The organism is uncultured Parabacteroides sp. (genome assembly GCF_905196875.1).
GTDB lineage: Bacteria > Bacteroidota > Bacteroidia > Bacteroidales > Tannerellaceae > Parabacteroides.
Map to the genome: position 1 here is coordinate 173,014 of NZ_CAJJWO010000001.1, position 57,671 is coordinate 230,684.

Genomic DNA, 57,671 nt, shown 5'->3' on the forward strand with positions numbered 1-57,671 from the left:
AGTGTCTGATCCACACGAACGCCCAGCGAAGCGTCGCGCATAAATTGCAGCTGCGCATATACAATCAGCGTTCCGCAAAGCAAAGCCAGCGAAGCCGTATATTGCAGCACCACCAGTACCTTACGTGTGACCGTTGCATTCTTCGTATGGGCAAACTTCCCTTTCAACATCCGGATCGGCTTGATACCGGAGAGGATAGTAGCCGGATAAAAACCGGAGAGAAACACTCCGAGGGCAAAGATAAGCAGCAACATCCATCCCAACGAGGTCGTGATCCAGACAGAGAAGCCCAGGTCGCGTCCGGTAAGGTTGTTGAATGCAGGCATCAGTGCCTCCATCAGTCCGATAGCCAGGATAAAGGCAATCCCGTTCGTCACTAATGACTCAAAAAGGAATTGCGCCACAATCTGCCGGCGTCCGGCTCCCGAAGCGCGGCGTATGCCAATCTCTTTCGCACGTTCCATCGAACGGGCGACCGTCATATTGATGTAATTGATCCAGGCGATACACAGGATAGCCAGTGCTGTACAGATCAGTACCAGCATAGACGAGCTATTGCCTTTTGTCTCCGGTTCATACGCTTTTTGAGGTGTCAAATGGATATCGCGGAGGTTAGTCAATTCGATTGCCCACGTTTTATTCTTCAAGGCTTCCTCCGTTTTATATTTCTCCGCCATAGCAGGAAAGGCATCTTCCACCTGCTTCTTCAGGTCAGCCGATTTCAGTAAAACGTATGAATAGACTTCGTGACGATACCAGTATTCGTCCATCCATTTCGGAAGTGTTTCGTACGAGATCATCATGCTGTAACGCACATGCGAGTTTATCGGCATATCTTTCATTACACCGGTTACTTCACAAGCCTCTTCACCTATATTACTGCGGAAGATCAGGATCTTTCCGATCGGATCGGCTCCCTTGAAGTATTTGCGGGCGATGCGTTCGGTGATCACGACCTTGTTCGGTCCGGCCAGACAGGTGTTTTTGTCTCCCTTCAGCAGCTCGAAGTCAAAGAAGTCGAAGTAGTTCTTTTCAGCATAGCCGATACCTGTTTCGCGATACAGGAGTTCATTATATTTGACGATCTGCTCCGGATAATACTGGCTACCGACACGGGTATAATCTTCCACAGCAGCCAGATTACGTTTCATGGCAGTGGCATAGCCGGCGGAACTGCTGGCCCAGTTGTCGGTCAGTTCGCCGTTCTCATAGAAACGGGCCTCGACACGGAAGATACGGTCGGCGCGGCTGTGCATGTCGTCGTAGCTGTACTCGAAAGCTACATAGGTCAGGATCAGCATAGCGGCAGCCATGCCGATTGCCAAGCCAAGTATGTTGATTGCGCTGAAGCCTTTCTTCTTCGTCAGGCTACGTAACGCGCTGTTCCAATAGTTTGATATAATCATAATATTTTTTATTGTTTATTATTCGGATACGATCCGTCCGTCGAGCAGGTGAATTACGCGGTGCGCATACGTCGCATCACGTTGCGAGTGTGTCACGATCACTATTGTTGTTCCCTGATTGTTCAGTTCACGTAGCAACTCCATCACTTCGACACCGTTAGTCGAGTCCAGGTTACCGGTCGGCTCATCCGCCAGAATCAACGGACAGTCGGTCACCACAGCACGGGCAATGGCCACACGCTGCTGCTGACCACCCGACAACTGCTGCGGAAAATGACCGGCACGATGGGCGATATTCATACGTTCTAATACTTCCATCACTTTCTTTTTACGTTCGCTCTTCTTTCCATTCAGATAGACAAGCGGCAGTTCGACATTCTCGAAAACGCTCAGCTCGTCTATCAGATTGAAATTCTGGAAGACAAAGCCGATATTCCCCTTGCGGAAAGATGTAAGCTGGCTTTCGCCCATCTTATCGATCTCCTTATCATTAAAGTAATATTTACCGGAAGTGGGCGAGTCTAATGTTCCCAGGATATTCAGCAAAGTGGATTTACCACAACCCGAAGGTCCCATGATAGCTACAAATTCGCCTTGCTTTATCTCGAGGCTGACTGCATTCAATGCTTTGGTCTGTACATCTTCAGTTGTGAAGAGCATAGACAGATTCTCTGTTCTGATCATACGCAAATATATTATTTAATTATCAAACGTTCATTCTCACCGAACAATTCATAGCCGGAGATAATTACCTTCTCACCAGGCTTCAACCCTTCGGTTACCTCATAATACTGCGGGTTCTGACGACCGATCTTCACCGGACGGCGACGGGCAGTCGTTTCATCTTCATCCACCACATACACATACTGGCCACCGCTTGCCTGGTAAAAACTACCACGGGGAACCAGGATAGCCTGTACCGGATCACCCAGTTGCAAATTGAGGTGATAGGTCTGTCCGGCACGTATATTCTCGGGACGGTCTGCAGTAAAATGCAGGTCTGTACGGAACTGGCCTTCGCGCACTTCCGGATATACTTTAGTCACTTCCATATTGAACAGTTTTCCTTCGCGTTCAAAACTGGCAGGCAGGCCCGGCATGACACGCTCCACATAATGTTCATCTATCTTGGCTTCCACTTTCAGTTCCGGAGTAATAACCTGACCGATCCGTTCTCCCTGAGCGATAGACTGTCCGATCTGGGCTTCCAGGTTTCCTAACTGACCGCTCACCGGAGCTTTCACTTTCAAGTTTTCCAAACGTTCACGTACCAATGCCAGACTGCGTTTCATATTACGGATATTCTCATCCAGACTCTCCAGCTGGCTACTACGGAACAGGTCGTCCTGTTTGATGCGCTGGTCTACTACATCCAGTTGGTCACGTGCTGCATCATAATCCTCTTTCGCCTGCAGATAATCTTCACGGGCCAGCAGTTGTTTGTTGTAAAGACGCTCGTACTGCTTATAGCGGCGTTCCTTCTGGACCAATTCCTTACTAAGACCGATTCGATCCTGTTTCAGACGAAGATGTTCCTGTTCCATACTCAGGCGTGTATTACGAAGTTCGTTTTCCTGATAGGCCAGGTCGGCTTCGCTTTGCAGGATACCGATATTCAATAACGGATTACTCAGTCGGAGAATTACATCCCCGGCTTTTACCTGTGCACCCTCTTCAATCAGGCGCTCTTCCACGCGCCCTCCCTCGATAGCATCCAGATAAATGATACGATCAGGAATCACCTGCCCGATTACGCGGATATAGTCATTAAATTCTCCTGAAGTGACGGAAGAGATGGTCAACCGCTCCTTATCCACTTTCATGGAGGAAGAGGTATCGCGAAAGATAAAATAGAGAATACAGAGAACCAGGAATATTCCTCCTGTCATTGCGTAAATATGTTTCTTCTTCAAACGGGATTTCCGTTCGACCGGGGTATCCATGTTGTTGTTCATAGTATATTATCGTGTTTATTTTATTCCTAAAAATGATCCTGACTGATAGAACCGCACCATCCGGTCTTTCAGGTCATATTGTAATTGTGTCCGCATCAGCTCTGCTTTTGCCAGGATATAAAGATTTCGCTTTTCCATCAGTTCGAATACGGAGATCAGGCCTTCCTCCCATCGTTCCTCATTCTCCTTTAAGGTAGTAGTGGCGGTGCGAAGTTGCAGTTCTGCCTGCCAGTGTTCCTGTGCAGCAGCTTGTAAAGACAGGCAGGCATCTTCTATTTCCTTATATAAGGAGATACGTTGCTGATCGTTATCGTTCCTTATTTTACGAAGACGGAAACGTTCTTTCCGTACCGAAGTGAGGCGCGACAGTCCGCTGAATATCGGAATAGAAACACGGACTCCAATATATTTATTCAGATTATTCTTCATCTGATCGCCGAAAGAGGTGATATGCCCTTCCGCATCCCTCTCCGTATCATAATAGCCGGAATAAAGGCTGAACTCGGCCCGGATGGAAGGAGAAAAAGCCCCCGAAGCAATTGCCAACGATTTACGGGATGCCTTTTCCCGTAAATCCATAATACGGAACTGGGGCAAAGCCTCCTCCGATTGCATATAAACATCTTCTGCCGAAAAATCCTGTATAAGGGGTATTTCCCGGGCAGTAATTTCATCCCCACTGATCGTCAGCGTGTCCGTTCCTCTCATCTGCAACAACTCTTTAAGAGCCAGTAACGATAAACGACAGCTATTCCCTTTCACCGTTTCCTGATAAATATCAGACTGCAACCGGGCTTTCACTTCTTGCAAATCGGAAGGGGCACGTAGACCCAATTCTACAAACTCCTGCATCTGCTCATGATATCGTTCACTCAGTTTACGCTGTTCGGAGGCCAGTTCATACATCTTCTTTTCAAAAAGAAGGAGATAATAGGCATCCATCACTTCAAAGGCGATCCGGTTTTCTTCCACTTTCTCCGTCAGGCCGCTGATCTGCTGGTTCAGGCGGGTAAACTGTGCACGGTTCACACGGGTGAAACCATCGAATACCGGCAAAGAGATATCCAGTCCCATCGTGCTTTCAAGAAAAGAGGAAGAGGTGTACATATTTGTCTTAGGATCGACGGAACGTCCCAAACGTTTTCCTAAAACGCCCGTCGTACTCACTGAAGGCAGAAAGTCGCCAATGGCTGCTGCAAAATCTTCACGGGCAATACGAGTGTCGAGCCTGCTGTTTTTCAGGCTTACATTCCTCTCTATGGCATATTGCATACAGGAATCGACTGACCAGGCAGTCTGTGCATGTATTTCCGACAGACAACCTGCAAGCAACAGACAGGCAAGCCTTAATCCATATTTTGTTGTTATTTGTGTTTTCATCATGTAAATGAAGTAGGCAAAAGGCGTACCACATTTATAACAAACAGATTCTCAATGGATATAAAAAGAAAAAGATTTTCAAGTGTAAAAATATTTGACGCCCGATTGTCAAATATTTTTACGGTCTGTTAGAAACACATAAGAAAAGACATAGTTCGTTCAGAACTTGGTTATTTACGGCGGTAAAGGTAATAAATATTGGCAATTAAAAACAATCTAACATCAGAGTTATCAAAGAATAGAATAAAATAAAACGTTTAAATAAACATCATTTAGTTCTCAGAAGGGTACCGTATTGGTATATCTTCACAAAAGTATTCAAAAGAGAATACATACGATAAGGGGCAAACCGCCAGAGTTCCAAACAGATTGAAGCCAGACGTAGCTTAATAATCAACAAGGGTACTAGAGTTCTGAACGAACTCATTTAAATTGATAGGACATACTCCAAAAGCCTCCTGAGATACACAGGAGGATACATTATCCAATAGCAAAGATAGTGTACTCCGTATAATACGTTCAATTTTAGGTTCTTTACATACCAAAATTACACTCTGCTTCTACCGTAGAAAGGATGGAAGTTTATTAGTAAAATAGACATTTAAAAAAAGACTGGAATATGAATAAAAACGAATTGATCCAATATGTAACAGAAGACACAGGATTAAAGAAAAAAGACGTGAGAGCAGTATTGCAATCAATACTTAAAGCATCTACCAATGCATTGCGACAAGACGAGCCTGTCACAATGATCGGTTTCGGAACATTCCACCCCTGGCAACAAACCGCTCGTCCGGCCAGAAATCCCAAAACCGGAGAAGCTGTTATGATAGCACCTCGTAAATCTGTGAAATTTCGTGCAGGAATAAAGCTACTGGAAGATCTGAACAAATAAGTGTCAAATATTTTGACGCTCGCTTGCAAAGTATTCCGGAAGCGGATACCTTTACGAAAAAATAGATCGTATGCAAGCAGGAACAGTTCTTATAGTAGATGATAATAAAAGTGTACTGACGTCGCTCGAATTATTGCTGGAAGACGAATTTGAACGGGTTGAAACCGCATCGAACCCCAACAGGATACTTTCAGTACTCGATACTATGCCTGTCGATCTCGTTATCCTCGACATGAATTTCTCTGCGGGTGTCAATACCGGTAACGAAGGCCTGTTCTGGCTTCGCCGCATACAGGAGATCGTACCCGGTCTGCCTGTTATGATGCTAACTGCTTACGGAGACGTGGAGCTAGCAGTAAAAGCTCTTAAAAGCGGCGCAACGGACTTTATACTCAAACCGTGGGACAACGATGTATTGCTGGATAAAATACGTACCGCATTACAGGCGACCCCACAGCCGCCCCGTACCTCTCGTCCGTCTGAACCGGCTATGATCATCGGTCATTCCCCTATCATGATGAAACTGATCAAAGTAGTGACCAAAGTAGCCAAAACGGATGCAAACGTACTGATCACCGGCGAAAACGGAACAGGGAAAGAAATGCTGGCCCGCGAAATACATCGCCTGTCTCTTCGCAGCCGTCGGGAAATGATCAACGTAGATATGGGTGCTGTTAGCGAATCCCTGTTTGAAAGCGAGTTGTTCGGACATGAGAAGGGGGCCTTTACCGATGCCAGGGAAAGTCGTCCGGGGAAGTTTGAAGCTGCCAACGGCAGTACTCTATTTCTGGACGAAATAGGTAACCTGCCGGTCGGTTTACAGGCTAAACTTTTGGCAGTCCTCCAGAACAGGGAGATCACCCGCCTGGGAAGTAACCGGAAAATACCTGTCGATATACGCCTGATAGCAGCCACCAACCGGAATCTGCCGGAAATGGTAGAACAATCTTCATTCCGCGAAGACCTGTTCTACCGCATCAACACGATACAAATAGAAATTCCTCCCCTCCGCAACCGCCGGGAAGACATTCCTCTTTTTATCGATTATTTCCTGAAGAAATATATTGCGCTCTATAAACGAGCCGGACTGACCTTGCAGCCGCAGGCAGCCGCCAAACTAGAAGCATACGACTGGCCGGGTAACATCCGCGAATTACAACACACGATCGAAAAGGCCGTCATCCTGGCTGAAAAGAACACAATCCGTGCCGGCGACCTGTTTATCCGTCCCGGGAAAGCCGTATCTTTCTCTGAAGTGCCCAACCTTGGCGAAGTAGAACGCAAGGCCATCGAAACAGCCATCACCCAGAACGACGGCAACCTGACAGCCGCTGCCGAGCAATTGGGAGTAAGCCGGCAAACCCTCTACAACAAATTGAAACGCTTCAACCTCTAAAACGCATGTTCAGCCTACGCATTTACATACGTATTATCCTGCAGGTTGCACTCATTATCCTTGTCGCCGGAACAGGCGTTGCAGGCATCGTGAGTGGAAAAGCAATCATCCTGGGGTGTGTAGCAGTACTCATCGCCGCATGGCTGGCCGGGTTGCTCGTCTATTATCTCAATGCTTCCAACCGTAGGATACAACTCTTTCTGGATGCTATCGAAGACAACGAGTCGATGCTTTATTTTCCGGAGAACACCGGTAGCGAAGAGCAACGCCGCCTCCATGCCGCCTTCAACCGGATACACCGCCTGATGACGGAAAGTAAACAACGGGAATTCGACCGCGAGCTCTATCGGAAAGAATACGAGTCATACGACAAACTGATGCACGTACTGACACACGAGATTATGAACTCGATCGCCCCGATCGTATCCCTTTCCGGTACGCTTCTCTCCTATTTCCAAACGAAAGGGAACGTCAAAAACAACGACGAGATCAGCGACACAACCATCCGCAAGACCATCCGCGGACTTGACACGATCAAAAGCCAGGGACAGAGTCTGATGAACTTCACTGATTCATACCGCCAACTGGCCCGGCTGCAGGCACCCAAGCCCAAACCCTTCTCGCTGTCGCGCCTGATAAGAAATATCGAAATGCTGTTCCATTCAGACCTTCAGCGCCTGCAGATACAATTTCAGGTAGAGCTTTTCCGGGAGGAAATAGAAATAAACGCCGACGAAGAACTACTCTCACAGGTGCTTATCAATCTGTTGAAAAATGCCATGCAAGCCCTGGAAGGACAAGAGAACAGCAAGATATCATTGAGCGTAAAGCAACTCCGTACAACGGCTTATATTGAAGTGAAAGACAACGGCCCGGGCATTCCGCACGACATATTGGAAGATATTTTTGTTCCCTTCTTCACAACCAAAGATACAGGAACAGGTATCGGTCTGAGCCTCTCACGGCAAATCATCCGGATGCATGGCGGCGAATTGCAGGTAAGTTCCCGCCCCTATTTCGAAACACTGTTCACGATTTCCCTGCCCCTAACGCCTGGGAATTTCCACACGTGAAGTAAGTGGATAGCGCAACCCCTTAGATGATTTATAATAGACCTCTGCAGCCCCGATTTTCAGCTTGGCACGTATCTTCACAGGGATATGATTTTCGTCATCACCAATCCAGAGCTCGGCAGCCGCTTTACTTTGGGTAAATGCATCATCATAAATATCTATAAAGAAATGGCGGGTACGATACTTCAATGTTTCATTACGTTCTACAATCGCTTGCCCGGTATACCGGAAACTGATATTAATACGGTCGCGCCCGATCGCCACATGAAAGGGGAATTCGTCCCCCTGCTTCATCTTTTCCCAATCCAGCGAACGAAGATACATGGTAGCTCCCAACATATCAAACATATACTGTTCGGAGACGAGCATCGTATCGATCTTGGTCCGGCTGGGTGTATAACGGTGGGAATGGACAGATGTCCGTCCGTTATCGTATGAAAACTTTAGATCATCTATCAGGTAATAATCATTCTCATTCACACGCTTCTCACTCCTGAGCAACACCATTTCGGGAGAGAAATAACAATCGATCGTATCACGCATCGGAAACACCTTTTCAAACATGCCCGATGTACGGAACAGCAGGTTATAATGATAAGCCTTCTTCCCTTCATAGCGGGCATCGTGCACCGACAAAGTAGCCTGTCCGGCACGGGGCATCAATAGCCCCCATTTGAAATACAACTCATATTGTACCTCTTCTCCGGCTTTGAACCGTTCTTTTACCGGAATCACCTGTGCGTCGACTATTCCCGGAAGTAACAGCAATAAGGAGACCACCAACAAGCCTACCACCTTAGAACGGCATACTGCTACGGCCGCTATTGCTGCTCGAAGAAGATTTCTGTTGTGTTTCATCTTTATAATTTCTTTTCTTCTTGGTTGCCTCTTTAGGCTTATTCTTTGTAATCTCGAGCGGTTTCTGTTTAGCCCACGGAGTCTCTTTCACATTCCATGTTTCCGTCACCCTCCAATTCTGCATCACTTCATATCTCTTGGGAGAATAGTACACCTCTTCCGGCTGACGCTTTTCTGCATAATTACCGGTATCCCACTTACCGTTCCCGTTAAGGTCGACTACTAGGCGGGCATAATATTTATCCGGCTTCAGGTCCATAAAAAGAGCACCACCGTCCTTCACCTTCGATTTACGTATGGGAGCGTCACTACTGTTCAATAGTTCGACATAAGCCGTCGTGTCGACACCTTCTATGTTAATGTATAGATGCCCGTATTCATCTTCTTTCTTGATCTTAAATTCACCGGAGAAAGGTTCGTTCCATTTATCGTAAATACTAAAGATCGTAGCCGAATCTATTTCCAGACGATATTCCTCCCCGTATTTCCACGGACGACGGATAAAGTAATTCAAACTATTCGTCGAGTCCGGGAACAATTGGAACTCGACCGGAGTCCATACCGTGTCGACCTTCTGATCCAGATAGAACAGTTCTTTCTGCAAATCGAGAACCGGCTCACTGAAAGTAACGGATATCGTATCGAACAGATCCATCGACGTCGGCGCATCGACCTGCATACCCAGGAACACGATCGGTTCGGGTTCGTCATCATTCTTCTTTTTCTTCTTTTCCGGACGACGGCGCATCACAAACTGGAGCGTATCGGTTTGCGGACGTAATATATTCAGCGAGTCGCTCTTCGGATAAGATAATTCGACTTTCAATGTATCCTGCTGCCAGACTTGCGGATCGGTCAACCAGTAATTAACAGTCGCTCCACCTTCCGTCTCCTGCATAAAATACCAATCGGGATTCTCCGGAGTAAAATTAAGCGGACGGGGAAGCGGCACCGTATCCAGCGGAGAGTTAAAACGTACTACCAGCAGATTTTCCTGCTGACGTTCCGGTTTTAACAGATACTGGCGAACAAAATCCTCTTTAAACAGACGCAATTCGATATCATCCGGGAAATAACGGGTATAAGCTACCGTCTTAATCGTATCGATTGTCAGGCTATCCTTCCAAAGCGTATCCTGACGGCTGGTCAGTTCGAAGGAAGGGATAATGATCGAATCGTTGAAAGCTATTTCTTCGCCGGGCTGATCGAACTTATAGTCACGGTTCACATCATTCAGAGCGAATATACGGTAACTACCGGGTGAAATATTACGGATCGTAAACTGTCCCTTATCATTCGTACGGGAAGTACGGTCGAACGGCAGTTTCACGAAAGCTGAATCTTCCAGGTTGCGGTGCAGACCAATTGTGATACCGGGCATCGGTTCCAGATTCTCGGCATTCAAAAGAATACCCGACACTTCCAGGGTATCGATCTTATCTCCCGTCGAGAAAGCAAAAGAGAAGTTCTCGAATACATTCTTCTCATTATTGTCGGAGATCGAGTTTGTAAAGTCGACCGTATAAGTCGTATTCTCTTTCAGCGTATCTTTCAGTTCGACAATCACCTTTTTTCCCGCGGCACGAATCACCGGCAGTTGCATCTGCGGAGGCGTGATGATCACATTCTCTGAGGGTTTATCCAGCTGCACCAACTCATCGAACAGGATCTCGATCCGTTTTCCCTTATAATTCGTTTGGTTCGGCACAGGAAGGCTGCTGACATATTTAGGCGGGGTCTCGTCGTAAGGGCCTCCATTCGGAGATGCCATATTTGCACACGAATACATCGTGACCAACAGAAATATCCCACAAGCAGCCAGCAGTAAATCTTTTATATATCTATTTCCCATTCAATTGCTTTTTAATCAGATGGCAAAAATAGGGAAAAATCCCGTGACTAATCGTGATATTACGCTTAATAAGAATACTTAACAGCTATGAACGGTAAAACGTAACTATTACTTTATTTATCGCCAGACGCTTTTTGTGTAATAACCAGATTCTCTGTTAGGCTCAAAAAGCCCCCGACATCAATGGTAAGCGTCCGCTCATAAGGGAATTCATTTTTGGCAATATCGATCTGAAGGTTACCTTCTTTATTTTTTAGAATTTTAAACCAGTCTCCTTCCAAAGTATCTCTATAACGGACAACATCTTTCATCCATTCATCTGAATATTTATAAGTGGTATTATTTAATATCGAGTTTTCGCCATTGATCTTCGCCTGGCTCCGCAACACATACCAGGTTATTTTATCGGCCCCCACACCGACAGTAACACTATTGCTTGGGGAAGCCACAGTCATATCATGCTTTTCCAAATTGATTTCCATCAATCTTCCGGGAATTTCTATGGTATCGTCACAACTCATCAGGCAAAAAATGCAGATAAGATAAAGAGCAATCTGTTTCATAACGTGACATTTATAAGATTAAACAAAGCTATACGCCACAACTTGAATGACTTGTGGCGAATATAGCAAATTAATCTCATTATACAAGCCCAAAAACATCATTATTAATCAGAAAGTTCGTGTATTTTCATTTGTTTAATGTTTCAGATAACGAAACCCGATCCGGCAATACAAACATTTCTTTTTTTCGCAATATTCCCGCTTCAATTGGATAAGTGCCTGGCTGTCGCCGGCATGGCAGACTTTGATTCCTGCCGAAGCGAATCCGGCTACAACTGTATTCTTTTCCGGCGGAAGAGTTTCGAGGATACGAATGGCACGTTCGCAATATTCCGGGCATTTGTTTCTCACTCCGTAAGCAAACATCACCGGAACGACTGTATTTATCAACAGGATACATAAAGAATTCTCTCCTACCGGTTTATCCTTCTTCGCCGAAACGCTTCGGAAATGGTAATGCGTCTCCCAGTAACCGGAAGGACAAACCCGGAAACACTGCTTGATCCGCCCAACATTTCCGGCATCCAGGATCACAGAGAACAGCGTATCGTATTGTACCCAAATGGAAGCCAATTGAGCCAGTTTCAGATACGGGAAATTGACCGGACGAGTACGAAGGGTTTTAAACTGCGAACTGTCCAAAGGTGTCAATCCGAACTTATGCCGCAGAAACCGGTATTCCCGCTGAAGCAACCGGTAATAATGACAATCACCCGGCTCTTCCAGCATACCGGCCTGCCCGAACAATAACGCTTCGATCTGCGAATGGCTGCTACGCTGCTTTTGGATATACCGGAACGGCAGGCTTTTGGCCAGACGCTCGAAAATATCGTTATTCACTCCAAAGCCGAAATTACGGGTTAAAGTAATATAAAAGACTTCGTTCCAGTCATTATCATACTGATCCAGCAAACGAAATACATCGGCCGTTTTCCGTTCCAGTCGTTCACTCAGCAGGGCGCCCAGCCAGGAAGTTATATGAAAAGATTCTATCTGAGGAATATAGCCAGCACAAGGCAAAGACACATCACGATATAACAACCAGTCGATATTCTGTATAACCGACTCCGGCACTGCCAGTTGCATTTGCGGAATAAGCTCCCCGTTTGTCCGAAAGACTATGCAGTCGGAAACCTCCACTATATGAAGTATAACGCCATCATAGGCTTTGTCTTTATCATGGCGATGAAGTAGCCAATCGGAAGCTTTTGTATGGATTTCAATACCTCCAACCCATAATGTATTATCTATTTTAACCTTTGCATTGAAGAAGTCCGGACCGGCATCGGTGTTAGGTATTCCCGGATCGATTACGGATACTGAATAACCGTCAGTGGTAAAAAGCGGAGTTGTCGGATACAGTCTGTATTTCCAAACATAATGTAATAAACGTTCCATATTATTTTCAGAGTTAAGATTTATGCCACAAATCTAATTCATTTTCTTTATATTTGCACCCTTGATGGCTAAGTTATTAGCCCTATTTATTCATTTTATTCTGAAAAGATATGAAGATTGCACTTATCGGCTACGGAAAGATGGGAAAAACCATCGAACAGATTGCATTAAATAGAGGGCACCAGATCGTCTCTATCGTAGATATAAATAACCCGGAAGAATTTCAGTCAGACAATTTCAAGAGCGCAGACGTAGCCATCGAGTTTACCACTCCGGCCACGGCTTTCGACAATTATATGAAGAGTTTTGCGGCTGGCGTTCCCGTCGTTTCCGGCACCACAGGATGGCTCGACCGCATCAGCGAAATAAAAGAGAAATGTGAGAAGGAAGGTAAAACATTCTTTTATGCCTCCAACTTCAGCATCGGCGTAAATATCTTTTTCGCCCTCAACAAATATCTGGCAAAGATCATGAACAATTTTCCTTCATACGATATCAGTATGACGGAAACGCACCATATTCACAAATTAGATGCCCCCAGCGGAACAGCGATCACGCTGGCAGAAGGTATCATTGAAAATGTTGACCGGAAAGAACGCTGGACACTGGAAACAGCCGAACAACCTACCGATCTGCCTATCCATGCTATCCGTGAAGGAGAAGTTCCGGGTATACATGAAGTCACTTACGAATCGGACGTCGACTATATCAGCATTAAACATGATGCAAAGAGCCGTGCCGGTTTCGCCCTCGGGGCAGTGGTTGCAGCCGAGTTTACTGCCGGGAAGAAAGGCTTCCTCGGTATGGATGATATGCTTAAATTTTAATTCCACAGAAGTCTACAAATGAAAAAGTTTTCCAAGAAACAATGGATCAAGTTCGGCATTTCTGCCGTATTGTATATACTCTTTTCAATCTGGATGCAGAACCTTTGGTTGCTGCTGGGGTTGATCGTACTGGTAGATATTTTCCTGACACAATACATTCCCTGGGGAGCATGGAAACGCTCGAAGAACCCGGCTGTGCGCAATGCATTGGAATGGGTGGACGATATCCTGTTCGCTTTGATCGCGGTCTATTTCATTAACCTGTTCATATTCCAGAACTATCAGATACCGAGTTCTTCGCTGGAGAAGTCATTGTTGGTGGGCGATTATCTGTTCGTAAGCAAACTGAGCTACGGTCCGCGTGTTCCGAACACCCCGTTGTCATTCCCGCTGGTACAAAACACCTTGCCGTTCTTCAACTGTAAGTCTTATCTGGACTGGCCTGAATGGGGATACAAACGCGTAAAAGGTTTCGGTCATGTAAAACGCAACGATATCGTAGTGTTCAACTTCCCTGCAGGCGACACAGTTGCCCTGAAAGTGCAAAACCCGAGTTACGACGAACTGGTCGCCATGTCGGGACGCGACCGTATCTGGATGGATAAAAACACATTCGGTGATGTGATATACCGTCCGGTAGACAAACGCGAAAACTATGTGAAACGTTGTATCGGTATGCCCGGCGACACGATCCAGATTCGCGACAACCAGGTTTATATCGATGGGAAAGCCCTTAAAAACCCAGAAAACATACAGTTCAACTACTATGTAGAAACCGATGGTTCACCGCTCACAGAAGAACAGTTCCGCCTGCTGGACGTAAGCAAAGACGATCGGATGATCGCAAACAATAGCGGATACTATCAGGATTACCTGTCTTTCCTGGGTTTCACCCCGAATGCCAACGGACAATACAACATAGTTTACCGGATGCCTTTAACTCCGAAAGCCCTCGCCATCGCAGAGAAGCTGCCTTCCGTAAAGAAGATCGTTATCGAGCCGGATGCACTGGGCGGAACCACTTATCCAGTCTGGTATGAAACAGGTTGGACACGTGATAATTTCGGTCCACTGTGGATACCGAAAAAAGGAGCGACTATTCCTCTCACTGAACGTAACCTGGCTTTATATGGTCGTTGCATCAAAAACTACGAAAACAATACACTGGAAGTCAAAGACGGCAAAGTCTATATCAATGGCCAGCCGGAAACAAAATATACCTTCAAATACGACTATTACTGGATGATGGGCGATAACCGCCATAACAGTGCCGACAGCCGTTCGTGGGGATTTGTTCCGGAAGATCATATCGTAGGAAAACCGATCCTGATCTGGTTGTCGCTGGATAAAGACCGCAGCCTGTTCGACGGTGGTATCCGCTGGAACCGTTTGTTCCGGATGGTGCACCCGGATTAAGTGCGGCGACCGCACCTTACCGGGTGCGATGGTCGCGCATTACCGTGCGCAGTGTCTGTGCATTAGAGGGTGCGATCAATGCGCACGGTAATGCGCAACGGCTGCGCAAACAGAGAAGTAGAAAAGAATCGGATCTATGGCAAAACGTTCCTTCATATCTGTAATGGGATGGCTGGCAACAATTGTGTTGCTGGTGGGGATCGTAATGGCAGTCCGGCATTTCTGCATGGAATCTTTCCATGTATCCACCGACTCGATGGAAGTGGCTCTGCACAAAGGAGATTATATCCTCGTCGATAAACTTCCCCTGAGAGATAATCCGGGACGTAACCGGGTAGTATTGTTCTGCAGTCCATTGCTGAAAGACACGGTATTGAAACCGTTATTCCTCAGCCGTTGTATCGGAATGCCCGGTGATACGATCCGGATCAGTAATGACGGATACCGGGTAAACGGGAAGCTGATACCCCATTCTCCCCGGTCACTCAATACGTATATCGTAACGCAGGAGGCAATAGATGAAGTTCTGACTACACAGAAAAAACTAAATATTCCACTCAGAAACCTGAAAGAAGAACCATTCGGTATATCCTTCAGTCTGACCTCTTTCGAAGAATATCAGTTACGTGAAGAATTGTCGGAAAATGCAAGTATCCGTTTCCTTAAGAAGCCGATAGAAAGTTACGAACTGATCGTTCCCCAAAAAGGAAGAGCTCACCGCCTGGATGACGCCGCTCTCACTGCCTGCCGCGAAGCAATCCGGACAGAAGCCGGTGAAAAAGCTGTTTTCCGTGACGGTAAACTATTCCTCGACGGGCGTGAAACTACTTTCTTCTTCTTCGATCAGGATTATTACTGGATGCTTTCAGACAATGCCAATGAAGCAGTGGATTCCCGTCATCTCGGATTTATTCCCCGTGACCATATCATAGGAAACGCGTGGCTCTGCTGGTACAGCAAAGACCGGCAACGAATTTTTAAACCTATAAACTAACATGCAACCAGTATATATTTCTTCGGCCTATCTGGGTCCCGTACAACAATATTGTAAGCTTCTCCAATTCAAAGAAGTCCGGATCGAAACGGGTGAAAATTATCTGAAGCAAACATATCGCAATCGGTGTACGATAGCTGCAGCCAACGGTCCTTTATCTTTGTCCGTTCCTATCGTTAAGCCCGACACCTTGAAATGCCTCACGAAGGACATTCGTATATCCGATCACGGCAACTGGCGCCATCTACACTGGAACGCATTGGTATCGGCCTATAATATGAGTCCGTTCTTTGAATATTATGAAGAAGACTTTGCTCCGTTCTACGAAAAGAAATTTGAATACCTCTTCGACTTTAATGAGGAATTAAGAGAATTGGTTTGCCGCCTGTTGGATCTGCAGGCAGATATTGTATATACGGAAGAATATAACCCGGAAGTGCCCAACGATTATCGTGAGATCATCCGTCCGAAACACGAAGGGGAAGATCCCGCCTTTCTCCCGAAACCCTATTACCAGGTATTCCGGGATAAATTCGGATTCCTCCCCAACTTAAGTATCGTAGACTTACTTTTCAATATGGGACCGGAAGGAATTCTGATCTTACGCGACTCCATCCGCCATCCACAGTAATTACTTGTTCAAGTCTTCAAACAGGAACTTACCAACGCTGAATTTCACACTCAGACGTTTTGGTATTACAACCACTTCACCTGTTTTCGGATTACGTGCCGGACGGCTGTTCTGTTCTCTTGGAGAAAGAGTTCCAAAACCCTTCAGCACTATCGGATCTCTCTGGCGAAGAGCTTCAGTGGCTACTGAACAAAAGGCATCCAACATAGCGTTAACATCTTTCTTGTTACAACCACTTTCTGCAGCTATGGCAGCAATTAAATCAGATCGTTTCATTTGCTTTTATAAATTAAAGTACAACCTTTTTTTAAGAAAACTATTTCTTTGGTGAAAAAACCAGGATTAGTTGAATATTAATGGATACAAACGTAATCAAAAATATCAAGTATACATCGTTTTTACAGATTTATTTTTTCAGCCAGACCATAAAAAACAATATTACTCAACAAGATACAATAGAAAACGCTCGAATCCGATCTAAAATAAGGCTGCAACACGCTGCAACACCGTCTGTCTATTTCCAAACCAAGCTCTTAATCTGCAAATGTTAGCTGATCGGTGTCGACCTGATCACTTCCAGTAATTTTTCCATATCCTGAGGGAAAACATCCCCGATATTACCGATACGGAAGGTGTCGGCATCCGAAATCTTTCCGGGATAGATAACAAAACCTTTCTGTTTCAGGGATTCATAGAATGCTTTAAAGTCGAAATCGGCATGAGGATACAGGAAAGAGGTAATGATAGGGCCTTGCGAGGCGTCCGGCAATAATGTCTTAAATCCCAGGGCACGCATGCCATCCACCAAAGTACGGTGATTTTTCTTGTAGCGTTCATAACGAGCTGCAATACCTCCTTCTTCATTCAGTTCTTTCATGGCCTGGAAGAAAGCATGAACCACATGTGTAGGAGAGGTAAAACGCCATTTGCCACCACCTTTCTCCATAGCTTCCCATTGGGCATAGATATCGAGGGAGAGTGAACGGGCCACTCCTTTGCAATCCATCAGTCTTTCTTTCTTTGCGATAACAAAACCAAAGCCGGGAACACCCTGGATACATTTATTGGCACTGCTCACCAGGAAGTCGATACCCAGCGTTTTCATATCGATAGGGACGCCGCCAAAACTGCTCATAGCGTCTACAATAAAGGTAATGCCCTTATCACGGATCACTTCTGCAACTTCTTCGATCGGGTTCAATAAACCGGTAGTTGTTTCGCTATGCACCATTGACAGGTGGGTGATACCCGGGTTCGCTTCCAATGCACGGCGGGCTACTTCGCCTGTTATCAGTTCTGTTTCGTGCAGAGAGACCAATACATGGTCGATATGGTAATAGCGGGCAATCTCTGCCATACGCTCACCGTAAGCACCGTTGGCCAAGATAAGCAGTTTGTCGGCTGGTTTTACGGCTGCACCGATGGCTGCCTCCACACAATACGTTCCGCTTCCTTGCAACAGCACAGTGGTATATTCGTTTTCATCCAGTCCGGCGATAGCCAACAGACCTTTACGGATCGGGGTTACAATTCCTTCGTTGTAATCTTTATCCCAGGTACACCAATCCTGTAACATGGCTTCGCGTACGGTTTGTGAAGTACTCAACGGGCCGGGTGTCAATAAAAGATAGTTTCTCATTTTCAGTGAATATATTATGTCTTTATTATCTATTGATTTTCTCTATGCAAGCCGGAAGCTCGGTGATATTATCGAGTACGAAATGGGCGCCGGCCGCCATCATCCGTTCGCGGACTTCGTGTTTCAGCGGAGCCAGTTCATCGGGAGTACGATGGTTATATTCTTCTTCCGTGATTCCCATCTCATTACTTCCGGTGATGATACCGATGCTCCATACCTTGGCATTGACACCTTCCTTGATGTCAGCGATCGTATCCCCCACTTTAACGACGTTATCGACGGAAGGGATAGCAAGATCGATCATATTCTTATAGATCATATAAGGAGCAGGACGACCGGCAGGAAGATTGTCGGGAGTGACCAAATTATCCACCACATACCCTTTGGCTGCGGCACCAGGACGTACAACGTCCATCATTGCCTGCGTATAACCGGTAGTCGAACCGATCTTTATACCGTTTCCACGCAATTCTTTTATCGTATCCAATACGCCCGGTATCGGTGTCGTAAAGTTCGTCAGCGAAGCAAACAGGTGCTTTTCGAAGCTCTGATACATCTCATTCACATCATCCATATTCCAGTCGCGGCCATAACGCGCACGGAATTTGTCGTTCACCTCCGGCATATTCAAAATAGCTTTGATGTGATCGATCTTAAGAAGTCCCATCGGCTCACGTGCCTGACGATAGGTAATATCTATTCCTTTTTCTTCGGAAAACACCTTCAGAAAGGCATTCAACGGGGCGAAACATCCGAAATCGACAGCCGTTCCGGCCCAGTCCATAATAACACACGAAATCTTCTTCATAACTACTTATATATTTACATTATTATATTACTACTAGTCTATCTCTGTCAGGCAACAGTGATGGCATTCTGCGGAGTGGCTTTTATCGTCTCTTCTCGGGTGGCTGTCACACCTGTTTCCTTCCGGAAACGCTGATGCAAATATACGAAGGAACAGACAAATGTGACACAGCAAAAGATACCTACATAACCCGCCAACCGGTTATAAAACACGGCCCAGTCGATATCGGGGTTACAGAATTCTTTCAGGACGAGTACCAATACCGTTCCGGTATATCCGAGGAAATCTGTCGTCACGATAAAGAAACCGACATTACCGCGAATCCTGAAGCAGGCGATGAACCGATCGAAAAAGATAGTCTGGAAGGTCAGGTAGGCAATATACAGGCATAAACTTTGGATAAACAGCCATATGACAGGCGAAAGTTGCAACTGCTGCTGTCCGAAAGAGACAACCGCCATCACGATCATTCCCGTTATAATCAAACCGAACAATACCGAGAGCGCCTTCAGGTTATCCTTCACCAACACCATCAAACCGAATATTCCAAGAATAATCAAAGTCACTACACTGTCGATCTGGGCGAAAAGCCAGGGGGAATAGGCTGTTACATCGATAATATTCACCAGAAAGTCTTCCTTTATATCCCGCAAAACAACAATCGCGATATTAGCCACAAAAAGCATACTCAGGAATGGCATAAAACTTTTGAACAGTTCCCAGCGTTGTTTACCGTTGAGGGTTTCGCGCTCAGACTTCATCGCTATATCTTCTTTGTTTGGCTCCGGCAGCTTGTTTAATGCCCAGCCGAGCAACAACAGAAGAGGAAGCGCCACCGTACCGATCAGTGCCGGCATCCAGAATTCGCTCACCTGAAAATGATTCATGACATACAATCCGATAGATTTGGCCGTTCCCGAACTGATAACCATACTGACCCCCAACAGGCTCGCCAGAATATCCGTCACCCGCCGTCCTTCAATAAAACTGAATATGACTCCCCACATACAACCTAGCGACAAACCATTGAGAAACATAGCCGCCACATTAAACGGAGTAGAAAGTAAGCCGAACAGGACCAGAGAGGCCTCTGCCAGTAAAACAGAAGTCAGGATAAACTTAAAACGCTCTTCCGGTTTCAACTCGGAGATCAGCTTGATACCGATAAACTTAGAGATCACATAGCCCAGGATCTGGGAGATCGTCACCACTACCTTGTAATCCATATCGAAAAACTCCGCGTTCTCGAAAGAAGCAGCTGTAAAAGGTTTGCGAAGGGCATAAACCAGTGAATAGGATAATAAAGCGGCTCCTCCGGCCCAAAGGATGAACAGAAAATCGGAAAGACGCTTCCGGGTAGTTTCGTTTATCTGCAAAAAGTTGTTCATATTCATGCTGTCATTTTATTTTCAGCAGCAAAAGTATCCCTCCGATATTACAGGAATATTACTGAATACATGAATCTATATTATTAATATATAACGGAATATCAATAAATTATAAAGAAACATTTATGTAATATTCATGTAACGGGAACGCAACACACAAGACGTTATTTTGCAGAAAATAACAGATGACAATATAAATATGAACGACTTATCCGAACTCTATAAACGAATTGAATATCTAAGGAACAGCGGCGTAAAAATGAAAGAGATAGCCGATTGGGTCGGTATGGCCCCCAGCGTACTTTCATCACTTTACACAACCGTTTTACCCTCCTATTTCGATGCAACCAAGACAATGCCGCAAAACGAAGCGCTCGATCAAGCATTATCACTAGTCAATAATGTATCTAAAAGACGTTTGCTTACGGGGCTGGAAGAAACCCTGATCCGCTTGGACGAGTTGGAGCCGAACCAGCAACAGACACAAAAAAGAAATTCCTTTATCGAGTCGTTGAATGAAGAACTATCGCTTTCCGCACGAAGGTTATCCAATATATGCGGACTGTACAACAGTTATAGCCTGTCTTCTTCTTCCGATTGCTTAAAATGCGAGCCGTTCATCATCGCACTATCCGAAGATAAAGAGTATATCCGTATAGGCCGGCTCAATGCATACGGGGAAGTACAATGGGGAGTCGGTGTAAATGGCGATCCGCAGAACTTTTACTGTCTGTTCAGCGAAAGCCCCGTTCCACCGTTGATTCTGGTCACCGTCTACCTGCAAATCCCTATGTTCAGGAATCCCGGCCAATTACGCGGATTATACCTCGGACTGGATTATAACCGAAATCCGGTAGCTCGCCGCATCGTCCTGATAAAAGAATCGGAAAGCACATCCACCGAAGATTTTCTGACGATGAAAGGCTGTCTGATAGCCAAAGAGGATTTCACGCCTGAACAACAAGCCTATTACGACTACACATGCCAGACAGGCGATTATATAAAAATGTGTACCGTCCCTTCCCTCCATATGGATGAAAGCGACTTCATAAAAGAAAAGAAGATGCTGGCACTCTAGCCGGCATCTTCTCCTTATCTAAAATTAGTTTCACTTGGAAGAAACTTTTATTTCACTTAGGAGAAACTTTTGTTCCACCTAGAAGAAACTTTTGTTTCACCTAATTATTCTTTCTGAAACTTACGACTCACTTTGATCAGGTTTGCAGTAAACGAAACCACATTCTGCGCTTCCTGCACCATATTCAAATAGACCATACTGACCTTCGTGCTGCCGCTTTGCCCCTGGATACGTTTCAATTCGCCTTTCTTCAAGGCTGTAAGCTGGGAAGTCAGTGCGACAGATTCGGCCACCACATCGTCCAGACGATGATAATCGTTCTTTTCGATCATAGAAGCACAACGGTTGAGGTAAGCCACGATACTTGTCGTCATCTTGCCGAAATCTTCTTTCTGGACATCGCTCAACGGACTGAAGTTGTTGTCGACATGCTCCTTGCTTGGTTCTGTCAGACGACGGATACTGAATATAATCTCACTGGCGAAATCGTTACCCTGATAATAGTACAATCCCTTTTCTACCGCAATATCATGTTCCAGGTGAGTAACACCCAATGTTCCGACGCGTTTTACCTGCTTCAGATGGATCTTCTTCTCCTCTACTTCATTCAGTACTTTGCGTAATTCGCGAAGATTTTCGTTCATAAAGCCATGAACAGACCTGCTCAAGGCATCGGAAGCAAACTCCAATACAGAACTCAACTCCTCCCGGCTGTGTTCGCGGAATAAAGAGAGTGCTTCGTGGCTGTCGGTCGTATCACGCAGTTTGGCCACAGTAGTGTTCACTTCTTCCTTCAAGGCTTCTTTCTTAAGTTTCTTCTTATAAGCCACCTGATTGCGGATCAACATATAAATAGCCAGTCCAACCATAGCAGCCATAGCCGCTACACCACCGAAATTAATCACCAAAGCAACCAGGAAACAGATCGTGAATGCCGCCCCTGCCGTAATAAACCATCCGCCGATAACGGATAGTACACCGGTAATACGGTAAACCGCACTTTCGCGTCCCCAGGCACGGTCGGCCAACGAGCTACCCATTGCCACCATGAAAGCCACATAAGTAGTGGAAAGCGGTAACTTCAACGAAGTACCGAGGGCGATCAATAGCCCCGAAAGAACCACATTGACCGAAGCTCGCACCAGATCGAAACTGGCTTTATTTTCAAGAATAACTTCATCATTATTGAAACGGCTGTCGATCCAGTCCTTTACGCGTGGAGGAACCACACTCAAAATCGTACTGGATGCATTGTTGCAGGTACGTACCAGCATACGCGCGACCGGAGAAGTACCGAAATTCTCGTTCCCGTCCGACTGGCGCGACAAGTCCAGTGAAGTCTTCACTACGCTATGAGCCTTCTTGGAAGTGGCCAACGCTATTACCATCACCAAACCGGAACCTACCAGAAAATACCAAGGCGTCTGTGCCGGAGCCAGCAACGACCCCATCAGGAAGGTATCCGTTGTAGTTGTTCCCCCCTGTGCCACCAGATCCATATAAGAAGAATAACCGACAAGAGGCACACCGATGAAATTCACAAGGTCATTACCCGCAAAAGCCAGAGCCAGAGCAAACGTTCCCATCAGGACAATCACTTTAAAGACATTCACCTTTAGCCAATGAAGTACTTGCATCAGGATCGTAAAAAAGAGGAATGCTCCCCATACGATTTTATCCGTATTACTATATATAAGTGTTTTCAGTTCGCCGTCCATAAAGGAGCTTTCTTTCAATCCTTTTATCAACATAAAATAAATGATTGAAGTAGCCGCAAGACCACCGAACAAGGCTATAAAGTATTTCGTATGTTTCTTATAATTAAAGGTAAAAATCAGACGCGACAAATATTGTACCACCGTCCCGAAGAAAAAGGCTATGGCCACTGAAAGGAAGATAGCCAGGATAACGGTAAACGCTTTATCCGTATTCAGTAAGTTTCCCAGTTGCAGGGCACCGTCAGAATGAGCAATCTTAACCAGCGCAATAGCTACCGTACCTCCAAGCAATTCAAAGACCAACGACACCGTAGTAGATGTAGGCATTCCCAATGAATTAAATATATCCAACAATACGACGTCCGTTAGCATAACGGCCAGCAGGATACACATGATCTCGGAGAAAAAGAAATGTTGCGGCTGATAAATCCCATGCCGGGCAATATCCATCATACCGTTTGACAAGGAGGCGCCGACAAATATACCTATTGCGGCGATGACCATAATAACTTTGAAAGATGCGGCCTTCGAACCGATTGCAGAATTAAGAAAGTTTACTGCGTCATTACTGACTCCCACCGACAGGTCAAACACCGCCAGTACAAAGAGGAAAATTACGAGGAACAGATAGAATGTTTCCATAAACAATTGTTAGAGATTCGACAACAAAGGTCTGAAACAAATATTTCACATGTGTTACACGAATGTTACAAACATGTTACAACTGTTAAATCACCCTTAATATTAAAACACAGACTTCAGAACAATAAACAAAAAGTCATACGAGACCTCCGAACTCTCGCATTTCGAAACATTTTGCATCGCGGTGTCGCATATTTCATAACTACGACAGGCGGAATATGCAACTGTACCGATCAAAGAGAAACAGATCGGAATATGGGCTGAATTTTGTCTGATTATCAGCTAAAATTGACTGGTTTATGAAACAAATTATACTGGCAAATAGTATACATTTGCTTTTGAAAACTTATTGGGAAATAAGGGGGTCGGTTAAGTTAGAGAGGGAAATGCCTGGAGTTAAATCCAGACTTTCCCTTTCATTGTTTTTATATCTTCCGGAAAGTAATATTTTTTCTTCTCATCAGTAGGGGTATTTACAAATCTTCTGTCTTAATAATAAAGATGCAACTTAAGTTTCTAACCAATATCTTTACAATATCACTTCGATTTTTCCATTTTTTTCGTTCCTTTACAGTGTTAACACTGTAAAGGAACACTTTTTTCATGAGACACGTAACAACCCTGCTTCTGATAATACTCTACACTTTTCCTGTTTTCGCATCTCCGGGCTCGTCACCTATCGACTGGAAATTATCCGGCCGTTTATTTCTGGATGGCGGAACTTACATCCATTCTCCCAAGTCATTACACACCGGAGCCCATATATCCGATGTCCGTCTGGCAGCAAAAGTACATATCTATTCGAACTGGTATACAAAGATCGATATCGGTTTTGCCAACAATAAAGTAACGATGAAAGATGCTTTTACCGAATACGGTAAAGACGGTAATTATTTCCGGGCCGGTTATATGCTTGGTTATTATAGTATAGATCAGTCTACCAGTACAAACGACCTTGTTTTCAATACGGCATCAAACGTAGCCGAAACATTCTATCCGGATCGCCGGATCGGTTTGTCTTATACCCGCTCGCTTCCCTCTTATTACTTTTCGGCCGGAGCGTTTTGCGGTGACGGGCTTAGTTTCTCGGAAACAACCAAACCCGGTTATAATTTTTCGGGACGTATCGTATGGCGTCCGGTCAATTCTTCCGAACAATTATTCCATATTGGAACTGGTGCCTTATTCAGAGTCCCGGATGAAGATACAGAAGCAAAAACTCAACAAATCCGGTTAAAAAGCAAAGGTGTCACTTATATTCCTTCTCCACGGACTTTAGAACTGACTGTCGAAGATGCCAGAAACCAGGTCCAGTCTAATGTGGAATGTCTGTTCTTCCGGAACAAATGGTTGCTTCAGACCGAATTCTTATATACTAATATCCACTGGAAAGATCATAAACCATCCTACTCGGCTCATGGCGGCTATATTATGGGCGGTTTCCTGTTAAAAGGAACAAAATACGCATACGATACCCTGGATGCAATACCGGTAATGCCGGAAGATCCCCACTCTATTTTACTGGCCTGCCGGTATAATTACACCAACCTGAATGATTTCAGCAGTAATACGACAGGAGGAAGCCAACATGATTTATCGATCGGTATCAATTACTATTTCAACAAATATATTTCCTCCCGCCTGAATTATGCACATCTTTGGATGGATAAATACTCGGCATTAGGCAAATGTGGGATTAACATGATGCAACTGCGGTTACAGGTTCGGTTTTAACTCATTATTTCCTTATATTTTTTGCACTCTTTCTAGGGGTTTTTCTTACATGACAAATCCTAAAATAACCGTCACAGTTATTTAGGACTTGTCAATAATAGATTTATGCTCTTCTGCTCTTTACTTGCAATAATTCAATACCTCTACATTCTTAATCGTACTCTTGAAATCGCCCGCTTTCTCTAACGGGAAAACCAATGTCCGTACATAACTCATAGAGTCTTTTCCGCCATTAAAGAAACGTTTCTGAATATTCAATTCTTCTTTCAGATCTCCGTTAATATACAAACGTGTAGTTTTTTCATCACCACTGATCGCTACGGATGCTTCCTCTTCGGGATAGAACTGATAATTAAATGTATTCAGATAACCGTCACGGGCAAAACCTAATTTACCGCTAACGGGATCGGACAAATAAAATACGGCATCGGGAGAACGGAATAATTCTGTTCCGGGCTCTTCTTTGACAGACTGGACATCAAATGAAACCGTATAATGATAACCAATCTCTTTCAAACCCGTCTTTGTATTCGGTTTTAAAACATCCTGATTGTAAACAGCACGAGGCTTGTTACCCATGCGTCCGGCAATATTTACACCTGGACCTTCACCCAGTGCGGTACGCATCGTATTGAAGGTCTCATAAGGGACCTTGCAATCTTTGCCTGTCCACATCTTAACAGCCAATGTCTGCATGGCAGGGAAAACACGGTAATGGATATCCTTCGTACTGATCCCGTTGCCTGCATGATCGTTCCACACGGCAAACATTCCACCTTTGATCTGTTTATGTCTCTCTGGGAAAACTTCTTTACCGATATGTGCCGGAGTCCATTCCTTATACAACATTTCCGTATTCAGATAGTCGTAATAATAACCGGCAGCCGGAACGATATACAGATAGCCGTCGGGGACACTCACCAGGTCGTATCCCTGTTTGATCATTTCCTTCGGGTCGGCATAACCGTTGTACCAGGCACTCATCAATACATTCTTCGATTTAACGGGTGTATCGCCTTTGGCATGAGTCAAAGCACCCCAAACACAAGCCTGCTTGCCGAAACTTTCTACAAAACGGATATAATGATCAGTGAATTCGCGGAATTTCTCTACTACATCCTGCTTTTTATTCGAATATTCGTCGGTTCCGATGTGTACACGTTTTCCGACAAAGACAGGATTACGGCCTTCCAGATATTCGCGGAAAAGACTGTCGACAAACTGATAGGTTTCCGGTTTGAACAGATCCAGATGATCCATTCCGTATTCCTCGCTGCCAACTTCCGGACGGTAATGCGTCAGTGCCAACGAATGGGCGGGGACGTCTATTTCAGGAATGATCTCCACGCCCAGGCTATCCGCCATCAGCTGGAAATCGATAAATTCTTTCTTCGTATAATAACCGTCGCGGGCAGTCAGTCCCGGAAAAAATTCACTTTCCAGGCGGAATGCGGCATAGGTCTTGTTCCAATCGTGTTCAAAGTATTGTTTGAATGCGTTATCATTCAGGTGAACCTGCAACGTATTCATCTTATAATAGGCCATCATCTTTACATAGTCGCGCAGGAAATCCATCGGGATAAACTTACGGCCGCAATCCATCATAAAACCACGAATCGCATAGTCGGGATAATCGCGCATCGAACCTTTAGGCAATGCCTGGTTATTGTCTTGCTCGGTCATCTGAAGGATTGTACGGGTCGCCCAATATAAACCTTTAGCCTTTGGGGCCGATACAGTCACACGGTCTGCTATTTTCACAGCATATCCTTCTTCACCCAACTGTTTGTCACCGGACAAGGAGAAAACAAAGTCACCGGCGGAAGCTCTTCCCTCTACAACAGCCAACTTACGACCAAACATTGTCTCGTAGTCTTCGGCAAACTGATTGGCAATTTTGTTGACGGCAGGATCTTTTCCTACACAAACAATACGAGAAGTGGGAGATGGAGTAAACAAACCTTGTCCCCCTCTCCATTCCTGCAATTCGGGTATGACAAACGGTTTTTCGTTATTGGCAGCATAACCTTTACCCACGAAAAGTGTGCATGCCACAATCAGCATTAAATAGCGTTTTATATTCATTGTATTTTAAATTAAGCGCACAATATTACTGCTTTTTAATCATCCGGACAAGCTTAAAATGAAGGAATAGTTAAAAGATGACTAATTAAAAGGCAGTTTCTGAATGATTTATTACTTTTGTGTTCAAAAACATATTAATGAGTTACAATTGGAACACACGGACGGAGCTATTACTGGGGGCCGACCGGATGGAGTATTTGTCACATTGCCATGTTTTAGTCGTAGGATTAGGGGGCGTGGGAGCTTATGCCGCCGAACAGATTTGTCGTGCCGGGATCGGGCACATGACAATCGTTGATGCCGATACGGTGAACGCCAGCAATATAAACAGACAGTTACCTGCTTTACATTCCACCATCGGGATGCAGAAAGCAGAAGTCGTAGGTCAGCGCCTGTTGGATATCAATCCACGTTTAAAACTGACCGTGCTTAATGAATTTCTCCGTGACGAACGGACAGAGGAAGTTCTATCCGCCACAAAATACGATTTCATCGTGGATGCTATCGACTCGCTCAGTCCGAAAGTTTACCTCTTGTATCATGCTAACAGGCGTGAAATTCCTATTGTCTCCTCTATGGGAGCAGGTGCAAAAATCGATCCGTCGCAGGTGAGGCTGACCGATATCTCTAAAACCTGCAACTGTGCACTGGCTAAAGCCGTACGTAAACGGTTACGTGGAATGGGATTGAATAAAGGGATCCCGGTTGTATTCTCAACAGAAATAGCCAATCCCGAAGCCGTAGTGGAAGTAGAAAACGAACAATGCAAACGGACAACCACCGGAACTGTCTCTTATATGCCAGCTATATTCGGTTGCTATCTTGCATCGTATGTAATAAGAAATATATAACCAGATGATACAAACACAAGGAATTACCAAAAGTTTCGGAAACTTACAGGTATTGAAAGGCATCGACCTTACGATCAATAAAGGTGAAGTAGTTGCTATTGTCGGTCCTAGCGGAGCCGGAAAAACGACCTTATTGCAGATCATCGGAACGCTTGATTCGCAGGATGCAGGCAGTTTATATATCAACAGGACAGAGATCGGGAAACTGTCCGAAAAAGAATTGGCGGCTTTCCGTAATAAAAATATTGGTTTTGTTTTTCAATTCCATCAGCTACTACCTGAATTTACCGCACTGGAAAATGTAATGATCCCGGCTCTAATTGCACGCGAGAAGGCTTCTGATGCGGAAAAGAGGGCAAAGGATATTCTCGATTTCCTGAAACTATCGGATCGTATGACACATAAGCCGGCTGAATTATCAGGAGGTGAAAAACAGCGCGTAGCCGTTGCCCGCGCATTGATCAACAATCCGTCCGTAATCCTGGCCGACGAGCCTTCAGGTAGCCTGGACACAAAAAATAAAGAAGAATTACACAGCCTCTTCTTCGAATTACGGGATCAGATGCACCAAACCTTCGTTATCGTGACACACGATGAGCAACTGGCTACCGACACAGACCGCGTAATTCATATCAAAGACGGGGTTGTTTTAGAATAGGTATAAACTCAGTAGAATTATTTATGGCAAACAAAGATAGAGTAACTTTTGGTAGTAAAATCGGAGTAATATTGGCAACAGTAGGTTGCGCCGTGGGCTTAGGTAGCATCTGGCGTTTCCCTTATATGGTGGGAGCCAACGGAGGGGCGGCTTTTCTGTTGGTATTCATGATATGCACTGTCTTGCTTGGTCTTCCGATTATGATTACGGAATTTTTCATCGGCCGTCATTCGCGCAGTAATGCTGCCGGGGCTTTTAAAAAGCTGGCTCCGGGCACCCAATGGCCTTTGATCGGCTACAACGGTGTTCTGGCGGCTTTCCTGATATTAGGCTTCTATTCCGTAGTCTCCGGCTGGACTTTAGAGTATATCTGGCAGGCTATGACCGGCTCGCTGGCAGGAAAAACAACGGCTGAATTTACAACCGCCTTTGAGACATTTTCATCGAGTGCCCTTCGTCCGATAGGTTGGACAATCGCCTTCATCGCGTTGACGCACATCGTTATAGTATCCGGAGTGGAAAAAGGGATTGAAAGAGCTTCCAAAATTATGATGCCGGCGCTCTTTATCATACTTCTCGTATTATGCATTCGCTCCGTCACTCTTCCGGGTGTACAGGAAGGGCTTGCTTTCCTCTTCAAACCTGATTTCGACAAGATAACTTCATCCGTCATCTTAAGCGCGATGGGGCAAACGTTCTTTTCATTAAGTATCGGTATGGGATGCCTGATCACTTATTCGTCTTATTTCGGGAAAGATACGAACCTGCAACTAACGGCTGTGCAGGTCACCGTGCTGAATACGCTGGTGGCATTATTGGCCGGTATCATGGTGTTTCCTGCCGTATTCAGCTTTGGCATTGAACCGACAGCTGGTCCGGAACTGGTATTCATCACACTTCCGAACATCTTCGAGCAGTTGCCGTTTGGCAATGCCTGGTCGTTCATCTTCTTTATCCTGTTGGCTTTAGCTGCCCTGACATCTACCATTTCCCTGCATGAAGTGGCTACGGCTTACGTACACGAAGAATATCACATGACAAGAAAGAAAGCTGCCTGGATCGTTTCAGCAGGTGTTGCTGTCATCGGAGCCCTCTGTTCGCTCTCTTTCGGTTTACTAAAGGAATACACTATCGGCGGTCTGATCATTTTTGATGCATTGGACTATCTGACAGCCAAAATCATGATGCCTCTCGGAGGTATGATGATCTGTATTTTCGTTGGCGTACGCATTGAAAAGAAAGTATTGAAAGCCGAACTGACCAACAAAGGCACCATCACTTTCTACTTCTTCAACGCATACGCATTCTTCATAAAATACATCGCTCCTGCCGCTATCGGCCTGATCTTCCTGAACGAATTGGGACTGATCAAAAAAATAACCTCCTTGTTCTGAAAATAAAAAGATATAAGTTACTTGCTTATTTACAGGTAACTTATATCTTTGCAACAGAATATTTAACATTAACAATACCGAACTATGAACTGGCGTGATTTACTCTATTTCTCCAAAGGAGAACGCAGGGCTTTAACCCTCCTACTCTGTCTTATCTCTATTTCCTGGATCATTTTATTATTGACAGATAATAAACCGGAACAAATCCCTAAAGAGAATGCTCTGATCATTGAACCGGCTAAACCGACTCAAACAATCGTTTCAAACGAACCTGAACCGGAAAAGGGCAAAACACCTGCATCCGGGAGAAAAAACAATTCCTCCCGGGAGAAAAAGGAATTTCATCCGAGAGGAACTCCCAATATACCCGGGAGAAAGACTTTCCCCAAAACAGAAAAATACCCAATCGGAACAGTCGTCGAATTAAACACTGCCGACACGACCTCACTGAAGAAAGTTCCCGGTATCGGAAGCACTTTTGCCCGCCGTATTGTTAAATACAGGGAACTGCTGGGAGGCTTTTACTCCGTCTCCCAACTTTGTGAAGTATATGGGATCGATGAAGAGCGGTATAATGCGATGAAATCGTGGTTTTCGGTAGATGTGAAAATTATTTGTGAACTATTTGTGAACCAGGTGCCGATCAAAAGTCTGTACAGGCATCCTTATATAAACCCGCAACAAGCACATATTATCGAACAATTACGTAAACAGAAAGGAAAACTCTCCGGTTGGGAAAACCTGCAACTACTGGAAGAATTTACCGAAGCAGATAAAGAAAGGCTGACACCTTATCTGTCATTTGAATAAAACAGGAAGTTTATCTACATTTGTAAAAAAGAAAGCTATGATTTACCTCAAACAAGTTCAATTGCTCAACCCAGAAGAAGTAGAAGGGCCGCTGGAAGATCTTAAATATCCGTTTAAGGCCGCAGCAGTACGGTATATAGACTCGATCGTGTTCCGTAAACCCGTCACTTTCCTGGTTGGTGAAAACGGAGCCGGCAAATCGACCCTGCTGGAAGGGATCATGTTCAAATACGAAGAACGAGATGAGGACCAACAAGGTATGCTCTATGATGGTGTGGAAGCCTGGAAATCCTATTCAAACGTCTTGCCGCAATGTATCCGCCTGATAGAAGAACGGAAGCCCTTCGATCATTTCTTCTTCCGCGCCGAATCCTTCTTCGAACATGCGGCCGAAATAGATGCCAAATCGATGAAAGACATTCTGAAATACGGACGCGATTATTCAATGGGAGCCTACGGCGGACACCGTTTGCTGGAACAATCGCATGGGGAAAGTTTTCTAAGTACCTTTTTGAATTATGCCGGAAGAAACACGCTTTTCATCCTTGATGAACCGGAAGCAGCCCTTTCACCTCAGCGGCAACTGGCTTTATTAGTTCGTATCCGTGAATTGGTTGGACAAGGCTGCCAGTTGATTATTTCAACTCACTCACCCATCATCATGGCTTATCCGGATGCAGATATTTATTCGATCGAAGAGGATGGAGCCTATATTACTCCGTATGAGGAAACACAACATTACCAGCTAACGAAGTATTTCCTGACTCATACGGAGCAAATGCTCAGGGAGCTGGGAGTAAAATAAAATTACTTTTCCCAGGCATTCAGTATCTCTGCGACATAGACGTTATGCGGATTACCTGCCATAGCGCTATACCATTTCTCAAACAGGGCCGGATCGATAAAACAATCTTTATCCATCTTTGTCAGATAAAGAGTCTTACACTCCAAAGTCAGACGGGATTCCTCAAAACAGGGGTTTCCTTGTTCGGTAAAGCAGGGAGTCAGTCCGGTAGCCGCTACTTTATCGATGTCACGACCAGATTTAGAGCCGCATATTTTATGCGCCGCTTTGTGTTCCTCACCCAGGAAGGAGAGCGTAAAACAGCCCTTTTCATCGACAAACTCACGTGTGTAGCGTTCCGGGCGGATGAATACGAACACCACCGGTTTATTCCAGAGGAAGCCCACACCACCCCAACTGGCAGTCATCATGTTAAACTTCTCCTTATCGCCGGCACTTACCAGCATCCACTCTTTTCCGATAATTTCGATAAAATTGTCTTTTATCAGACTGGGTTCAATTGCTTTCATACTTTATACGCTTTAATTTCCCTCAAAGATACAAAGAATATCATTTACCCGTACTCATTACGCCGGAGTCGTTATCAGCATTGTTCAGACGTTTCTGACCGGCTTTATAAGTTCGGCCAAACGAGAAATTATATGTTACGGAAGCAACGAACAACCGGGAACTTTCCTTGATATACATCGACTTCTTGTAAGAGGCATGCTGATTCCAGTTCTCAGTCTGTACTTTATAATTATCAGAGAACGGATTGAATGCTCCGACGCCCAACGATAAATTCTTATGGCTGTAACGTACCATAAACAACTGAATATTTTCACCACCATCCAGTGTTTCACCCCAAAACCAGTTCCAGTTCGTATTCATCTGATACATCAACATGAACTTCTTCCAGGTGAGCGACGCCTGTGCTTCGCAATACCAGTTCGTATAACGGTGAGAATAAGTATTACCGTTGCTGATATAATGGTTTACACCACCGGTAAAAGAGAATTGCAGAATATCCTTGATCGGTCCGACGCGGAACATGGCAGAACCAGTCACACGCTGCCAGTTTTTCTGGTTATTCCAGGTCTGGATAATTTTATTCCCTTCCTGATATTTCTCATCCATAATGGGGTTAGGCAGGTATTCGTAAGCACCATCCAGATTTGTATAGAAAATTCCTTTCTGGTACTCGTAGGTAAGAGCAAGACGATAGCGCATATAAGCTTCCAGCGTTGGATTACCGCGTTGCAGTTGTAAAGAGTCGATTACCTGCTCGATCGCACTCAGGTTTCCTAAAGAAGGAGACGAATTGCCGACAGATCCTCTCAGGCGGAGAAACGATTGTCCGGGTAAAGCATATTGCAAGGTAAAGCGGGGATTAAATGTATAATACTGGTAAGAGTCGTCTGTTCCTTCCTGTTTGTAAAACGAGCGCGATGCGCCGACTCCCAGCGTATAGTCTAGCTTTTTAACTTTCCCTTTGAACTCTCCATAGAGATAACTCTCCGACTGATCCATGTGCGTATCATAATCATGTCCGTTCCGGTATTTATTATCGGAAAAAGACTGTGTATGACGGATACCGCCACTCAATCGGTTTCCATTCGTCAGCTTCTTTTCATAGATAGCCTCGCCGATTAGGGAATATTTATTACCGGAAACGCGGTTATTAATGTCTGTCAGCAAATCTTCACCGCGGCTTTCCTGATAAAAGCGATGGGAAGAAGTGCGGTTGTAAGTGCCTACCACGTTGAAGACCAGCGTCTGGTCGTTCTTCAAATTACGCTGATAATATAAGTCTAGCGCAGGCACCTGGTTATCGCTGCTATTCAAGTCTACCATATCCACATAGTCCGCCAGATTATCCTGGTTAGATAAAGTACCGCGATAATCCCAGTGCGGCTGATGGTTATTCCAATAACGGAAAGTGGCATTAAACAAATATTTTTCGGGATCTTGTACACTGTAATTCAGGTTCAGGTTGTGCATAAACATACGCCCATGAGCAGGAATACCTTCCTCCTTCCGATGCAGAACGGTGCCATCCGCCAAATGGAATATTTCCTCGTTATCCCTGGAAAGACCATAAAAGTCACGCGGTCCGATCCGGTAAGAAGCGCCGAACTCCGATTTCTTATGATTGATTTTTCCCGAAACACGATGTTCGCCCCACAAAGCATTCAGTCCCTGGCTCATATCCACACTAAAACTACCTCCTGTCTCCGGACGGCGGACAATATAATCGAGTACGACTTCCGCATTCCCATAACGTAGCCCAGGATTATCATGAAACTCGATACGAACAATGTCGGCAGGCAATAACGCTTTGACTTCATCGGTCTCCACTTTCACCCCGTTAATACGAAGCTGTACTTCACCGTTTCCCGGCACTTTAATCTCGCCCGACATCGGGTTCACCTGTATCTTCGGCAACATCAGTTGTTGCAGCAAGTCCATTCCGTTGGTAGAAGCCTTCACCTGACGTTCGGAAGGGAACACCAGTTTACGGTCTGAGCGGCTACTGGTGTTGGAGGCACTGACTGTGACACCATCCAGCGAAACAGCCGCATCTTCCATCGGGATATCATTCAGAACGACACTCTTATTAAACCCCTTCAAAGACACATATTGCGTTTCATACCCCAGACTGGATACAGCCAGCAGGTAATCGCCTGCACCCACTTTATCCAATGCAAAACGCCCCTTTCCATCGGTAGTTGTTCCAAGAATAAACACCGAGTCGGTTGTTTGCAGTACTACATTGGCAAACTCGAGCGGCTCTTTATTCCGTCCATCCTTTACCAAACCTTTTATCCCTAAATTTTGAGCAAAAACTCCCTGTACCATGCAGCCAAGCAGCATGATCCCGAATATAATCCGTTTCATAAGTTTATTGTTTATTTCTTTTCGGCAGGGTGGCCTTTCCTGCTTTCTTGTTCGTTTCTGTTAGTAAGACGAAGTAAGCCGGAAAAAGGTTACATCATTCCGGCAAAAAAATAGAACTATTTTTTTCACACCTGTTTAACATCTTATCTTACAGAATAAAAGAAAACGTCTATCTTTGGCTAAAACAAACAAAACACATGGATATATTAAACACCTGGATTAGTGCCATCAACGATGTATTATGGTCTTATATACTCATAATCATGCTGTTGGGATGTGCAATATGGTTTTCCTTCAAAACCCGCTTCGTACAGTTCCGCATGATTAAAGAAATGATAAAATTGCTTGGCGACTCCACCGGAAAAACTAAAAACGGTGAAAAACATATCTCTTCCTTCCAGGCTTTTGCGGTGTCATTGGCCAGCCGCGTAGGAACAGGCAATCTGGCCGGAGTAGCCACAGCGATTGCAGTCGGTGGTCCGGGTGCCGTATTCTGGATGTGGATCATCGCTTTACTGGGTGCTTCCAGTGCATTCGTCGAATCGACACTGGCTCAGCTATACAAAAGAAAAGGGAAAGACTCTTTCATCGGCGGCCCTGCTTATTATATGGAACGCGGACTCGGATTACGGTGGATGGGCATATTCTTTGCCATACTGATCTCTATCACATTCGGTTTTGCCTTCAATTCCGTACAGAGCAATACGATTTGTGCAGCCTGGGAAGGAGCATTCGGTTTCGACCACCGGATCATTGGCGGGATATTAACCATGCTGACTATCCTGATCATTTTCGGAGGTATCCAGCGGATCGCCAAAGTAAGTAGTATCATTGTTCCGGTCATGGCTCTCGGATATGTAGCACTGGCATTGGGTATCGTACTTTTCAACATCGGGAAACTTCCTGCCGTACTGGAGTTGATCATTAATAATGCCTTCGGATGGGAACAAGCCATTGGCGGCAGTATCGGTGCAGCCTTGATGCAGGGTATTAAGCGAGGATTGTTCAGTAATGAGGCCGGTATGGGTTCCGCTCCGAATGTAGCAGCCACGGCTGATGTTTCTCACCCGGTAAAACAAGGTTTGATCCAAACACTAGGCGTTTTCACCGATACTTTAATTATATGTACCTGTACAGCTTTCATTATCCTTTTTAGTGGTGCACCGCTCGACGGATCAGTTAACGGTGTACAGCTTACGCAACATGCACTGACCAATGAAGTAGGAAGCGTAGGAAGTATCTTTGTCGCCATAGCAATTCTGCTGTTTGCTTTCAGCAGTATCATCGGTAACTATTATTATGGCGAAGCAAACATACGGTTTGTTACTCAAAAGAGGAGCGTATTGTTTACATATCGCCTGTTAGTCGGTGGAATGGTGATGTTCGGAGCCCTGGCAAGCCTTGACCTGGCATGGAGCCTGGCCGATATAACAATGGGACTGATGACGATCTGCAACCTGATTGCCATCTCCCTCCTCAGCCGTCAGGCATTCCTTTTATTAAACGATTATATCACCCAGAAGCGAAAAGGAATAGCAAGTCCCGTATTCACGAAAGACAGCATCCCGGAACTGAAGGACAAGGCTGAATGCTGGTAAAAACCATCATACATTTTGTATGATAAAATATCGTATATTAGCATATATCAAAAAGAGAAAGACATGGCGGCAAAGACAATAAATTCCTTTCCAATAACAGGTTATGAAGGAAAAGATTATTGGAGAATAAGAGAAATACGACACTCATTTCTCTCAGAAGATTAGGTAAATCGGCTTTAATCCATCGCCTTTTTGATGAATTAAGTCAAGAACAATCCTATCATTGTATTTACATTGATATATATCCGACTCAAAGTATTAAAGAATTTACAGAAAGTCTATCTCAGGCAATCCTGCAACAAATACCGAAACATAAAAGTATCGGCAAACAATTTTTGGATCTGCTAAAAGCTTTCCATCCCATTATATCTTATGATGCATTAACCGGAGCACCAGTTCATAGTATCAGGTATACGATGTATTCCTGTCCCGCTGGCTGGAACTGACTTTTTAGCTTCTTACTGATAAATCAGACTAAACAACCGCTCTGGAGCAAACACTTCATTTGCTACGGTCAGTATCTCTTCGGCAGTCAGGCTTTCTACTTTGGCAAATACTTCCGGCAGCGTATCATACCGGTTATAATGCAGGAAACTCTTTCCCAGACCGAGAAAAAGTCCTTCTTTGTTATCCCCGGAAACACCTAACTGGCCGATTACCTGCTTTTTGGCAGCAGCCAGTTGTGTGGCGGACAACTTGACATCGCGTATCTTACCCAATTCCTTGTGAACCAGCTTCAAGGCTTTCTCCATATTCTTAGGATCCGTACCAAAATAGATACTGGCCAGACCGGTATCGGTATAGGAAGTTACATTCGATTCCACATTATAAACCAACCCATGCTTCTCACGAAGCGAAACATTCAGGCGGTTGTTCATCCCCGGTCCACCCAACATATTATTAAGCAGGAACAACGGAATCCGCTTTTCATCATGCATACTATAAGCACGACTACCGATCAGTACATGCGCTTGGTGTGTATCTTTATGCACTTTTCTCACACAAGGTTTAATTGCACCCGGAGCCATACGGTTACGCGGAGCTACCGGAAAGGCAATACCCGACAAAAGACCTTCGGCCATCTTCACGATCTTATTGAAATTAATCCGTCCCATCGAGAAGAACACCATATTCTCCGGTGCATAAAAGCGATGCATAAACGAACGCCCCGACTTAGAATTGAAAGTCAATAAAGACGCCTCATCTCCTAATATATTATGCCCCAAAGCATGCCCGTCATAAAGCAAATTCTCGAATTCATCGAAGATAAGTTCCGAAGGGCTGTCCTCATACGAATTGATTTCATCCAGAATGACATCCACTTCTTTCTCTATTTCCTGCTGCGGGAACTGAGAATGGAAGATCAGATCGGTCAGCAATTCCAAAGCTCGTTGATAATGTTCTTCCATAAAAATGGAATAAACAAAAGTCTCTTCTTTAGTCGTATAGGCATTCAACTCACCACCTACATTCTCCATCCGGTTCAGTATATGCCAGGATTTACGTTTTTCGGTACCTTTAAACATCATGTGCTCCACGAAATGGGCCAGGCCGAACTCGTTCGCCTCTTCATCGCGGGTTCCGGCATTTACTGCAAAGCCACAGTACGAAACCGGTGATTCCATCGGTAAGTGTACCATACGAAGACCATTAGATAAAATATGTGAGAAGTAATGCATTGTATCTTTTTGCTTTAATGACCCACAAAAGTACAACAAATAAGAACGATAGCACCGTTAATAGCCCAAAAAGATATTTTCTATAGTTTACAGAGACTGAAATAACTATAAAAATCACCACCAAATCTGACAATCATCTTCATAAGTAAAAACTCTCTCTTCTTTCCCACGAGTATGATCATGGAGTAAAAGTAGTGCATTCTCTGGTACATTATCATACATTATCTTATAATCATCTGCAACTTTCTTACCTAAAGACTTCCAGCCATCCTCCCAATAGAATAACTCATATTCATCTCCGGGAAACACACCATTATTATCAGTCCGGGGGGAATAGCTTATTTTATTTATTTTCAATTCACTTCCCATATCAAGAGCAATAAAATCCCCTAATTCTTCTCCTGCATAATACGTTTCAATATTACCATCAAAGGCTTTCCCTATACTGGCTGAATTTGTTTCTTGAGAAGTAAATGCTGTACCTTTTACTTCCCCTTCATCAGTAAAAAATCTCAATTCTCCAACATTTAACAAACACGAATCAGGTGCAACATAACGAATATAACGATATACTGATGAAGATAAAACCTTTACTTCTGTAATAACAGACGAAGGCGTTTCTGATATCCGGTGAATTACTCCTTTCTTTGAAAAGTCAGGAGTATTTGAAACCTCAAAATTTCCCCCCTTCATCTGTTCTATATATCCCACTATATGATCATACAAAGGATATTTCCGATAAACACTTACACTTCTACATCGTGAATGATCCGGATTAAGAAACTTCAATACCCCATCTTCCTGAAGAATAAAAGGAGCGGTTATCGCCCTCAAACGAAAACCAGAAATTGCCATCGGTAAATAAACAATACCTTTACCTTCCTGTTCATACCCTGTAATCCTATTTTTTCCAAAAAGCTTACCACGAGCCAGTGATTTAAATAAAAAACAAGAATCTTCTTTTTTACTTCGCATCACTGGCACCCAGTTTCGATTGTCAAAGGTACACAAATAAGCTATTCTTACTTTTCTATCCGAGGAAATACATACATCCGAAAGCGGCATATCATATTCAATTGTAACATCTTTCCAGTCAGGATGGTTAAACACAGATCGCATACCCGCATACTTCTCTATATTGTCTGGCTGTATTTGATAAACTTGTCGATATATCTTTGAAATCTTGTACTGAACATTATTCACAGCATCAGGTCCAAATCCTATATCAACAAACAATCCAGTCGTATCTTTTACTACATTCCATCGATGGCCTGAACTTCTGTTTGCCCATGCAGGAATAACCTCTGAAGCTGCAGGAACTCCAATAGCCCGTAACGATTGAGTCAGGTAAAACGAAAGATGTTCACAACTTCCCATGCCAGTATCTTTTATTTCTTCAAATGAAAGCGGATATGGATATTTTGACATGCCTACATTATAATGTAGCTTTAAATTAGGAATAATATATTTAGCTATTTCCAACGGAGAAGAAAGAGAATCCAATAGACATCCAAATCTATCAAAACCTTCTTTCCTCCAATTATCCAAAGGCTCATCCCCATCCCGGTAAGGTAATACATAATTACAGAAGTCCTCAAACGTATATAAAGATGATTTTTTATACCGCTTCCAGGCTTTAAAGGCCAAATCGATATTTTCTATCAAATAATCAGCCGTAATAACATCCAAGTCATATACTTTATATTCTTCCGGATTTTTTTGTAATACTGCTATTGAATCAAAGTACTGGTAAACTTTGGATAATGCAGGATCCCAACCTACAGGATCATCAGGCAAAGAGTTTAAGGCTTGTTTATATTTGTCACTATTCTCTTTTGGAAACACTGCATATTTCTCCGGCATATTTTCTATCAGATAATATGCCGCTTTAAGACTTAATGTATCCCCTTCTCTTTTATAATGATCGATCACTATTTCTAGTTCGACACTATTTTTCCCAGCTTGTTTCAATGCTTTTGCAACACCTACAGGGATATCTGAGTCCTGCTTTGAACAAGCTCCAAATACCAATAACAGAATATATATAATTACCGGCTTTTTCATCATTTATTATTTATCTATTAATTCATCCCAGTAAGAACTATACAAATTATCAGTTTGAATCATTTCTTCATGTGTCCCAAAATGGTTTATTTTCCCATCTTCTATCAAATAGATCCGGTCTGCATAGTTTTTCAAAATATGCAAACGATGCGAGATAAAGATAATAATCTTCTGCTTTTTTAAAGTTTGCAGAATATTTAATGTAAATCTTTCCATGTCTCTGTCCATAGCAGCAGTCGGTTCATCCAGGATCATAATAGCAGGATCTTTTATCAATAACCGGGTCAAAGCAATCAGCTGCTTTTGTCCCCCGGATAAATTAATACCCTCTTCACCCACTACAGTCATATATCCCTGCGGTAATTGTTGAATATATTTATCAATTCCCCATTGTGAGCAAGTATTTAAAACCGATTCTATATTTCCCGACTGAGCTCCAAGTGAAATATTATCCAAAACGGTTCCGTTGAAAATAAATACATCCTGAGGAATAACACCAATTACATTTCGCCAACTATCAAGTGATATATTACTTAAATTCAAATTACCATCCAACACGATACTGCCTGCTTCCGGCTTATAGGATTTTTCTATAATTTTACAAAGCGTAGATTTTCCACATCCGCTTTCTCCTATAATAAAAATTATTTCATTTTGATATGCGGTTAACGAAATATTTTCCAATATTCTCTTTCTTCCGGGAAAACGAAAAGAGAGATTTTCCATTTCAATCGATATTGGAACTTTAGAAATAGTTGTACCCTCTGCATTCTCTGTATTTATCCCCACAAATTCAAACATCCGGTTAAAAGCGACTTTAGCCTCATTCAAAGGGATAGCTATCAATGACAAATTAACAATAGCCGGTGAAATAGAAGCGACTAAGCTAATAACAGCCATTAACTCACCTAATTTTAAATTATCCCTCAAAACAAAATAACTACCTAATCCAATCGAAGTAATAATCAGCAATAAACTTATTAGTCCCGAAACAAAAGATAGCCTTATATTAATCTTTCCTAACTGAAAAACATTCTCTTGGAAAACCCCATAAATTGCTTTGTTCAACGATTCAAAAGTCTGTTGCTTGTTAAAATTCTTGATTGAATCAATTCCTTGCATTGTACTAATAAAATTACTCTCGCTCTGAGCATATCCAACCATCACATTTCTTTGGGCAAGTATCAATGGGCCATTACACTTATAAACTAAATAAATAAAAAATGGTAATCCACATAAAATCAATACAGCGAAAATCCATGAATAATAAAAGAGAAAAGCTAAAGTAACAATAGCTACCAATCCATCAATAATGATATTCCCGGCAATAACACTAATTACCTGCTGAATTCGCCGGGTATCATTCAAACGGGCTACTAATTCTCCAATTTTTCTTGTATCAAAAAAAGAGCGAGGTAGCCGTAACAAATGAGTGTAAAATGCCTCAATAATACGATTGTTAAAATCACGACTTTGTGCAAATAACAAAAATTGTCTCAAAGCAGCCAAACCTAATCGAGCCAGCAATAACAAAAACACCAGGCACAAGCCACCCCATAAACGAGGAAAATCTTTTTCAGGAATAATGACATCGACCAATTTTTGGGTAAAAATTGCAGTAGTCATTCCTAACACAGCAACTCCCAAGCCCAAGCCCACACTAGCACTCAGTATACCCAAGTCTTCACTCAATATCCTTAGCAGCCATTTCTTTTTCTTTTCTTCAATCTCTTTTTTACGAATAAAACGATCCGTGCAAGTCAAAGTCAGGCATGTATGGGATATCCATTTCTGTTCAAGTTCTCGCTTTGTGTAAAAAACAAGTCCCTTTGACGGATCTGCAATCCAAAAACGATCATTCTCATAACCATAACAAACTACATAATGCTGAAATTTTCCATCAAGTAATAAATGCAAAATCACAGGCGCTCCGTGATCTATCAAGGATTGTACATCTGCCTCACATCCCTCAGCTTTAAATCCGATCTGCAAAGCAGCCTGATACAAACCAAGTAAAGTAGTTCCTTGCTTTGTTGTTCCACTGATCTCCCGTAATCCGGCCAAAGACATTTCACCATCATAGTATCGAATTAAAGACAACAAACAAGCTACACCACAATCGGAAGCATCATGCTGCAATACAATTGTTTTTTCTATTTGCTTTAAATCCATAAACCTATTGAGAGACAGTAATACCTTCCGGCACAACAAATTTATCTGCAGGTACAGCCGGATTCTCTTCTATTTCCACAACCTCTTCCTTCATAACCACCATCCCGTTCGCTCCCATTTCAGACTTAAGAACAAGCCCTTTCCATACCCAAGTTGATACTTCTGCCGTCTGTCCCATCTGTGTAATTTCCAAAGAATACTTTTTACACAGCTTCCCTGCGACTTCTTCTTCTCCATTTTCTTTAACTTTAAACTTTTCTATTATTTCGGGAGATAAGTTCAGATAGTTGACCGGCTCCTGCGGCATTTTCATTCGAGAAGCAGTCTTCATATCCAAGTCAACATTAATGACAAAATTTCCATCCATAATAGTCAGTAAGTGTTTCTCAACCCCTGCAACACCTCCGACTTTCATAACTGTTTCAGATGACTCTTTCTTCCCATAATCATCCATATACCATGTACTTTCAAGCTTTTGTCCCATAGCAATCGTTTCCTTTTTAATGATTGCGGACTTGAGTTCGTACTTTGCTTCTTGAGCTTTTAGGACTGTTGTTACAAATAGCAACAAAACTGGTAATAACATTTTAACATTCATACTTTTAGTTTTTAAATGAGTATTTCAGATATTTTTTCAATTGTTTAAAAGACATCATACCTTTGTGAATTTTGACTAATCTTTTGTTTTTGTCATATATAAAATTAGTTGGAGGAGATTTTATATTATAAGCATTCGCAAATTCCCCTTTAATATCAGAAACGATTGTTATATTTTCCGATATACATATAGGATTCATTAGTATAAATTGCTTTATTTCTTCTATTGAAGCATACGATACAAATAAAATTTGTAACATTTTTAAATCACTTTCATTTTCTAATAAATCATTTATTTCAATATTACAAAAATCACATTCAGGATGAAAATACACAATCAATATATATTCATATTTATCATCTATAAAATCCATATTATACAATCTATTATCTGATGTGACAAGATATACAGATCGAAGATTTTCTAACAAATTCATCCTTATTCTATTTGTATTTATATAAAAAACAATAATTGCAATCATAGAAATAAATAAAAACAAAATTGATAGTATAATTTTTATTTTCATTGATATACAAACAATAATATAAATACGACAAACAGAATATACAAGACAAAACCAACGCCATAAGTAGATATCACAAAACTTAAAGATATAAAATACTTATTATTAAGTTCTTTGGAGAGAAGTTTTGCTAGAAATATCCAATATAATAATTCAAATAAATTAAATAGAGCTAAAGGTGCTAACAACCATGGTTCTGTTGTATTCATATCAAAAAAAGCAATCAATGAAAAACAGTTCATTAAATAAAGCCCTTTCTCATAACCAAAAATAACGACTAAGAAAGTATATACAATTGAAAAAGAAACCAATATAATATCTGCTTTTAAGGCTACATTGAAACAACTACGATAATTAAGACTCTTCCAGCTATCAAATAATATACCTCCAACAAATAAGCAATACCCCACTATAGTAATTCTTAGAAATAAAATCAAAGGAGCAATAATAAATGATAACCATCTATATTTTACAAACTGATCTATTAATTGACTTTTCAATGCCCCATTAAATAGAGGGATATCATTCATTTGAGGCATAAATACATATTCTTGTTGTACATATAATTGTACAGTTACAATAATTGTTATAAAAATAAACAGATTCAGATTGTCAAGTTTTAAATATTTTTCCAATATATCCATAATAATATCAAATATTAGCGTTTACAATTTTCACTTACCTTGAATTGATTTCAACATATAAATATTTATAAAAAAAAACAAAACAGAAAACAATCCCAAAATAGAAACGATAATCTTATCTTTATAAACACCATCGATAATAACAAATGATAATTCAAAAATAATTCCTAAAGAAAAAGAAATTAGAAACTTAATATCTTTGGCTAATTTGTTCAGATCATCATATACTAATCGTAAAAAGTAACCAACAGAAACACCACTACCGATTAATCCAAATGTACACATTTTATCAACGTCTGTAATTAATCCCAAAAAATATATAGCCATAAAAGATGTAAATGCAATTGGAAGTAAAAAAATATTTTTCATTATTAAATTTATTATATATATTAACATTAATACAAACTCAAGTTCTACTGGAATTATATTGATTCATTCCAGTAGAACATAATAGTTAACAGATGGCTGTACCAATAGCACCCATGTAGGCTCCATAACCAAACAGAACAGCAGCAGCCCCACCTGTTGCCATGAGGCCAAGGGCTCCAATTCCAACAGAAACTCCATAGAATGTCCACTTACAAATAGTATCAGCTTCTATTCCAGCCTGAACTTTGGACATTTGATCCAAATCTAACGCATTCATTTGCTCATTAGTTTAATTTATTCCTACTCTTTTATGGTTTTTCGGATTCCACCATTAATATTTAATATTAAAATATTTTTCGAACCTAGATATTACTATTGTCTTATTTAATTTCGATTTATAAGCACATCTATTTAATGTAAGCATCAGTTCTTCCTTGTTATTAAGTATAGTTTTATATTCGTTTGTTTCATTCTTTAGTTTTGACAAGTAGTATCTAGACTCATTATCCAAAGGATTCATTAAAACTGCTTTACTAAATGAAATTAAAGCTTTTGATGAATCTTTTTTAGTTAAATAAATTCGTCCAAAATTACACCATGCTTTGCTTAAATTTGGTAATTCTACAAGTGTCATATTTAATATTTTTTCAGCATCTTCCAAACAATTATTATCAAGTAATAAAGAAGCTAATTTAGAAGCAATTATTAAATCTCCGTTTTTTTCATATGCTTTTTTGAGAACTTCAATTGCAGTAATTAAACAGTCATCTGCTAATTTTTTATTCCGACTTCTTAAATCATCATAAAAATAACTACGGGCAATATTAGGAGAAACAAGCAAAGACTGAGTATACAATTTCTTTGCAGAATCAATTTCATTACTATTTTCATATATACATCCTAAAAAAATCAAGGAATAAAAGTCATCTATTTTATCCTTTATCTCAACAAAACAATCTTTAGCTTCAGCCATATTACCTTTTACATAGTACAAAAAACCTAGATTTAATAAAAACAGATAATCTCTATTGCTTTTGTTTAATGCGATTTTAAAATTTAATATAGATTCATTAATATATCTATTAGAGTCTAATTGGAAATATAAATAACCCAGATTAGCATTATATACAGGATTATGTGGATTCAATTTCATTGCTTTTTCTTCAAAATCAATCGAATTGCGAATATTCGATGCTTTACATGCCTTGCTATTTAGAATATCAGCATACATATATTCAATTTGAAATATACTTAATATAAACACACTAATCCATAATAATATTTTCGCTACTGTATTCATATTTTATTCTTTATTGGTTGAAACATAACTAATATCATTATAACAATCAACAATTGAAAAATATCTTTTTCAAAAAATGAGGAAAAAGATATTTCCCTAATTAAAAGCGATATAAAGGAAGAAAAAAACAAGATTATTATCCATTTTTCATGATACTTATTTTTTATTACAGTATATAAGATCATACATATCATATTGCCATATACAACAAAACCAAGCAATCCCTTTTCTACTAATACTTGCAAATAAGTATTTGTTGAACGAGAAGTAAATAATTCTAGTTTATTAGTAGATAACATTTCAACTGCCAAAATATAATTTCCACCACCAACTCCTACAATAGGAGAAAAACTGGTTAAAGACACAGCCTCCTTCCATTTTATAAATCTACCATTAATACTTCTTTTTTGAGATATCGTATCAAATATAGCACAGGTCGTAATAACAGACTTTCATTCGGAATAGGTAAAAATTAAAGAGCACAATATAATTATAAATAATATACATACCTCCTTATTCTTTTTCGGTTCATATAAAGTATTAAACAAAAATACAAATGAATAAAATATTATCAAAGCGATATAAATTCCTCGAGAAAAACTTACTATCAATACAACCATATTTAAAATACCAATCAAGATAAAAAAACATTTCCAGCGACTTCTAATCAAAATAGAAGTTGAATATAATGTAAACGGTAATAAGCAAAGCAACGTTGTTGCCCAATCATTAGACAGCTCTCCTAAAGGATGATAATAGGCCTTAAAATCCGTCAAATCATCAAAGCCTACATTATAAAATTCAGACCTATGAATCAAAAAATAAAAAAGAGTTATCACCGATAATATTCCTGTAAGACAAGATATACCAATACACAGCCAGTCAAACTGACTACGAAAACGTATAAAAGTACGTACAAAGAAATAGAATACAGCCAACAACAATATACGTAATGTTGCAGATATACTATTCGGTTTATAAATTGATGTAATACAACATATCAATTCAACCAAACAGATCAAATATACCGCATAATCGAATATACATTTTTCTGTACTTTTCTGATAAAGACAACCATGCTTGAAATCATACACATAAAATGTAATCACTATCGGAAGCATAAACAACAACCAAGAGAGAATATTGACAAATCCGGTCACCACAAACAAACACATTGACAAAAAAGCCAACAAGTTCACCTTTTTATTATGTCTGATCGCATCTGTCATTCTATAACTTTTATAGTTGTTAAACTATCTATCCCGGAAACAACCTCTGCATATATCCCATCGGAAATACCGGTTTTTATAAACTGCTTTCTAAATTTTCCTTTCCCGTCTTCAACTTCCACATAGATGGAATCATAACTGAACTGGAAATACTTTTCTTCCAATGCCAATACATTCATCTTCTGCTCCAAAAGAACGGTTGCATTAGCCGTACATCCTGCTCTCACAATCGAACGGGATTGTTCCGGGACTGATAAATCAGCCGTTAATTCAAACTTTGCCACCCCATCCTGTATAAATCCTTTCGGAGCGATCAAGCTGATAACACCACTTAATTCCAATTCTTTAGACGGACCAATCGTTAACTTCAAAGGCATTCCACTTTCTATTTGGATAACATCCGATTCTAGCACATTACCTTTAAATATCAGAGATTGCAAATCTGCAATCTTTGCAATGGTCGTTCCTTCATTCAGTGTTCCACGTGCCATCACCGAACCACCCTCTTTAATCGGCAACTCCAATACGGTACCATTATCTGTAGCTGTTATGATATTGGATACTTCTTTCAGGTTGTATTTTCCTTTTGTCATATCCAATTCAGCCTCAATCGCCTGATATTCGGATTGTATTACCGAGAAGTTCGTCCGTTCATTCTCATATTCTTCCAAGGCAATCACATTCTTATCGAATAATTCCTGAGCCCGCTCAAAAATCTTTTCCTCATTCTTTAAACGAGTTTCGGCCACTTCCAAATCTTTCAATAAACGTTTATATTCAAGCGGATCTTTCACGAACTGAACTCGCCCCAAAGGCTGACCATAAGTAACCTTATCTCCTATCTGCACAAACAACTCATCCAATACTCCCGAGATCGTCGACTTTATTTCTATCTCTTTCAATGGCTGAATTACCCCAGGAATAGTGAGAGTTTTCTCAATATCCCGGAATTCCGGATGAGTAACAGCTACTTCACCGCCTCTATTACTCAAAATAGCCCGATAGATTATAAATCCAACAAAACCCGCCATCAGAATTAATATAATTGTTTTTACAATATTCATTTATCCATTAATTTTCATCTCGTAATGCATCGATAGGATTTAATTCAGCCGCATATAATGCAGGCTTCAATCCTGCCAATGTCCCGGAAATCACTAAAATGACCATTGCTGCAATTGCCGTTGGAATATCAATACCCGGCTTATCCATCATCATCACATCATCCGAGATAAACCAACCTACAGCTTTCAACACACCCCAACCGGAAAGTAGTCCGATACAACCGGAAATAAAGGTTAATGCGATAGATTCCCACATGATCATAGCTTTTATACTACTTTTATTTGCTCCTACCGATTTACGTATCCCTACTTCACGTGTCCGTTCTTTTGCCGATGAATACATAATATTGCCTACTCCAATAATACCGCTCACCAACGTACTGATTCCCATGAACCAAAGAAATTTACGCAACATCACGAACAAATTGCTAAATGCTTTCACCTGCTCTTCCATACTATTGAAATAAAAGACCTTTTCATCTGTAGGATCGAACTTATACTTCCGGGCCATCAGGCTCCGGACACGAGAATGAATTTTTTGCGTTTCTACCTTCTCATTCAGAGAAAAAGAAGAGTTGTAAATTCGCGAGCTGTACTATTTGAATTAAGCAAAACAGAATAAGGAATATAAACGGCCCGGGCTTCCAGATTATTCAACAACGTATTTTTTATAATACCGACTACCTTGTATAATACCTGATTCACCTGAACCATCTTACCTACCGGATTCTGTTTCCCAAAAAGCACATCTGCCACGTTCATTCCTATCAATGCCACATTCCGGTTTTCAGAAGCATCCAGAGAATTGAGTAAACGCCCCTTTTCTGTTTGTAGCAACTTAATTGCAAAATATTCAGGACTCACACCTTTCGTTTCAAACCAGCCTCTTTCATCTGCTACAGATACAACATTCCATTGACTCACTTCCGGCGAAATCTTTTCTATCTGCGGAATGCTTCGTTTCAACATTTTTGTATCATCCTCGGTGAAAGTTATTCTCCGACCAACAGCAGTTCCTTCATAACCAATTGTTGTCTGAGAAGCATACACATAAGTCGTACTTTTGGAAAATCCGCTGAATAGTTTAAAAACGCCACGTTCAAAACCGGAACCGATTCCAACCAAAATAATCAGAATAAAGATTCCCCACGTAATACCAATCCCAGTCAGAATAGCCCGGGTCGGTTTACGTTTAACGGATTCGTATATTTCGTACCAAAAGTCGACGAACATATATTTATTGAATTACAAATTCACCATACAAAGAAACGCCTGTCGCATCAGTAAAATAAATTGTGTATACTCCCGGCTCTTCTCCGCTTAAATTAATATCGGCTGAAGAAGTCTGTAAAGAAACGACTTGTTGATAAATTTGTCTGCCGTCTGAACTGACAATAGAAACATTGACTTCCCGTAATAAAAAGAGAAAATCAACATGGATTACACGATTATCCTGACTAACCATGAGATGAGAGGGATCTAAAAGGATAGAACGAACTCCACCAGTACTCTTTGTTTTTTTTATTATTACCTGATCTGCTTTCACGAAAAAAGTCGTGCTACAAATCATTGCAAGGGTTAACATTATACTAATCATTCTTGTTTTCATAACTATTATCGATTAAAGTGACACCGCAAAATTAATAAGACACACATGAATATAGCCCCTCTATTAACACATATTTAATCAATATGTTAATTTTACAATTAACTAATAATCAATATAATACAATACGAAATTTTAAGAAAAATCAATATTTCTTCTCCAATGATTAATATTTGGAAAAATGAAGGCCGATATGTTAACGAATTCACCTCTTATTTCTCAACTTTTCTTCAATGAAAGCTACAATATCAGCAGCATCCGGAGCTTTTATATTTTTCCGTATTTGGGTTTTCCGGGTACGAACCGTATTGATACTTTGTCCCATTACACAAGCAATTTCAGTAGTGTCCATATTGGCCTTCAGCAAACAACAAAGTTGAATTTCTTTCTCTTTTAAAATACCGACATAAGCTTTTTGCATGTTTTCAGCAAAACCATTATACAATAGATTGATCAACATATAAAAATCGTCCCAGTTTACTTCGTTTGCACGCTGCTCTCCATAAAACAATCGATTAAATTTTTCAAGAAAATCCTGGTCTTTTTCCGATTTCTCATTTAGTTGAGACAAAACTTTCGTTATGTTTAGTTGCATAAGTAATGATTTTTTGACCATCTTATCCTTTTCATCCTCGGTGCAGCCGGATAATGCCTGATTCTCTTTTTCCATTTTTCGCAGAGTATCTACTGTTTCTTCAGCATTCGACAATTCCCGCTTCTTCTTCCGTTTTGTCCCAATAATAGCCACAATGATAATAAGAAATATCCCTACAACAATTATGCTAACTATAATAGCTTTATGTTGTATCGCATATAATTTAACATTTTCTTCCTGATACTTCATATAATTATAAACTTGCTCTGTTTCTGCCAACGAACTTTTACGTTGAAGTTGATAAACAGAATCAACACAGATTACATATTGTTTCTGGTTAAGATATGCCGCTGCGTAATTTTTATTCGATGCCTCCGTTTTAGCCAAAGCTGAGTAATAAATCGCTTGCAATTCTACATCATCCGATGTTTCCACTATGGATTTCACATCGTCCAATAAAAAACGTGCAGAATCCAATTCACTCAAATATACATAAATTTCAGCTAAAGCAATCTTGCGAATTGCCATCCAACTACTGTCAGTATTAAAAGATAAAGATTGCAGCAGATAATATTTCGCTTTCGGATACAGACTGTCTTCTCTCAGATAAAGTCCTATATCATTATATATAGCTGCCATTTCTATCGTATCATTCCGCTCACAAGCAATTTTCAAAGCACTATCCAAATAAAAATAGGCACTATCCCGATTACCGTTTATTCCAAACTCGGAACCAATCGCATGCAGCAATGTTCCCGTATATTTTTCTTCAGAAGTTTGACTGTAAATAGCGTACGATGTCTTATAAGCCTCCAACGATTTATCGAAAGCATATTGTTTATCATGCAACTCCCCCAAATAATAATTCGCCATCATCCCCAAAAGAGGATCCGGTATCTCTCCCGCATATTCCGCTGCTTTCAAAAAATACAATCCGGATTCGAATAGTTTTCCGGCCTCTTCATAGACACGGCCTGCATAATAATTCGACCAGCCTTTTTGAGAAGCATTACCGTGTTGTTTGTAGTATACTAATGATTTCAAAATAAGGGTGGTATCACGGGATAAATCCATATAACATTTATCCTTTGCCTTCGTATACATCAACTGATAAGCAGCAAAGTCCGCCTGATTCAGCGTTTCCGAGTGAGGGTAAGACGATAAAAGTACAAGTGCACTATCCGGATTATTCTCTATCAAACGGTCTGTCTGTTGTAATAATTCATTGAGTTGCCCTGAATGGCAAGAGCAAAAACTAATTGTAATAATAATACAAATCTGTTTAAACGGTTTCATTTTGCACAGTATTTTAGATTAAGTATTCTCGTTTTGTGACAAATATATGATTTTATATTACATTATATAAGGATAAGAGCAACAAACTGTCTGTACATATCGGATCGTTTTAAATTTTCCACCTGTAAAAACTGATGAATACATCGCTTTCTTTAAAAAAACATCCGTAAGTAATCGCTTGCCGATAATTATCGACAGGTCTACCCACAATTATCGACAAGCTATTCTATAATTGTCAACAAGCCTGTCGATAATTATAGGCAACCAAGATAATAAAATAAGCATTCATTGTAACTGTTTCTCTGAACAGAGTGAACTACTCCGGTAATACGAAGCCGCCACCGGAACCAACCAACCGACTGAAACTACATACCTGCGTTAAAAAAACAACGATATACAGTAACCAACCGATTAAAATCGTATTTTTGCAGACTATTAGAGATAATCGTATAATTAATAAAGTATCTATGTCAAACGAAGCAATCGCCTGCATCCTGCAGCAGGAAGCTGCAGCAGTCCTTAATATTCCTGTTAGCTCCGGCTATGAAGAAGCTGTAACCCTCATTGTAAAACATGTCCATGAACTGGGAGGGAAACTAATCACCAGCGGAATGGGGAAAGCCGGGCAAATTGCAATGAACATCGCCACGACCTTCAGTTCCACCGGAACGCCGACTTCTTTCCTGCATCCCAGCGAAGCACAACACGGCGACTTGGGAATCGTACGGAACAACGATATCATGCTACTGATCTCCAATTCAGGGAAAACACGCGAACTGGTAGAATTGGTAGACCTTACCCGTGGACTGGTACCCGACATGAAATTCATTGTTATCACGAGTAATCCCGACAGTCCCCTGGCTAAAGAAGCCACAGTGCAACTGCTTACCGGAGCACCCGCCGAAGTTTGCCCGTTAGGGCTCACTCCCACTACTTCTACTACTGTCATGACAGTGATCGGAGATATCCTGGTAGTCGGTACAATGAAAAGGATCAACTTCAATAATAAGGATTATGCCAAGCGTCACCACGGCGGTTATCTCGGATCGAAAAGCCGTGAGCAAAGCAAGAACGAATAGACAATAAACAAACCATTATATATGAGAAAAGTTATTGGCATCGGGGAAACCATTCTCGATATTATATTCAAGAATAACCAGCCGCATACTGCCGTTCCGGGCGGATCAGTCTTTAACGGACTGGTATCATTAGGACGTCTGGGCGTTCCGGTTTCTTTCATCAGTGAAGTCGGAAACGACCGTGTCGGCGATATTATCCGCCAGTTTATGGAAGAAAATCATATCTCTACGGAGTTCGTAGACCGCTTCCCCGACGGGAAAAGTCCTATATCACTGGCTTTCCTCGACAATGAGAATAATGCCAATTACACTTTTTACAAAGATTATCCCAAACAACGCCTGGAAGTACCCCTGCCTGTTATTAACGAGGACGATATCTTTATCTTCGGTTCCTATTATTCATTAAATCCGGTCTTAAGGGAAAGGATGGTGGAGTTTCTGGAATATGCCAAAGAACGGAAAGCGATCATTTACTATGACCCGAACTTCCGCAAGGCACATGCACACGAAGCGATCTATCTCACTCCCACCATCCTGGATAACCTGGAATATGCAGACATCGTACGCGGATCGGATGAAGATTTCTTCAATATCTTCGGAAAATCGGATGCAAAACGTATCTATATGGATCATATCAAGTTCTATTGCGACTGTTTTATCTCCACTCATGGAGCCGGTGGTGTAAACCTCTATACAAGCAAACTGGAAGAGCATTTCGATACCGTTCCCATACAACCGGTCAGCACTATAGGAGCCGGAGATAATTTTAATGCCGGTATCATCTATGGATTGTTGAAATATAACATCGGATACCATGATCTTTCGACGATGAGTAAAGAAGCATGGGAGAAAGTGATCCGTTGCGGTATGGATCTTGCCTCTGAAGTATGCCAGAGCTACGACAATTACATTTCTAAAGAATTCGCAACCTCATACAGTCGGTAGTCTTAAATATCATTAACTCTGACACCATAAAGAGCCGGATTTATTATCTTTGTAATGTATGTATGCTAGAAAAACAATGTTTGTAAGATTATTATCACTGTTCGCTTGTGCAACACTATTGGTAGGCTGTTCGTCCAACAACCCTGAAATACGGACGATCTGCTTACGTGATGGTATAGGAAATTATATCATCAAATGGGAGACAGACCCACAGATAGACGGGATCTTAAAAATGTATGTATCCGACAATCCGGAATCGTTCAACAAATCTCTCCCGGCAGGATACGCCAATATCAACGACGGCGTTTTCACGTATATTACCAACGACAATATGTCGCGTAAATACTTCCTATTGTCTTTCAACGACAAATACTTCAAAACAGTCGGAGCCCGTTCCGTAGGAATGGACAGCATACAGAATGTACGCGAAATCGGAGGTTACGGAACCACTCATAATCACAAAACAACCCACTGGGGGCAGGTCTATCGCTCCGGACAACTCAGCTCCCTGAGCGAATGGGATTCTATCCGTTTGAACAATTTGCACATTAAAACGGTTATAGACCTGCGTGGTAATGATGAAGTTGTGGTCAACCCGTTACGTTATTCCAACGCAAATGTTGTTCGTATCCCTATTCCCATCAAGAATATGGATAATGTAATCACCCGTATACAGGAAGACCGTATGCGTAAAGGAGACGGGATCTTGTTTATGCAGGATACCTATTTACAATACGTGACCGATTACAGCGAACAATATGCCAAAGCGCTCGATGTTTTTCTGGAGAAGGATAATTATCCGATCCTGATAAGCTGCTCGATGGGAAAAGATCGTACAGGCTACCTGACTGCCATGTTATTGTTCGCCCTCGGAGTACCGGAAGAGACAATAGTTAAAGACTATATGGCTTCCAACGAGAATATCAACATCGGACATCTGGCTTATATGGCACGCGACCTGAGTACGAATGCCCAGGAAACGATCACTACCTTGGTTACTGTCAACGAAGGGTTGATCGATCTGGTTCTGAAACGGATCCGGAAAGATTACGGTTCGGTAGATAAATATCTGTCAAAAGGCTTACACCTGACCGATAAGAAACGGGAAGCATTAAAAGATATTTTGTTATATTAATGTGAATCCGAATTATTTATCTACCTTTGTACCCTCTGAATTTATTATATACACATATATCACATTTTGAAAACATTTGAAGAATTAGGAGTTGCCGCCCCCATACTGAAGGCAATTCAAGAAATGGGTTACGAATCACCCATGCCGGTACAGGAAGAAGTGATTCCTTTCTTGCTGGGAGAAGACAACGACGTAATCGCATTAGCACAAACAGGAACAGGAAAAACGGCCGCATTCGGTCTGCCCATCCTGCAAAAGATTGATGTGACAAGATATCAGCCTCAAGCACTTATACTTTGTCCCACCAGGGAACTTTGTCTGCAGATTGCCGACGACCTGAATGACTACTCCAAATATATCGACAACCTGAAGGTTCTGCCGGTATACGGAGGATCGAGCATTGAAAGTCAGATTAAGACTTTAAAACGTGGCGTACACGTAGTCGTAGCGACTCCGGGACGTCTTTTAGACCTGATGAACCGCAAGACGGTTGATCTGAGCCTGGTAAAGAACGTAATCCTCGATGAAGCAGACGAAATGCTGAACATGGGATTTACCGATAGTATCAACGCTATCCTCGCTGAAGTTCCGCCGGCTCGTAACATGTTACTTTTCTCCGCTACCATGCCGCAAGGTATCGCCAGCATCATGAAGAAGTACATGAAGAACCCGAAAGAGATCGTTATCGGGAACAAGAACGAAGGAAACAAAAACATCAAGGATATCTATTATATGGTACAGGCAAGAGATAAATATCTTGCACTGAAACGTATTGCCGATTTCTATCCGAACATCTATGGTATCGTTTTCTGCCGCACCCGTAAGGAGACGCAGGAAATTGCCGACAAACTGATACAAGACGGTTACAACGCCGACTCGCTGCATGGCGAACTGAGCCAGGCACAACGCGACTACGTGATGCAGAAGTTCCGTGTAAAAAATATCCAGTTGCTGGTTGCTACCGACGTGGCTGCCCGCGGACTGGACGTAGACGACCTGACACACGTAATCAACTACGGTTTGCCTGATGAAGTAGAATCCTATACACACCGCCGCGGACGTACAGGACGTGCCGGTAAAACTGGTATCTCTATCTCTATCTGTCACGTAAAGGAAAAAGGAAAGATCCGTCAGATCGAAAATATCATTAAGAAGAAGTTCGAAAAAGGCGTTATGCCCAGCGGACACGATATCTGCGAAAAGCAGCTTTTCAACCTCGTCGACCAGATCGAAAAGGTAAAGGTAAACGAAGAAGAGATTGCAACTCTGATGCCGCAGATCTATCGTAAGCTGGAATGGCTGGATAAGGAAGACATCATCAAACGCGTTGTTTCCCTCGAATTCAACCGTATGATCGACTATTATAAAGATGCCGACGAAATACAGGAGGTAGACGAACGCTCAGCCCGTATGGATCGCGCTGAACGCGGAGGGGAACGTGGCGAACGCCGTACATTCACGGCAGAAGAAGGTTACTCCCGTTTCTTCCTCAACTTCGGTAAAGCAGACGGCTTGTATCCGAACCAACTGATCGAACTGGTCAACAAATGTGTTCCGGGAAAGGTTCGTATCGGTAAGATCGACCTGCGCGACAACTTCTCGTTCTTCGAAGTGGAAGAAGGCGAGGCACAGCGCGTAATGGACAGCATGAACGGCTTCGAAATAGACGGACGCCGTATCTCTGTCGAACCTGCACAAGGCAAGAGCGAAGGCGGTAGAGGAAGCCGCGGAGGCAGTGGATTTAGCCGGGGCGGTAACACACGCGGAGGCGGTAGCGGTTCGAGAGGCGGTTACAAAGGTGCCGGTGGCTATAAAGGAAAACGCGAAGGAGGCTTCAGCGGTAGCACGACAGACAGACGTAACGGCGAAAAACCCTGGAGACGCGAAACTTCAGACCGTAATGCACGTAAGAAAAGGTACTAATCTATACTATATAAAGCCTGAAGGGCGGAGTCGATAAACTCCGCCCTTTTTATTTGGATTTATCCGTTCTGCAGTACATCTTCTTTCTCTGGTGCATCCGGCTCGGGAGTAGAGTCGGGATTGAACGGGTTAAAGTAATAAATACCGAATGTATCGAGATATTGCAGGAAATACGGCAGCTTCTTCATAAACAGACTGCTTTCTTTCGCTTTTGCTGGTGTCCAGGCCGACTCGGCTACAGCAGCCAGACGGGGGAATGTCATATAATCCAGACGCTTTGCATCCGCCACACGCTCCGTCCACAAAGAGAATTGCATCCCCATGACCTGATCTTCATAATCCTTTGTCAAGTGAATGATAGGATCGGGGAAACGATATATATCCTCGATAGGATCATAGCCGTTCCACAGGCGTCCTACCTTATGGGTACTGTATTGTACAAAGTCGGCATACAACGGACGACGCGGAGTCATGATCACACGGAAACCATTCTCCAGCGCCTTTACCAACTGATGCTTGCGGTCGTGACGCCACCACATGATAACAGCTTTATCAGGGGAAACACCGGCATCGATAATCTCGTCCCATCCGATCATTGTCTTACCTTTAGAGGCTACGATATCGGCTGCACGTCTTACGAAGTAATGTTCCAGGCCTGTCTCGTTCTGCAACTGCTTGTCTTTGATGAATTGCTGAATCTCAGGATCGGTAAACCAGCTTT

Annotated in this window: 52 protein-coding genes (2 of these 52 only partly in view); 20 read left to right on the top strand and 32 right to left on the bottom strand. The window is 42.3% G+C overall.

The window, feature by feature from the left end:
- The 4 genes in view from QZ076_RS00645 to QZ076_RS00660 are tightly spaced (at most 27 nt apart) and all read right to left on the bottom strand, a layout consistent with a single transcriptional unit that may run on beyond the window.
- Window positions 1–1,406: the 5' portion of an ABC transporter permease gene (locus tag QZ076_RS00645; RefSeq protein WP_293709357.1), read on the bottom strand. 1,018 nt of this gene lie to the left of the window's left edge; only the first 1,406 of its 2,424 coding nucleotides appear in the window; it begins with the start codon at window positions 1,404–1,406; its stop codon lies beyond the left edge, outside the window.
- An 18-nt stretch (window positions 1,407–1,424) separates the two neighbouring features.
- Window positions 1,425–2,090: an ABC transporter ATP-binding protein gene (locus tag QZ076_RS00650; protein WP_293709359.1), complete on the bottom strand. Its 666-nt coding sequence runs from the start codon at window positions 2,088–2,090 to the stop codon at window positions 1,425–1,427.
- An 11-nt stretch (window positions 2,091–2,101) separates the two neighbouring features.
- A complete protein-coding gene (locus QZ076_RS00655) occupies window positions 2,102–3,349 on the bottom strand; it encodes an efflux RND transporter periplasmic adaptor subunit (protein ID WP_293709475.1) in 1,248 nt (415 codons plus the stop codon).
- Between the two features lie 27 nt (window positions 3,350–3,376).
- On the bottom strand, window positions 3,377–4,741 hold the full coding sequence (locus tag QZ076_RS00660) for a TolC family protein (RefSeq protein ID WP_293709361.1): 1,365 nt from the start codon (window positions 4,739–4,741) through the stop codon (window positions 3,377–3,379).
- 619 nt (window positions 4,742–5,360) lie between these two features.
- On the opposite strand from QZ076_RS00660, the gene QZ076_RS00665 reads away from it, so the two are divergent.
- The 3 genes from QZ076_RS00665 (at window position 5,361) to QZ076_RS00675 (ending at window position 8,105) form a co-directional block, all read left to right on the top strand.
- The gene (locus QZ076_RS00665) at window positions 5,361–5,636 is read left to right on the top strand and encodes an HU family DNA-binding protein (RefSeq protein WP_293709363.1); all 276 of its coding nucleotides are present in this window, start codon (window positions 5,361–5,363) and stop codon (window positions 5,634–5,636) included.
- Between the two features lie 70 nt (window positions 5,637–5,706).
- On the top strand, window positions 5,707–7,032 hold the full coding sequence (locus tag QZ076_RS00670; protein ID WP_293709365.1) for a sigma-54 dependent transcriptional regulator: 1,326 nt from the start codon (window positions 5,707–5,709) through the stop codon (window positions 7,030–7,032).
- Window positions 7,033–7,037: 5 nt separating this feature from the next.
- Window positions 7,038–8,105, top strand: a complete 1,068-nt coding sequence (locus tag QZ076_RS00675; RefSeq protein WP_293709367.1) for an ATP-binding protein — start codon at window positions 7,038–7,040, stop codon at window positions 8,103–8,105.
- Here QZ076_RS00675 and QZ076_RS00680 read toward each other — a convergent pair.
- From QZ076_RS00680 to QZ076_RS00695, 4 genes are all read right to left on the bottom strand, one after another.
- On the bottom strand, window positions 8,079–8,963 hold the full coding sequence (locus QZ076_RS00680) for a DUF3108 domain-containing protein (RefSeq protein ID WP_293709369.1): 885 nt from the start codon (window positions 8,961–8,963) through the stop codon (window positions 8,079–8,081). The two genes, QZ076_RS00675 and QZ076_RS00680, sit on opposite strands and share 27 nt — an antisense overlap.
- Entirely contained in the window at window positions 8,902–10,815 is a 1,914-nt protein-coding gene (locus QZ076_RS00685; protein ID WP_293709371.1) for an Ig-like domain-containing protein, read from the bottom strand. Before QZ076_RS00685 ends, QZ076_RS00680 begins: the two co-directional genes overlap by 62 nt.
- 113 nt (window positions 10,816–10,928) lie before the next feature.
- Window positions 10,929–11,378 carry a hypothetical protein gene (locus tag QZ076_RS00690; protein WP_293709373.1) on the bottom strand — a complete coding sequence of 150 codons (450 nt, stop codon included), beginning with the start codon at window positions 11,376–11,378 and terminating at the stop codon, window positions 10,929–10,931.
- A 135-nt stretch (window positions 11,379–11,513) separates the two neighbouring features.
- The gene (locus QZ076_RS00695) at window positions 11,514–12,776 is read right to left on the bottom strand and encodes a DUF2851 family protein (RefSeq protein ID WP_293709375.1); all 1,263 of its coding nucleotides are present in this window, start codon (window positions 12,774–12,776) and stop codon (window positions 11,514–11,516) included.
- A gap of 110 nt (window positions 12,777–12,886) precedes the next feature.
- Between QZ076_RS00695 and dapB the strand changes: the two genes are divergently transcribed.
- The 4 genes from dapB to QZ076_RS00715 all read left to right on the top strand — a co-directional run bounded on the left by dapB (window position 12,887) and on the right by QZ076_RS00715 (window position 16,644).
- Window positions 12,887–13,603, top strand: coding sequence for a 4-hydroxy-tetrahydrodipicolinate reductase (gene dapB, locus QZ076_RS00700; RefSeq protein WP_293709377.1), 717 nt, complete (start codon window positions 12,887–12,889; stop codon window positions 13,601–13,603).
- Window positions 13,604–13,621: 18 nt separating this feature from the next.
- Window positions 13,622–15,019 (top strand): signal peptidase I, encoded by a 1,398-nt coding sequence (gene lepB / locus QZ076_RS00705; protein WP_293709379.1) that lies wholly within the window; start codon window positions 13,622–13,624, stop codon window positions 15,017–15,019.
- A gap of 136 nt (window positions 15,020–15,155) precedes the next feature.
- On the top strand, window positions 15,156–16,013 hold the full coding sequence (gene lepB / locus QZ076_RS00710) for a signal peptidase I (protein ID WP_293709381.1): 858 nt from the start codon (window positions 15,156–15,158) through the stop codon (window positions 16,011–16,013).
- 1 nt (window position 16,014) lies between these two features.
- Window positions 16,015–16,644: a WbqC family protein gene (locus QZ076_RS00715; RefSeq protein WP_293709383.1), complete on the top strand. Its 630-nt coding sequence runs from the start codon at window positions 16,015–16,017 to the stop codon at window positions 16,642–16,644.
- Here QZ076_RS00715 and QZ076_RS00720 read toward each other — a convergent pair whose 3' ends face one another.
- From QZ076_RS00720 to QZ076_RS00735, 4 genes are all read right to left on the bottom strand, one after another.
- Entirely contained in the window at window positions 16,645–16,920 is a 276-nt protein-coding gene (locus QZ076_RS00720) for an HU family DNA-binding protein (protein WP_249390545.1), read from the bottom strand.
- 271 nt (window positions 16,921–17,191) lie between these two features.
- Window positions 17,192–18,283, bottom strand: a complete 1,092-nt coding sequence (gene phnW / locus QZ076_RS00725; RefSeq protein WP_293709390.1) for a 2-aminoethylphosphonate--pyruvate transaminase — start codon at window positions 18,281–18,283, stop codon at window positions 17,192–17,194.
- Window positions 18,284–18,308: 25 nt separating this feature from the next.
- A complete protein-coding gene (phnX, locus tag QZ076_RS00730) occupies window positions 18,309–19,091 on the bottom strand; it encodes a phosphonoacetaldehyde hydrolase (RefSeq protein ID WP_293709392.1) in 783 nt (260 codons plus the stop codon).
- Between the two features lie 47 nt (window positions 19,092–19,138).
- A complete protein-coding gene (locus QZ076_RS00735; RefSeq protein WP_293709394.1) occupies window positions 19,139–20,479 on the bottom strand; it encodes a DUF5690 family protein in 1,341 nt (446 codons plus the stop codon).
- Between the two features lie 199 nt (window positions 20,480–20,678).
- Here QZ076_RS00735 and QZ076_RS00740 point away from each other — a divergent pair, with 199 nt between their 5' ends.
- The gene (locus QZ076_RS00740; RefSeq protein ID WP_293709396.1) at window positions 20,679–21,557 is read left to right on the top strand and encodes a hypothetical protein; all 879 of its coding nucleotides are present in this window, start codon (window positions 20,679–20,681) and stop codon (window positions 21,555–21,557) included.
- Window positions 21,558–21,661: 104 nt separating this feature from the next.
- Here the strand turns inward: QZ076_RS00740 and QZ076_RS00745 are convergent, their stop codons facing one another.
- Window positions 21,662–23,917, bottom strand: coding sequence for an inorganic phosphate transporter (locus QZ076_RS00745; RefSeq protein ID WP_293709398.1), 2,256 nt, complete (start codon window positions 23,915–23,917; stop codon window positions 21,662–21,664).
- Between the two features lie 603 nt (window positions 23,918–24,520).
- Here QZ076_RS00745 and QZ076_RS00750 point away from each other — a divergent pair.
- Entirely contained in the window at window positions 24,521–25,651 is a 1,131-nt protein-coding gene (locus QZ076_RS00750) for a porin (RefSeq protein ID WP_293709400.1), read from the top strand.
- A 120-nt stretch (window positions 25,652–25,771) separates the two neighbouring features.
- On the opposite strand, the gene QZ076_RS00755 is transcribed toward QZ076_RS00750, so the two are convergent.
- Window positions 25,772–27,715, bottom strand: coding sequence for a family 20 glycosylhydrolase (locus QZ076_RS00755; protein ID WP_293709477.1), 1,944 nt, complete (start codon window positions 27,713–27,715; stop codon window positions 25,772–25,774).
- A 158-nt stretch (window positions 27,716–27,873) separates the two neighbouring features.
- Between QZ076_RS00755 and QZ076_RS00760 the strand changes: the two genes are divergently transcribed.
- The 5 genes from QZ076_RS00760 (at window position 27,874) to QZ076_RS00780 (ending at window position 32,254) form a co-directional block, all read left to right on the top strand.
- Entirely contained in the window at window positions 27,874–28,587 is a 714-nt protein-coding gene (locus tag QZ076_RS00760) for a tRNA threonylcarbamoyladenosine dehydratase (protein WP_293709402.1), read from the top strand.
- Between the two features lie 4 nt (window positions 28,588–28,591).
- A complete protein-coding gene (locus QZ076_RS00765) occupies window positions 28,592–29,245 on the top strand; it encodes an ABC transporter ATP-binding protein (RefSeq protein WP_293709404.1) in 654 nt (217 codons plus the stop codon).
- 23 nt (window positions 29,246–29,268) lie between these two features.
- Entirely contained in the window at window positions 29,269–30,639 is a 1,371-nt protein-coding gene (locus QZ076_RS00770) for a sodium-dependent transporter (RefSeq protein WP_293709406.1), read from the top strand.
- 84 nt (window positions 30,640–30,723) lie between these two features.
- Window positions 30,724–31,449: a helix-hairpin-helix domain-containing protein gene (locus QZ076_RS00775; protein ID WP_293709408.1), complete on the top strand. Its 726-nt coding sequence runs from the start codon at window positions 30,724–30,726 to the stop codon at window positions 31,447–31,449.
- Window positions 31,450–31,486: 37 nt separating this feature from the next.
- On the top strand, window positions 31,487–32,254 hold the full coding sequence (locus QZ076_RS00780; protein WP_293709410.1) for an AAA family ATPase: 768 nt from the start codon (window positions 31,487–31,489) through the stop codon (window positions 32,252–32,254).
- Between the two features lie 2 nt (window positions 32,255–32,256).
- Here the strand turns inward: QZ076_RS00780 and QZ076_RS00785 are convergent, their stop codons facing one another.
- Complete coding sequence (locus QZ076_RS00785; RefSeq protein WP_293709412.1) at window positions 32,257–32,763, bottom strand: flavin reductase family protein; 507 nt, start codon at window positions 32,761–32,763, stop codon at window positions 32,257–32,259.
- 40 nt (window positions 32,764–32,803) lie between these two features.
- Window positions 32,804–35,131 (bottom strand): TonB-dependent receptor, encoded by a 2,328-nt coding sequence (locus QZ076_RS00790; protein WP_293709414.1) that lies wholly within the window; start codon window positions 35,129–35,131, stop codon window positions 32,804–32,806.
- 197 nt (window positions 35,132–35,328) lie between these two features.
- Here QZ076_RS00790 and QZ076_RS00795 point away from each other — a divergent pair, with 197 nt between their 5' ends.
- A complete protein-coding gene (locus tag QZ076_RS00795) occupies window positions 35,329–36,729 on the top strand; it encodes an alanine/glycine:cation symporter family protein (RefSeq protein WP_293709415.1) in 1,401 nt (466 codons plus the stop codon).
- A gap of 119 nt (window positions 36,730–36,848) precedes the next feature.
- Window positions 36,849–37,175 carry a P-loop NTPase fold protein gene (locus QZ076_RS21960; protein WP_365324137.1) on the top strand — a complete coding sequence of 109 codons (327 nt, stop codon included), beginning with the start codon at window positions 36,849–36,851 and terminating at the stop codon, window positions 37,173–37,175.
- A 12-nt stretch (window positions 37,176–37,187) separates the two neighbouring features.
- On the opposite strand, the gene QZ076_RS00800 is transcribed toward QZ076_RS21960, so the two are convergent.
- The 15 genes from QZ076_RS00800 to QZ076_RS00870 all read right to left on the bottom strand — a co-directional run bounded on the left by QZ076_RS00800 (window position 37,188) and on the right by QZ076_RS00870 (window position 51,868).
- Window positions 37,188–38,408: a pitrilysin family protein gene (locus tag QZ076_RS00800; RefSeq protein WP_293709416.1), complete on the bottom strand. Its 1,221-nt coding sequence runs from the start codon at window positions 38,406–38,408 to the stop codon at window positions 37,188–37,190.
- A gap of 114 nt (window positions 38,409–38,522) precedes the next feature.
- Window positions 38,523–40,475, bottom strand: coding sequence for a discoidin domain-containing protein (locus QZ076_RS00805; RefSeq protein ID WP_293709418.1), 1,953 nt, complete (start codon window positions 40,473–40,475; stop codon window positions 38,523–38,525).
- Window positions 40,476–40,478: 3 nt separating this feature from the next.
- The gene (locus QZ076_RS00810; protein ID WP_293709420.1) at window positions 40,479–42,644 is read right to left on the bottom strand and encodes a peptidase domain-containing ABC transporter; all 2,166 of its coding nucleotides are present in this window, start codon (window positions 42,642–42,644) and stop codon (window positions 40,479–40,481) included.
- Window positions 42,645–42,648: 4 nt separating this feature from the next.
- Complete coding sequence (locus tag QZ076_RS00815; RefSeq protein ID WP_293709422.1) at window positions 42,649–43,242, bottom strand: hypothetical protein; 594 nt, start codon at window positions 43,240–43,242, stop codon at window positions 42,649–42,651.
- A gap of 4 nt (window positions 43,243–43,246) precedes the next feature.
- Complete coding sequence (locus QZ076_RS00820; protein WP_293709424.1) at window positions 43,247–43,615, bottom strand: redoxin domain-containing protein; 369 nt, start codon at window positions 43,613–43,615, stop codon at window positions 43,247–43,249.
- Window positions 43,616–43,764: 149 nt separating this feature from the next.
- Complete coding sequence (locus QZ076_RS00825) at window positions 43,765–44,409, bottom strand: hypothetical protein (RefSeq protein ID WP_293709426.1); 645 nt, start codon at window positions 44,407–44,409, stop codon at window positions 43,765–43,767.
- Between the two features lie 30 nt (window positions 44,410–44,439).
- Window positions 44,440–44,778, bottom strand: a complete 339-nt coding sequence (locus QZ076_RS00830; protein ID WP_293709428.1) for a hypothetical protein — start codon at window positions 44,776–44,778, stop codon at window positions 44,440–44,442.
- 85 nt (window positions 44,779–44,863) lie between these two features.
- Complete coding sequence (locus QZ076_RS00835; protein WP_293709430.1) at window positions 44,864–45,055, bottom strand: hypothetical protein; 192 nt, start codon at window positions 45,053–45,055, stop codon at window positions 44,864–44,866.
- Between the two features lie 54 nt (window positions 45,056–45,109).
- Window positions 45,110–46,078, bottom strand: a complete 969-nt coding sequence (locus QZ076_RS00840; RefSeq protein ID WP_293709432.1) for a hypothetical protein — start codon at window positions 46,076–46,078, stop codon at window positions 45,110–45,112.
- Complete coding sequence (locus tag QZ076_RS00845) at window positions 46,075–46,521, bottom strand: O-antigen ligase family protein (protein WP_365324161.1); 447 nt, start codon at window positions 46,519–46,521, stop codon at window positions 46,075–46,077. Before QZ076_RS00845 ends, QZ076_RS00840 begins: the two co-directional genes overlap by 4 nt.
- 782 nt (window positions 46,522–47,303) lie before the next feature.
- Window positions 47,304–48,371 carry an efflux RND transporter periplasmic adaptor subunit gene (locus QZ076_RS00850; RefSeq protein ID WP_293709434.1) on the bottom strand — a complete coding sequence of 356 codons (1,068 nt, stop codon included), beginning with the start codon at window positions 48,369–48,371 and terminating at the stop codon, window positions 47,304–47,306.
- Between the two features lie 7 nt (window positions 48,372–48,378).
- Entirely contained in the window at window positions 48,379–48,882 is a 504-nt protein-coding gene (locus QZ076_RS00855) for an FtsX-like permease family protein (RefSeq protein ID WP_293709436.1), read from the bottom strand.
- Window positions 48,883–48,929: 47 nt separating this feature from the next.
- On the bottom strand, window positions 48,930–49,604 hold the full coding sequence (locus tag QZ076_RS00860; RefSeq protein ID WP_293709438.1) for an ABC transporter permease: 675 nt from the start codon (window positions 49,602–49,604) through the stop codon (window positions 48,930–48,932).
- A 4-nt stretch (window positions 49,605–49,608) separates the two neighbouring features.
- Complete coding sequence (locus QZ076_RS00865) at window positions 49,609–49,980, bottom strand: DUF3244 domain-containing protein (protein ID WP_293709440.1); 372 nt, start codon at window positions 49,978–49,980, stop codon at window positions 49,609–49,611.
- A gap of 202 nt (window positions 49,981–50,182) precedes the next feature.
- On the bottom strand, window positions 50,183–51,868 hold the full coding sequence (locus tag QZ076_RS00870; protein ID WP_293709442.1) for a hypothetical protein: 1,686 nt from the start codon (window positions 51,866–51,868) through the stop codon (window positions 50,183–50,185).
- 467 nt (window positions 51,869–52,335) lie between these two features.
- Between QZ076_RS00870 and QZ076_RS00875 the strand changes: the two genes are divergently transcribed.
- The 4 genes from QZ076_RS00875 to QZ076_RS00890 all read left to right on the top strand — a co-directional run bounded on the left by QZ076_RS00875 (window position 52,336) and on the right by QZ076_RS00890 (window position 56,950).
- On the top strand, window positions 52,336–52,947 hold the full coding sequence (locus QZ076_RS00875; protein WP_075559768.1) for an SIS domain-containing protein: 612 nt from the start codon (window positions 52,336–52,338) through the stop codon (window positions 52,945–52,947).
- 21 nt (window positions 52,948–52,968) lie between these two features.
- A complete protein-coding gene (locus tag QZ076_RS00880; protein ID WP_293709445.1) occupies window positions 52,969–53,892 on the top strand; it encodes a carbohydrate kinase in 924 nt (307 codons plus the stop codon).
- A 76-nt stretch (window positions 53,893–53,968) separates the two neighbouring features.
- Window positions 53,969–55,027 (top strand): tyrosine-protein phosphatase, encoded by a 1,059-nt coding sequence (locus QZ076_RS00885; RefSeq protein ID WP_293709447.1) that lies wholly within the window; start codon window positions 53,969–53,971, stop codon window positions 55,025–55,027.
- Window positions 55,028–55,150: 123 nt separating this feature from the next.
- Complete coding sequence (locus QZ076_RS00890) at window positions 55,151–56,950, top strand: DEAD/DEAH box helicase (RefSeq protein WP_293709480.1); 1,800 nt, start codon at window positions 55,151–55,153, stop codon at window positions 56,948–56,950.
- Between the two features lie 59 nt (window positions 56,951–57,009).
- Here the strand turns inward: QZ076_RS00890 and QZ076_RS00895 are convergent, their stop codons facing one another.
- Window positions 57,010–57,671, bottom strand: partial view of a beta-N-acetylhexosaminidase gene (locus QZ076_RS00895; protein ID WP_293709449.1) — the final stretch only. It continues 913 nt past the right edge of the window; only the last 662 of its 1,575 coding nucleotides appear in the window; the start codon falls outside the window, past its right edge; it ends in the stop codon at window positions 57,010–57,012.

Coding starts and splice junctions, on each gene's coding strand:
- QZ076_RS00655 (WP_293709475.1), bottom strand. CDS start 3,349: ATGGATACCCCGGTCGAACGGAAATCCCGTTTGAAGAAGAAACATATT.
- QZ076_RS00795 (WP_293709415.1), top strand. CDS start 35,329: ATGGATATATTAAACACCTGGATTAGTGCCATCAACGATGTATTATGG.
- QZ076_RS00715 (WP_293709383.1), top strand. CDS start 16,015: ATGCAACCAGTATATATTTCTTCGGCCTATCTGGGTCCCGTACAACAA.
- QZ076_RS00755 (WP_293709477.1), bottom strand. CDS start 27,715: ATGCTGATTGTGGCATGCACACTTTTCGTGGGTAAAGGTTATGCTGCC.
- QZ076_RS00765 (WP_293709404.1), top strand. CDS start 28,592: ATGATACAAACACAAGGAATTACCAAAAGTTTCGGAAACTTACAGGTA.
- QZ076_RS00880 (WP_293709445.1), top strand. CDS start 52,969: ATGAGAAAAGTTATTGGCATCGGGGAAACCATTCTCGATATTATATTC.
- phnW (WP_293709390.1), bottom strand. CDS start 18,283: ATGAGAAACTATCTTTTATTGACACCCGGCCCGTTGAGTACTTCACAA.
- QZ076_RS00820 (WP_293709424.1), bottom strand. CDS start 43,615: ATGGATTTTATAGATGATAAATATGAATATATATTGATTGTGTATTTT.
- QZ076_RS00665 (WP_293709363.1), top strand. CDS start 5,361: ATGAATAAAAACGAATTGATCCAATATGTAACAGAAGACACAGGATTA.
- QZ076_RS00750 (WP_293709400.1), top strand. CDS start 24,521: ATGAGACACGTAACAACCCTGCTTCTGATAATACTCTACACTTTTCCT.
- QZ076_RS00830 (WP_293709428.1), bottom strand. CDS start 44,778: ATGAAAAATATTTTTTTACTTCCAATTGCATTTACATCTTTTATGGCT.
- QZ076_RS00885 (WP_293709447.1), top strand. CDS start 53,969: ATGTTTGTAAGATTATTATCACTGTTCGCTTGTGCAACACTATTGGTA.
- QZ076_RS00810 (WP_293709420.1), bottom strand. CDS start 42,644: ATGGATTTAAAGCAAATAGAAAAAACAATTGTATTGCAGCATGATGCT.
- QZ076_RS00740 (WP_293709396.1), top strand. CDS start 20,679: ATGAACGACTTATCCGAACTCTATAAACGAATTGAATATCTAAGGAAC.
- QZ076_RS00855 (WP_293709436.1), bottom strand. CDS start 48,882: ATGGCCCGGAAGTATAAGTTCGATCCTACAGATGAAAAGGTCTTTTAT.
- QZ076_RS00790 (WP_293709414.1), bottom strand. CDS start 35,131: ATGAAACGGATTATATTCGGGATCATGCTGCTTGGCTGCATGGTACAG.
- QZ076_RS00660 (WP_293709361.1), bottom strand. CDS start 4,741: ATGAAAACACAAATAACAACAAAATATGGATTAAGGCTTGCCTGTCTG.
- QZ076_RS00875 (WP_075559768.1), top strand. CDS start 52,336: ATGTCAAACGAAGCAATCGCCTGCATCCTGCAGCAGGAAGCTGCAGCA.
- QZ076_RS00780 (WP_293709410.1), top strand. CDS start 31,487: ATGATTTACCTCAAACAAGTTCAATTGCTCAACCCAGAAGAAGTAGAA.
- QZ076_RS00760 (WP_293709402.1), top strand. CDS start 27,874: ATGAGTTACAATTGGAACACACGGACGGAGCTATTACTGGGGGCCGAC.
- QZ076_RS00850 (WP_293709434.1), bottom strand. CDS start 48,371: ATGAATATTGTAAAAACAATTATATTAATTCTGATGGCGGGTTTTGTT.
- dapB (WP_293709377.1), top strand. CDS start 12,887: ATGAAGATTGCACTTATCGGCTACGGAAAGATGGGAAAAACCATCGAA.
- QZ076_RS00835 (WP_293709430.1), bottom strand. CDS start 45,055: ATGAATGCGTTAGATTTGGATCAAATGTCCAAAGTTCAGGCTGGAATA.
- lepB (WP_293709379.1), top strand. CDS start 13,622: ATGAAAAAGTTTTCCAAGAAACAATGGATCAAGTTCGGCATTTCTGCC.
- lepB (WP_293709381.1), top strand. CDS start 15,156: ATGGCAAAACGTTCCTTCATATCTGTAATGGGATGGCTGGCAACAATT.
- QZ076_RS00720 (WP_249390545.1), bottom strand. CDS start 16,920: ATGAAACGATCTGATTTAATTGCTGCCATAGCTGCAGAAAGTGGTTGT.
- QZ076_RS00785 (WP_293709412.1), bottom strand. CDS start 32,763: ATGAAAGCAATTGAACCCAGTCTGATAAAAGACAATTTTATCGAAATT.
- QZ076_RS00800 (WP_293709416.1), bottom strand. CDS start 38,408: ATGCATTACTTCTCACATATTTTATCTAATGGTCTTCGTATGGTACAC.
- QZ076_RS00815 (WP_293709422.1), bottom strand. CDS start 43,242: ATGAATGTTAAAATGTTATTACCAGTTTTGTTGCTATTTGTAACAACA.
- QZ076_RS00870 (WP_293709442.1), bottom strand. CDS start 51,868: ATGAAACCGTTTAAACAGATTTGTATTATTATTACAATTAGTTTTTGC.
- QZ076_RS00680 (WP_293709369.1), bottom strand. CDS start 8,963: ATGAAACACAACAGAAATCTTCTTCGAGCAGCAATAGCGGCCGTAGCA.
- QZ076_RS00775 (WP_293709408.1), top strand. CDS start 30,724: ATGAACTGGCGTGATTTACTCTATTTCTCCAAAGGAGAACGCAGGGCT.
- QZ076_RS00805 (WP_293709418.1), bottom strand. CDS start 40,475: ATGATGAAAAAGCCGGTAATTATATATATTCTGTTATTGGTATTTGGA.
- QZ076_RS00675 (WP_293709367.1), top strand. CDS start 7,038: ATGTTCAGCCTACGCATTTACATACGTATTATCCTGCAGGTTGCACTC.
- QZ076_RS00865 (WP_293709440.1), bottom strand. CDS start 49,980: ATGAAAACAAGAATGATTAGTATAATGTTAACCCTTGCAATGATTTGT.
- QZ076_RS00670 (WP_293709365.1), top strand. CDS start 5,707: ATGCAAGCAGGAACAGTTCTTATAGTAGATGATAATAAAAGTGTACTG.
- QZ076_RS00745 (WP_293709398.1), bottom strand. CDS start 23,917: ATGGAAACATTCTATCTGTTCCTCGTAATTTTCCTCTTTGTACTGGCG.
- QZ076_RS00860 (WP_293709438.1), bottom strand. CDS start 49,604: ATGTTCGTCGACTTTTGGTACGAAATATACGAATCCGTTAAACGTAAA.
- QZ076_RS00840 (WP_293709432.1), bottom strand. CDS start 46,078: ATGAATACAGTAGCGAAAATATTATTATGGATTAGTGTGTTTATATTA.
- QZ076_RS00735 (WP_293709394.1), bottom strand. CDS start 20,479: ATGAACAACTTTTTGCAGATAAACGAAACTACCCGGAAGCGTCTTTCC.
- QZ076_RS00690 (WP_293709373.1), bottom strand. CDS start 11,378: ATGAAACAGATTGCTCTTTATCTTATCTGCATTTTTTGCCTGATGAGT.
- QZ076_RS00650 (WP_293709359.1), bottom strand. CDS start 2,090: ATGATCAGAACAGAGAATCTGTCTATGCTCTTCACAACTGAAGATGTA.
- QZ076_RS00770 (WP_293709406.1), top strand. CDS start 29,269: ATGGCAAACAAAGATAGAGTAACTTTTGGTAGTAAAATCGGAGTAATA.
- QZ076_RS00685 (WP_293709371.1), bottom strand. CDS start 10,815: ATGGGAAATAGATATATAAAAGATTTACTGCTGGCTGCTTGTGGGATA.
- QZ076_RS00890 (WP_293709480.1), top strand. CDS start 55,151: ATGGGTTACGAATCACCCATGCCGGTACAGGAAGAAGTGATTCCTTTC.
- phnX (WP_293709392.1), bottom strand. CDS start 19,091: ATGAAGAAGATTTCGTGTGTTATTATGGACTGGGCCGGAACGGCTGTC.
- QZ076_RS00695 (WP_293709375.1), bottom strand. CDS start 12,776: ATGGAACGTTTATTACATTATGTTTGGAAATACAGACTGTATCCGACA.
- QZ076_RS00825 (WP_293709426.1), bottom strand. CDS start 44,409: ATGGATATATTGGAAAAATATTTAAAACTTGACAATCTGAATCTGTTT.